We start from the raw sequence: 53,687 nt of genomic DNA, 5'->3' as shown, positions 1-53,687 counted from the left end.
ATTGACAGTAACACTAAGACCCTCTTAAGAAAATGGTCTTAAGAGGGTTCATATTTGGGTTTAATGGGCTGGGGCCAATTGCTTTTCGATAATAGAGCGATTTTTCTCTTTAAATAGTTCATTATGTGAGGACACCATGCCATGACGATAGGCGGTCGGTTCTAAATACGTTTTAATGGAGTTGACCGCATTGGCTGCATCCTGGAATGTTCCAAGTAGCAAATTGATTTTTCCATCAAACGATAAAATATCACCTGCCGCAAAAATACCAGGCTGTGCCGTTTCGCCAGTTGCTTTTCCTTCAAAATAATAATCATCCTTTTTTGGAAGGGCAATGGCCTCATCAAATGCAAGAGATGCCTCACGATTATAGCCGTGACTGACGATTACCTCATCGATTTGACGAGTATAGCTTTGCTTCGTTATCGTATTTTCACATGTCACTAATTGAATAGCGGTTTTATCAGCATTCGCGGAAAGCTTTGTAATCGATGTATTACACTCAATACGCACACCTGCATCCAGTGCTTCCTGTACAGTGGCTTCATGAGCGGATAAATTCTCTTTGCGGTAAACCACCGTCACGCTTTTGGCAATCGGACTTAACTCAACAGCCCAATCAATGGCTGCATTGCCACCACCTGAGATCATGATATCCTTATCGACAAAACGTTTATACGATTGCACAGTGTAATGTAAATTTGACATTTCATATTTTTCAGCGCCCTCAAGTGTTAGCTTTTGAGGATTAATAATGCCACCACCAACAGCGAGCAGCACCGTTTTAGAATAATGTTTTTCACCAGTTGCTGTATGTATCACAAAAATATCATCGTGACGTTCAATCAAATCTACTTTTGTATCTGTCAAAATAGTAGGATCGAATGTTTTGGCTTGCTCGATTAATTGTTTGACAAATTGTTCGCCTAACACAGGAGGATGCCCCCCAATATCCCATATCAGCTTTTCGGGATAAAGTAGTACTTTTCCGCCAAGCTGTGATTGGCTTTCTAGTAATTTTGTTTTTAAACCACGTAAACCACTATAAAAGGCACTATATAAGCCAGCTGGGCCTCCGCCAATAATTGTCACATCATACACATGCTGCATTTTTATTGCCACATCCTTAATAAATAGTAAAAAAGTAATTGACAAAATCTTATCAAAAAACTAGACTAATTCTAGTGATAATGATTATCATTTTAAGCTTTGAATATCATAGCATGGAAAGAAGTAAAAAGAAAGTGAGGGTCCGATTTGCGTTTAGAAGTTGAATCGATTCGTGTTGGTTATGAGAATAAAACAATTGTGCATGACTTATCGCTGCAAATTCCCGATGGCAAAATAACAACAATCATTGGTTCAAATGGTTGTGGAAAATCAACCTTATTAAAGGCCATCACACGGATTTTAAAGCATGAGAGTGGACAGGTCATATTAGATGGTCAAAATATTTCCAAGATGAACACAAAAGAATTGGCAAAAGAGCTGGCAATCTTACCACAGAGTCCAGAAAGTGCACATGGTTTAACAGTGGAAGAGCTTGTATCCTACGGTCGATTTCCTTATCAAAAGGGCTTCGGTAATTTATCACAAAAAGATAAAGATGTGATTGGCTGGGCTTTACAGGTAACCAAAACAGAAGAATTCCGTTTACAAACTGTAGATGCTTTATCTGGTGGACAACGTCAGCGCGTATGGATTGCGATGGCATTGGCCCAAGAAACCGACATTATCTTTTTAGATGAACCGACAACTTATTTAGATATGGCTCATCAGCTAGAAGTTTTAGAGCTGCTTTACAAACTGAATGAAGAACAGGGGCGCACCATTGTCATGGTACTCCATGATTTAAATCAAGCGGCACGTTTTTCAGATTATATTGTAGCGCTCTCACAGGGTGAGCTTGTAAAATTCGGAACGGCTGAAGAAGTGATGGTTCCAGAAGTATTGAAAAAAGTATTTAATATTGATGCAGTCATTGGCAAAGATCCACGAACAAACAAACCAATGTGCATTACATATGACTTATTACAAACCGTTTAAAGGGAGAATAACAATGAAAAAGTGGCTATTACCAATGTTTATGATGCTTGTCCTAGTACTTGCAGCATGTGGCAATAAGGAAGAAAAAACAGAGAAGGCTGATGAAGGCTCAAAAGAAGAAACATCAGCAGAATCAATCACATATCAATCAGAGTCAGGTCCTGTTGAAGTACCAGCAAATCCGAAACGTGTAGTTGTACTATCTTCTTTTGTAGGAAGCTTATTACAGCTTGATGTGAATGTTGTTGGTGTAGATGCATGGGCAGCAAAAAATCCAAACTTCGAAGACGCGATTAAAGATGCTGTCGTAGTTGAAAATACAGATATTGAAAAAATTCTTGAGCTAGAACCAGATTTAATTATTGGCTTAAATGGGATTGAAAATGCTGATAAATTAGCAGAAATCGCGCCAACAGTATTATTTACGTATGGTAAAGTTGACTATTTACAGCAGTTCATTGAAATCGGTAAAGTTGTGAATAAAGAAAAAGAAGCAACTGCATGGGTAGAAGATTTTAAAACACGCGCAGCAGAAGCTGGTAAAAAAATTAAAGAAAAAATCGGTGAAGATGCGACTGTAACAGTGGCAGAAAACTTCAATAAACAGTTCTATATTTATGGCGATAACTGGGGCCGTGGAACAGAGATTTTATATCAAGAAATGGGCTTGAAAATGCCTGAAAAAGTAAAAGAAACAGCGTTAGAGCCTGGCTACTATGCTATTTCTCAAGAAGTTTTAGGGGAATACGCTGGTGACTATGTGATCTTCAGTATGTTCCAAGATCAAGATAATTCCTTTACAGATGCAGCGTGGTTTAAAGATTTAGAAGCAGTGAAAAATGGTCATTTATTTGAAGTGAATGCAAATGCCTTTTACTTCAACGACCCTATCACATTAGAACATCAACTGAAGTTCTTTGAAGAGAAATTTTTACAATAATTAGTAGAGAGTAGCGAAGGCAAATGACAAAGTTTCGAAAGCTTCCATTTTGGCTTCAAGTATTGCTAGCATTGCTTGTATTAATTGGCACTGCTAGTATCTCGCTGTGCTTAGGGGCAGCGAATACTAGCATTCAAGATGTCTTTCAAGCAATTGTTGGTCAAAGTGGTGGCAAACATTACACGATTTTACGTGAAATTCGATTTCCGCGTATCATTGCAGCTATTTTTGTTGGGAGTGCCCTCGCTGTCGCTGGGGCGATTATGCAAGGGGTTACACGAAATCCATTAGCTGATCCAGGGCTGCTTGGTTTAACAGCAGGGGCAAATGCTGCCCTTGCTTTAACGATGGCATTTATTCCGAAGTTCTCGTATTATACGTTAATTTTAGCCTGCTTTGTTGGGGCTGGTATTGGTATGATGATTGTTTATGGGATTGGTGCCTCTACTAAAAAAGGCTTTTCTCCGTTGAAGCTTGTTTTGGCTGGTGCGGCTGTCACGGCATTATTACAGGCAATCGCAGAAGGAACAGGCATTTTATTTCAAATTTCCAAAGATGTTTCGATGTGGACAAGTGGCGGTTTTATTGGCACAACATGGCAGGCATTATTAATCGTTCCTGTTATTATCATCGGTCTACTCCTATCATTTGCTTTCAGTCGTCAATTAACGATTTTAAGCTTAAATGAGGAAGTAGCTGTGGGAGTTGGACAAAACACCACGTTCGTAAAAGGCATCATGATGTTTGTGGTGGTTATTCTGGCTGGCTCTGCTGTGGCCCTTGTCGGGAATCTAGCTTTCGTTGGCTTAATGGTGCCGCATATTGTCCGCGCGTTTGTAGGGACAGACTATCGCTTTGTCTTACCAATGAGCGCCATTGTAGGTGGCTGGTTTATGGTATTGGCTGATTTTGCAGGTCGCATGATTAACGCACCTTATGAAACGCCAGTTGTGGCCATTATTTCGATTATAGGTCTTCCATTCTTCCTACTCTTAGTGCGGAAGGGAGGACGTCAATTTGTTTAAAGAAGGTCGAAAAAAACAACGGAAATGGTTGTTCATTTGGCTAGTGGTCACCTTATTCATTTTTGTGATGGGGATTTCATTAGGTGCCGCATCCGTATCTTTTGATCGAATTATCCCGACCTTGTTGGGCGATGGTAGTTTTAAAGAGTCGTTCGTGCTATTTTCCGTTCGTTTACCAAGAATGTTTGTGCTAGCGGCTGCGGGTATGGCATTAGCGCTGGCGGGTGCCGTATTGCAGGGCGTGACCCGCAATGATTTAGCGGACCCAGGGATTATTGGCATTAGTGCCGGGGCAGGTGTTGGGATCACAGTCTTTTATTTGCTAGTAAATGGCGACCTTCCTCACTTTGCCTATATTTTACCGATTGTCGGCTTTTGTAGTGCCTTAGTGACAGCCCTGTGCATTTACTTTTTCTCTTATCAACGAAATAAGGGCGTACATCCTGTGCAGTTTATTTTAGTAGGGGTTGGCGTAGCATCCGCCTTATCAGGGGTCATGATGGTGTTAATTTCCTCTGCTGAGCGTAGTGATGTACAATTTATTGCACAATGGCTAGCCGGAAATGTGTGGGGCACAGATTGGCCATTTTTCTGGGCGTTAGTGCCTTGGCTTGTACTGGGTATCCCGTACATTTTCTATAAAGCGAATGTGTTAAATGTCTTGGCCATGACGGAGCAAACAGCAGTCGGCCTCGGTATGAATATTGGGCGAGAACGTTTGCGATTATTAATTGTCGCCGTTGCGCTAGCGGCAGCTGCTGTATCGGTAACAGGTGGTGTAGCCTTCATCGGTTTGATGGCTCCGCATATTGCGAAACAGCTTGTTGGCCCGCGCTATCAATTCTTTTTACCACTGACCTTATTCATTGGTGCAAGCTTGCTAATGCTGGCTGATACCATTGGGCGTGTAGCCATTGCAAGTGCAACAGTTCCTGCTGGTATTGTTGTTGCGTTTATTGGCGCACCCTACTTCCTGTATTTATTGCGGAAGAATGTGTAGAAACGTATTAGCAAACGTTAGTTGTTGCTCCAAAGAACAGTCTTTCGATCTACTAAAAATTGTGAAAAATTGATTTTGCAATATCTATCTTTTAAGTTTTTGAGAACCTCATTTGTTGAGGTTCTTTTTTTATATAATCAGGGCAGGAGGTGAATACATGATTCTATTAGCACGACAACCATCGGATTCACAGAAAATACTAGAGGTGATGCTACGAAGATTGCCGCAGACGCAAAATGACTACGCCTATTATAGTGAACGATTGAGCCGTGTCCAAGCAGGGCTTGCTGGCGAACAGCGTGTCGATGCAGAATGGCTTGAGATCGATTTACCAACCCCCCATTATTTTCTCCATGATTTTCAAACCACGAATGGCTTCGGCTCTACCCATCAAATGGACACCATTTTTCTCTGTCCCCATTTTTTACTCATCCTAGAAATCAAAAATATAACAGGAAATCTCTCATATGATGCCTCTTTTGCACAGTTTACACGTACGACCATGGATGGCACGGTGGAAGGAATGGCTAATCCATTTGTTCAGCTGGAGCGACATGTGGTTTGGATGAAAAAACTGTTCCAGCGAGAACGTATCGATTTACCTGTTGTTCATGCGGTTGTACTGGCAACGAAAAATGGCATTTTAACAAAGGGGTTTGAGGGGCAACCTATATTTCATGTGACAGGGTTACGATTTTATTTCCAAAAATGGATAGAGCGGCATCATCCTAGAGAAAGCGTAGATCTTTTACGATTGGCGAACCTTCTATTATCCCTACACACGAAGTTGAAAAAAGAGGTAGAGCTGCCGCTTCAGGAAATGGTGAAAGGTGTGTTATGTCCACAATGTGGTACGGGACAGCGATTAAAGTATCACTATAAAAAATGGATTTGCCCACGCTGTGGATTGGTGGATCGAGAAGCGCTGATGCGAACCCTGGAAGATTACCGATTACTAGTCGGGCAGCAGGTAACCAATCGAAGCTTCCGCGAATTCTTTGGCATTGACTCGCCCGATTTAGCGTACAAGTTGTTACAGCAACTCCCTTTGCAAGCAGAAGGTGTCAAAAAACATAGGAAGTACTGGATTATGGAATAAGGATTTTAAAAACTAAGCAACTCATTCAAGCGGTCTGAATGAGTTGCTTTCATAGTTTTTGAGGTGGATAGAGTGGAGGATACGCAATAAGTTAGTGGATAGAGAAGGGAAAGTAGCGGATAGAACGTGAGAAGTGGCGGATACAGCAGAGAAAGTGGAGGATACGCAATAAGTAGGTGGATAGAAAAGGGAAAGTAGCGGATAGAACGTGAGAAGTGGAGGATACAACAGAGAAAGTGGAGGATACGCAATAAGTAGGTGGATAGAGAAGGGAAAGTAGCGGATAGAACGCGAGAAGTGGAGGATACAGCAGAGAAAGTGGCGGATACACGCATCAAGATGAGGGATGGAGTCTCCGAAAAGTACGCTGAATCCACCTCCTTTCTAAGCGAGGGTTCGCTTATTTCCTACTAGACAAATAGAGTTTTTAGGTATATAGTTAGCTAGGCTAACTAGTTTAAAAGGAAGTGATAGTGTGACAATTGAACAGGAATTTTTTAATCAGTACCGCTTAATGTATCGGCCATTTATTAATCAGCTGAATGTACAGCTTGAACCCTATCAGTTATATAGCTCGCAGTGGGCAGTGCTTCGTTTCTTGAATGATAGGGGGCCACATTCATTTGTAGATATCGCGAACTTCATGTCTATAGAGAAGCCAAGTGTCACGAAGCTTGTACATAAACTTGTGGAGCTGGGCTATGTGGAAACGATGGCAGGTAAGGATAAGCGTGAAAAGCTTGTACACCTATCAAAGCATGGAGAAGAGCTTGTGCAGGAAATAAAGTCGCATTTGAGTCCGTTTTTTGAGCAGGCACTGGCAGGTGTGCCTAAGCAAGATATTGACATTGCGACACAGGTTTTAGCAAGAATTTGTATGAATATCAATCAATAGGAGAGAGTAACGTGGAAGCAACCAGAAAGAAACTATGGACAAAGGATTTTTTAATTGTCTCACTTATTAATTTTACCATTACGTTAATCTTTTATTTATTAATGGTGACGATTGCGGCTTATGCGGTGGAGCATTTTAATGCCTCTACAAGTACAGCAGGGCTTGTATCGAGTATTTTTATTATCGGGACACTATTAGGACGTCTTGGGACAGGGCGTATTATTGGTGACTGGGGTAGCAAAAAAACATTATTTTGCGGACTGCTATTATTTATGTTGTCAACGATGTCTTATTTTATAGCAGGCAGTCTACCGCTGCTGATGATCAATCGTTTAATACAGGGGATTGCACTAGGAATTGCCAGTACAGCTACAGGTACGATTATTGCACAAATTTTACCAGCAGAGCGTCGTGGGGAAGGGATTGGTTATTATAGCCTAAGTGCGATTTTAGCCACAGCCATTGGCCCATTTGTCGGCATATTATTAACACAGCTGTTTGAAGATTATCGTATGATCTTTGCAGTCGATTCTGTTTTAGCTATTATTTGTTTCTTTATGTATTTCATGGTGACCGTGCCAGATGCACCGAAAAAAGCGAAGGATACAGCTGTGAAGGCTGGCTTTAAAGTGACGAACTTTATTGAAATGCGCGCAGTACCGATTGCCTTTGTGGCACTTGTGATTGGCTTTGCGTATTCAGGTGTCATGTCATTTATGACGTTTTATGCAAAGGAGCTAGATTTAGTATCAGCAGGTAGCTACTTCTTTATTATCTATGCCATTGTTATTTTGGCGACACGTCCATTTACAGGGAAATTGCTTGATACAAGAGGGGCGAATATTATTATTTATCCTTGCTTAGTGTTGTTTGCAATTGGCATGTATGCCTTTAGCTCAGCAACAACTACGATCGCCTTTTTAATCGCTGCGGCTTGTATCGGAATTGGCTATGGGAACTTCAACTCAGTGGCGCAGGCGATTGCCATCAAAGTAACACCAAATGAGCGTTTAGGACTTGCGACATCTACGTATTTTATTTTTTATGATCTAGGCTTAGGTGTCGGGCCTTATTTCTTAGGCTTATTTGTACCTTCTATGGGCTACGGCTCGATTTTCTTTTCGATGGTCTTTGTCATTTTAGTGTCGATTGTGCTTTATTACTTCTTACATGGAAAGCATGAAAATTTGAAACAAGCAAAAATTTTGTAGATTAGAATCATTATATTGTGGAAAAAACGTCTTTTTTCTAGTTGTTTGTAAAGATCAACTGAAAAATGACGTTTTTTTCTAATTAAAAAAATAGTTGTTGCAATGGATGCTGATAATCATTATCATCACAAATATAAACTAATTCGGAAGTAGGTAAGAAGTATGAAAAACAAATCAATTTTGTCGGTATTAGTAGCAGGAGGCATTTTAATGGCTGGCTGTGGCAATACAGAAGAAGTAAAAAAAGAGGACAAGCCAGCAACAGAGCAGGCAGAGCAAGCAACACAAGAGGTGGATTTATCTGCTGAACTATCAGCCTATCAACAATTTGCGTTAGAGCAAATGGATCAATTTTTACTAGATACAGAGAAGTTTGTGAATCTATTTAAGGCAGGCGATATTGAGGGAGCAAAAGCGGCTTATGCGCCAGCGCGTATGTATTTTGAACGTTCAGAGCCAATCGCGGAAAGCTTTGGTGATCTTGACCCTCGTATTGATGGACGTTTAGCGGACATCCAAGAAGAAGGTAAAGGTGAGGAAGAATGGTCAGGGTACCATAAACTTGAGTATGCACTATGGGAAGAGAATACAACAAAAGGCTATGAGGCTGTAGCAGATCAACTGCTTGCAGATGCGAAGGAATTACATGCCCTTGTGCAAACGGTTGAAGTGACACCTGACTTAATGATTACAGGTGCAGTCGATTTATTAAACGAAGTATCAACATCTAAAATTACAGGTGAGGAAGAAATTTACTCTCATACAGACCTGTATGATTTTAAAGCAAATATTGAAGGCGCAGAAAAAATCTTTGAAATTTTACGTTCAAAATTAGAAGCGAAAGATTCAGCATTAGTGTCAACACTTGATGAAAAATTCAAAGCAGTGGACGATTTATTGGCACAACATGCAACGGCTGATGGTGGTTACGTATCCTACGAGGAATTAACGGAAGAAAACACGAAAGCACTTGCGGCAGCAGTGAATCAGCTTGGAGAACCATTAAGTCAAATGGGGATCATTTTGGAGTGAACATAAAAAATGACAACGTCAAATGAAGAAAAATTCATTAATAAAAAAATCTCTAGACGTGATATGTTAAAGCTAACAGGCATCGGTGTGGCAGGTGTTGCCATCGGTGCCTCTGGCTTGGGTGGTGTCATGAAAGCAATGGGCTATGATGTCTTTGAGACAGTAGCAGATAGCACGACGGCTAGCAATAAGGTCAATTTCTATGGCAAGCATCAGTCGGGTATCGTGACACCTGTTCAAACGAATATTTATTTTGCTTCTTTAGATGTGCTAGTGACATCGAAGAAGGAACTACAAGAGTTGTTCCAGCAATGGACACCTCTTGTTGTGCGTTTAATGAATGGTGAAGTCATGGTTGATGTTTCGACGAATACAAGAGTGCCCACTGGGGATACAGGAGAGGCAGAGGGCTTAGATGCTGCTAATCTATCCATTACCTTTGGTGTCGGGCCTTCATTATTCGATAAACTCGGGATGCAACATGTAAAACCAGCAGAGCTAAAGGATTTACCACATTTCCCTAAAGATCAGCTACAGAAAGAATATACAGGTGGTGATTTGTGTATTCAGGCTTGTGCAGATGATCCGCAGGTGGCCTTCCATGCTGTGCGTAATCTCGTACGAGCTGCTTCGGGTAAAGTGGAGATTAAATGGTCACAGGCAGGCTTCAACTCGTTCCCAGCAGGTGGTGGGACACCTCGAAACCTCTTTGCGTTCAAGGACGGTACGGTAAATCCAGCCATTACAGATGAAAAAGACTTAAATGAGGTCGTGTGGGTGGATAAAGGCTGGCTAAAGGGCGGCTCTTATTTAATCGCGCGAAAAGTTCAAATGCATCTTGAAACATGGGACCGCACATCACTGAAAGATCAAGAGGCTACATTTGGTCGTTATCGTGACAGTGGCGCAGCATTTGGCAAAACAAAGGAATTCGATGATTTTGATGTAGAGGCAAAGGATGATAAGGGCAATTATGTTATGCCTGATACATCACATGTGCATTTGGCACGGAAATCAGGTGCGCGTGTTTTGCGACGCTCTTATTCCTATGCATCGGGCGTGATGTCCAATACAGGAGCCCATGATGCGGGCCTTATCTTTATCTCTTTTCAAAAAGACCCAGCCCAATTTACAACGATCCAAAATAGCTTAGGGCGTATGGATAAAATGAATGAGTACATTACCCATCGAGGCAGTGCCGTGTTTGCATGCTTCCCTGGTGTACAAAAGGGGAGTTATTTAGGTGAAGCACTTTTTAACGCGCTGTAGTATCATAATCGCCTTAATTCTGACTTTAGCTCTACCTGTGCAAGCTGCACAATCCTATAGTCATCTCTATATTGCCATTAGTGATGCATTGATGAATACAAAGCAGGATAAAGAGGCGGAGGCCAAGCAGGCACTTGAACAATTTGCTGCGGATTGGGCTAAGGTTTCTTCAGAGCAAAAAGAAGCCAAAACAAAGGTTGATGAAATCCTTGCGCAAGCTACTGAAGCGACATCCAAAGACGAGCGTTTAGAGGCGCTATCAGCACTGTCGAATGCATTGCGTGCCTTAGAAAAGCTTGAAAATCCAGTGGATGAAGCGGCACAGCGAGCAGAGTTTGGGCAAAAGTTTAAGCCGATTATGGCAGACTTTGAAAAAGCTTTAGCAAGTGGTGACATTCAGGCCATTGAGGAAGCCTACAAGGATTTTAATATTAAATGGAATAAAAATGAGCGACCTGTGCGTGAGCAAAGTATTGCGATGTATGGGCAAATCGAAACACAAATGGCGTTTCTCCGTATTGCCATTTCGGCAGAGGCGCCAGATATCGCCCTGATGCAATCGCAATTTGCAGATTTACAGCAAACGATTGAGGATTTTGTAGCTGGTAAAGAAACAGCTGAAGTGGTTGAAGGGGACTATTCGTTAGCAACATTGATTGCTTATATCGATGAGGCAAAGGACTTTGTAGATGCTGGTGATTATCAGGCGGCTTCTGATAAAATACGAGAGTTTATTACCATTTGGCCAAGTGTAGAAATTGAAATTTCCACACGTAATGGTAGTCTTTATACGAAAATCGAAAGTGATATGCCGATTATTGCGAGCGACTTATTAAAATCCAACGTCGATCAGCAAGCAATTACAAAAAAATTAAATGCTTTCCGTACTGAAATTGAGCTGATTCAGGGGGATTCCGATTACACTATTTGGGACGCTGCGTTAATTTTACTACGTGAAGGGCTAGAGGCATTACTCATTATTTTAGCCTTAGTGTCATTCCTCAATAAATCAGGACAGAACAAGATGCGCAAATGGATCTATGTTGGCGCATTTGTCGGCGTTTTATTATCAGCCGTTGCTGCCATCCTTATGTCGACGATTTTGAATTCAGCAACGATTGATACGAATCGAGAATTAATGGAAGGGTATGTAGGGTTAGTTGCTGCAGCGATGATGATCGGTGTTGGTATCTGGCTGCATAGCAAATCAAGTGTAGTCAGCTGGAACCGCTACATTTCCAAACAAATGGGCAATGCCATTTCGAGTGGCTCTATTTTTGCGATGGCTATGATTAGTTTTTTATCGGTCTTCCGTGAAGGTGCAGAAACACTGGTCTTTTATGCGGGGATTGCACCAAAAATGGAAACGTCGCAGTTTATTCTTGGAATTGTAGTGGCACTGGTCATTCTTGCTGTACTGGCAGTCGTGTTATTTAAAGCAAGTGGCAAAATTCCCATTCATAAATTCTTTGCAGTAGCAACCGTTTTAATTTACGTTTTAGCCTTTAAAATTATTGGTGTCAGTCTGCACACATTGCAACTCACAGATAATCTGTCCACAACCATTGTTGATGGCATACCTGTTATTAGCTTCATTGGTTTTTATCCAACAGTGGAAACGATCATTGGCCAAGCTATTTTACTCGTGTTAGTGGCAGCGACTGTGCTTTATAAAAAGAAACAAGCCTAATGAAAAAGGGTAGATGACCGTAAAACGCCATCTACCTTTTTTAATGCCAATGGGCTGGTCGTTTAATATAGGAAGGTAATTTAGTCGAACGATCCCCCTGTGCGGCATTGATCTGCATTTGAGTTAAAAACAGACTTGTCGAAAGGTCAGCACCGCGCAAATTGGCATCTCGTAAATCGGCCCCGATGAAATCAACTCCTTGTAAATTCGCATTTTGAAGATTAGCTGCAATTAAGTAACTCCCCCTTAGATCAGTCGCTCGTAAATCCTTGCCTTTTAAATTTTTGCCCATCCAATCAGCTCCACGCTGATTCATTTTGCTAGCAGTCTTTCCCTTTACGCTAAGCTGACGAATTTGCTCACTTGTTTGGAGCAATAGTGCATTGATCGGCATACGAATCGCTACCATATCCAGTGCTAATAAGGCATCAGCCTCTAGTGCTGTTGTCTGCTGTAGCAGCTCCAATTGGGCTAGGAGTTGCTCATAAAGCGTATTATCCACCTGATAGGATAATGCCTCCGCTACATAAGCAATCATTTCGTAAAGCTGTTCCATGATGGGAAAAACGCGAAACATCTTGTTAGCATGCTCACGAGAATGTCGCCAATCCTGTCCATGAAATGTCACCTGTGAAACCTGCTGTCCTGCGCCTAAGCAATCAAAAACGGTACAGCCCTTAAAGCCTGTTTCTCTCAGCTGGCTATGAATGTGACAGCTATAGTCACCCTGCAAATTAGGACATGGCGTGCCTGCTGGCTTATTAATCGCAAAATCGCTGGAAGCCACGATATTTAAAGCGGTACAGCATAAACCAAAACAGCTTTGACAATCTGCCTGTAGGCTTTGTCGGATTTTTGTACCAACTGTTGTCTCTTTCTTTGTCTGATTAGACATTCTCATTTTCCTCTCTAATCTTTTCCATTTAATTATTATTTTAACACTATCAGGCTAGCAGTTAAAATAGAGAGCAAACTGTATTTTGAAAGATAGTAGGGGATATGGTATTCTTCTTCAAAAGAGTTGTAAAGAAAAGTGGTGGTGGAACATGGGGTAACGGTCAATGAATTATTACAATTGCCATCCTTTCGAGGGGCAGAGGTGTTAACGGGTACAGATAATCTGCATCGTACCGTATCATCCTTATCTGTACTAGAGGTATCGAATGTTGATTTTTATTCGAAAATTATTAACCGTGTGCAGGAGGAATGGTATGCAGAGGAGCTTGTCATTAGCTCTTTTTACTCCATTCGAGATAGCGTGGAGCAACAATGTGAAACGATTCAGCATTTACATGATTTAGGAGAGCTAGGTCTGATTTTGTATTATGTCGGCATTGTATTGCCCGATATTCCAGAAGAAGTGCTGACGTTAGCGGAGGCGCAAGGGTTTATTATCATTTGTATGCCAAGAAATGATTATTCACTGCGCTACAATGAGGTTATTTATGAGGTCATGGAAGCCATCGTTAGTAATCAAGGCGTAAATGATCATTTTGTCAAAGAGACATTAGAAAAGGTATCGTTACTGCCTGAGCATTTAAGAAGTGTTGAAATTACACTGAAAATGCTTTCGGATCGTTTGAAAGCCAATATCGTGCTCACGAATAGTCAGTTTGAAATTGTGAACCAGGTGATGTGGCCTCGAAATTCATCATTAGATGTGGCGAATGTGATTGAAGAATGCTCTCAATCCAATTTCCATCGAGAAACGGGCAAGCTAGAGCTACAAAGAAGTGATGTCTCTTGTGTCGTGGACTATAAAAGAGTGCATCAAAAAAATGGCGAGCCGCTATTTTTATTCTTAATAAAGGAAAATACAAAACTGCCCGCTAAGACGATTGAAAAGGTAAGTGAGGTTGTACAAGTAGCCATAAATTTATGGGGAGATAAGCATGATGAGGTAAGTGAATACGCCCTAGTCAAAGCCATTATTAATGATGAAGGGGAGAAAATGAGACGGTTAGCCAATCTCCTTCATATTGATGTTTCCGCCATTCAAATGATGTGGCTTGTCTACATGCATGATTTAGCAGACGAAAAAAGAATTCGCGATGAATTGGAAGAACAGCTTTCCAAGTATTATCAAACAAGAGTGATCCAATGCATTGACCATTGTATGATCGTGCTGGTAGGGAATTGCTTTTATAAGCATCATGAGTTTGAAATTGCCATCGAATATAGTGAAACGACCCAGTATGATGCACAAATCGCAGAAATTGTTTATGCACCTAAAATGAGAAATACAAAGTCTGTTCGTCAAATGTATCAATTGGTCAATCAGGTGGGGGACAAGGCTCATACCATTTACCCAATGCGAAAATTGTTTACAGCAGCGGAAGTTCGCTCTATGAAAAGGGCCATTGATGTCAGTAAGCAGGGCGAGGAAATGATTGAGGAATACTTGTCTGTGATAGAACCCATTTTACGTGATCAGGATGCCTTGCAGACATTGATAACCTTTTTATTAGATGCAAACGCTAGTGTGGAGCGCTGTGCAGAGCTCCTTTATATTCATAAAAACACGGTGAAATATCGCATTAAAAAAATTAGTGAGCTGATTGGCACGGATGTTACCGTGTACTCGGAATTTTATGATGCCTATATGGCTTGCATGCTATATCGATTGATTAATGATTAGAATAATCTGAAATTTTGTCATTTTGAACAAAATTTCAGATTATTTTTTTCATTTACGCAAAAGACTCGTGCCCTTCCTTTCTTTTATAATTAAAAACATTAATCCATCACCCCAATAAGGAGGGAGTCACATGCAAAATGAAAACAAAGGTCAATCTTGGTATAGCTTAGGCATTATTTGGGCTGGTGCCATGATTTGTATCCCTAGTTTATTAGTAGGTAACGCACTGATTACCAATATGAGTTTATCAAAGGCACTGGCTGTCGCTTTTGTAGGCTATGCCATTGTCGTATTCATCATGGTATTGCAAGGCATGCAAAGCAGTGATTTAGGAAAACCCACTGTCCATATCGCAGGGCAGGTGTTTGGTAAAAAAGGCTCTCGTACAATATTATCCATTATCTTAGCCATTGCTTGCTTAGGGTGGTTTGGCATTCAAGCCAATGTTTGTGGCGTTGCCTTAGCGAATTTATTAGCTATCTATCATTTGAATATACCCATTCCTCTTGCTTCATTCCTAAGTGGTATGGTCATGGTCGTATCGGCTCTTTATGGTATGAAAGTGTTACGTATTTTAAGCTATATTGCTGTACCATTACTCGTCATTATTTGCCTGTACGGTTTAGGTCAAACATTAACTGGCGAGCAGCTACAGCTCATTCGGGATTATCACCCTCAAGGCAATATGAGCTTTATGGATGGTTTAGCTGTAACGATTGGGTCCTTTGCATTAGGGGCTGTTATAGCGGGTGATTATTCGCAATTTTCCAAAAAACGTTCAGATGTTTTCAAAGCCGCTACATTAGGGATTATTCCAGCAGGTGTGCTGATGATTGCTGTGGGAGCTGTATTAACGATTGCCTATCAAACAAGTGATATTACCGCAGTCTTTCTGCATATCGCAACACCCTTTATTGGTGGAGTTGGTCTGATTTTAGCGACATGGAAAACCAACTTGGTCAATGCGATTTCAGGTGGTATTGCCTTAATTAATGTATTCGATGTTGCCAAAAACAAAGAACGATTAGCAATTGGTGTGGCGGGTACACTTGGCACAATCTTAGCCGTTGTGGGGATTTTAAATTATTTTACACCGATTATGTCAATTTTATCGGCGATGATTCCACCTGTTGCAGGGGTGATGATTGCGTCCTACTGGGTCATTCATAAAGGCAAAACAGATAGCTGGCATGAAGTTGAAGGGGTTAATCGATTAGGGGTATTTTCTTGGCTAGTAGGAGCTGTGATTGCCTGTATGCCAGTGGTATTCTCCTTATTCCCTGCATTGCCAGCACTACCAAACCAACCGATGATCGGCATTATTATTTCATTCGTGATTTATTATGTTGGCTATCGTGTATCTGTACAAAAAACGGTCATATTGGAGGAACATAGATGAGATATTTAGATCAAACCGCTATTGAACATATTGCCATTGGCGCAGCATTTCTAGGAACAGGTGGGGGAGGCGATCCCTACATTGGGAAATTAATGGCGCTTTCTGCCATCGAAAAAAATGGGCCTGTGAAGCTGTATTCTGTAGATGAAATTGCAGATGATGACTTTTTCATTCCAGCCGCGATGATGGGAGCACCATCGGTTTTAGTAGAGAAATTCCCACGTGGCGATGAGTTCGTGAAAGTTTTCCAAAAGCTCGCACAATATTTGGGCAAGGAAAAAATTGCAGGCACCTATCCAATGGAAGCGGGTGGGGTCAATTCGATGATTCCCATCGTAGTAGCTGCACAGCTTGGCTTACCATTGATTGATTGTGATGGTATGGGACGTGCATTCCCAGAATTACAAATGGTGACATTCCACTTAGATGGGATTTCGGCAACGCCAATGGCCATCACAGATGAAAAAGGGAATATTGGTATTTTTGAAACGATTGATAATAAATGGACAGAGCGTATCGCACGAACAGCAACAGTGGAAATGGGCGCTAGTTCATTAGTGAGCCTCTACCCAACAACGGGTGCCCAAATTAAACAAAGCGGTGTACATCATATTGTGACGCTTTCTGAAAAAATCGGTGAAATTATTGCCTCGAAAGATCAAGAGGTGAACGATAAGCTACAAAATCTTTTAAAGCTTGTGAAAGGATATGAGCTTTTCCAAGGAAAAATAGTAGATGTTATTCGTGAAACAAAGGGTGGCTTTAACCTAGGTAAAATGAATCTTGAAGGTATTGAATCTTATAAAAATGATCAAATGAAGGTTCATTTCCAAAACGAAAACTTATTAGCGGAGAAAAACGAACAGGTTGTTGCGATGACACCAGACTTAATTTGCTTGGTGGATTATGAAACCTTATTGCCTGTTACAACAGAAAGTCTAAAATACGGCAAACGTGTACGTGTAATTGGCTTACCAGCACATGAAAAATGGCGTACAGCAAAAGGCATTGAAACGGCTGGACCCAAATACTTTGGCTATGAATATGAGTATACGCCAATTGAGGAATTGGTGAAAAAGGAGGTAGCAGAGCATGTATAAAATTGGGATTGATGTAGGTGGAACAAACACAGATGCCATCCTTTTAGACCATAATAGTCAGCTCATTTACAGTGTGAAATCACCAACAAGCTTAGATATTAAAACGGGTATTGAACAGTCTCTGCAACAATTACTAGAGGGCGCAAATATCGATAAAGCAAAAATTACTCATGCAATGTTAGGAACGACACAATGCACCAATGCGATTGTTGAACGTAAAAAGCTAGCAAAGGTCGGTGTTATTCGATTAGGCTATCCAGCGACGGCCTCTGTACTGCCTTATACAGCTTGGCCAGCCGATATGATTGATAAATTATCAGGTAATTATGCCATTGCACATGGTGGCTATGAATATGATGGTCAATTATTAAGTGCGCTCGATCAGAAGGAAATTACAAAGCTATTAGAGGAATGGCGTGGTCAAGTAGAATCGATTGCGATTGTCGGCGTCTTTTCTTCTATTAAAAACGATCAAGAATTGCAGGTTCGTGAATGGATACAGGAGGTCTATGGTGAGGAATTCCCGATTTCCTGCTCCTCATTAATTGGTTCTGTCGGGTTAATTGAACGTGAAAATGCAACGATTCTAAATGCGGCATTATGTAAGGTGATCGAGACAACAACACAGGGCTTTGTACAGGCGTTGCAAGCAGAAGGTATTTTTGATGTAGCAGTATATCTATGCCAGAATGACGGTACATTAATGTCCATCGACTATGCGAAGCAATTCCCGATTTTAACAATTGCCTGTGGACCAACGAATAGTATTCGTGGGGCATCGTATTTATCCCAAATTCAAAACACAATGGTATTGGACGTTGGGGGGACGACTTCCGATATCGGCGTATTACAGGATGGTTTCCCTCGAGAATCCTCTGTCGCAGTAGAAGTGGGGGACATCCGTACAAACTTCAGAATGCCCGATATTATCTCAGTAGGACTTGGCGGTGGTAGTATTGTTCGTGTGAACGGCGAAAAAATTACTGTTGGGCCAGATAGTGTAGGCTATAAAATTAGTGAAGAGGCCCTTGTCTTTGGTGGCTCGACCTTAACGACAACGGATATCGCTGTCCGTTTAGGCTTAGCAGACGTAGGCGATTCCACGTTAGTTGCCCATATTGATGAAGCATTTGCCAAAGCTGTTCAAGAAGAAATTTCTTCCTTACTGGAGCAGGCGATTGATAAAATGAAAACCTCCTCAGAGGATGTGTCACTGGTTTTAGTGGGCGGCGGTGGAATCATTGTGCCAGACAAAATTCGTGGCGTTTCTACTATTGTAAAATCTGAATACGGTGGTGTAGCGAATGCCATCGGTGCCTCCATTGCGCAAATTAGTGGTCAATATGAGCAAATTTATATTTATTCCAAAGAACCACGTCAGGAATCCTTAAAGGATGCACAAAACAAGGCTGTGAAACAAGCCGTATTAGCAGGTGCTCTTGAGGATACGATTGAGCTAGTGGAAGTAGAAGAAACCCCTCTAGCGTATCATCCAGAAAATGCAACAAGATTAAAGGTAAAAGTAGTAGGGAAAATGGTCTAACAGTCAAAGGAAGAGTCCTAGTTAAACAGGGCTCTTCCTTTTATTAATTGATCAAATGAATGAATCTCGGCATCTGGTTTGATGTCAGTAGGATTCGTGAGTTGATGAGGATTGAACCATATGCCCTTCATCTTTGCCTGTTGGCAACCAGCAATATCCTTTTCTAGGTCATCCCCAACGAATAGGGCTTCTTCTGGTTGTACATGAAGCTGATTTAAGGCTAATTCAAATATGCGTTTGTCAGGCTTAGTAAATCCTACTTCCTCAGAAATAATGACAACATCAAAGTAACTCGCTAAGCCAGTATGCGTGATTTTAGCCTTTTGTCGCTGAGTTGAGCCGTTTGTGATAATGCCAACCTGTACATGCTTCTTCATTGTTTGGATAACCTTCAGCGTATGTTGATTAATAGAAAAGCAATATGGAAACTGCTGATTCCAAAAATCTTGCATGTCATGGCGAGGCAGTTGAAAGGTTGGTGGAAACGCATCAAAAAACGATGATAAAACATTTGTTTTATCGGCATAGCCATAGTCTTTTTTATCGTATTCTTTAAATTGTTGCAACATGTCAGTTTTTACGGAATGCTCAACAGCTCCATAGTATTTTTCTAGCATACGATGAAACAGGTTATCGACAGCATGATCTCGATTAAGTAAGGTATCATCTAAATCAAATAGTATCGCCTTCACGAGCTTCATGTCCTTTCTTGCTCATCAAGCGGTTTTCGTTTATGTTTTTCCTTAATAATTTTCTTGTTAAGGATTGTTACCTTGCCAACCATGAGCAACCTCATATCTTCCACAATATACTTGGCTAGCTCTTCATCCGATATGTCATCTCCTTCAATATCAAGGCGGAATTCCTGCCCCTGTATGCCACCACCATTAGTAAAGTCAATTTCAAAGTCAAAGACTACTCTTTTATCCATTCCAGTACCACCTTACGCTTAGTGTTAGAGTGCTATCCATATATTCTGTTTTGTATAGATGAATACCTCCTTTAAAAAATGTGTAGATACAAATAAATAACAGAGGCTTCTTATCAATTTAGAAATGAAAGCTTTTCTTGATGATTTTCGCCACTTCTGGTGCACTCAAATTTGTATTATTGATTTTGATATAATTTGAATAAGGAATCTCACCTTCTAAAGAATTCAATCTGTACTGCTCCATTGCTATTTTTAAGTCAGCCTCGGACCATTCTATATCTCTTTTGGATGGCTTATGTACAAGTCGGTTATCACTTTTATTACGTTCAAGTCTTTCGTCGAAATCAGCCTCAAGTTCCACATAGTAAACAATACCACCTCTGGACTCGAACAACTGCGAGATTTGATTCACATAATCCCAGTCAGCTTGTAGATTAAATGCCCAAACGTAAGTAAAAATCATGCCATACATATCGCTCTTTGATACTTCTTCAAATATCTCCTGACGAAACAAATTTACTAATCTTTTTCCTTCTTTCGTGCTGTAATCAAAAAAATGTCCCACTAAATCAATCGTCATATGATTATGAAAAAGCTTCAAATTTGTTATTTTAGCTAATTCCTGTCCAACAGTCATCTTCCCAACTGCTTGTGGTCCAAAGATAAGAATAAATTTCATAAGCGCCCTCCTAATATCCAATATTATCCTATAAAGAGTAAAGCATAGATAAAGGAATAATGGAAGACGATTAGAAGGAAAGACCTGAGCAATAGAAATTTCCTTTTTCTTGTATTTGCCACTTGCCAACTAAAAAGTCATAGTGTAATATGTGACTAGTACACTATGACACGAGGTGTTGTGATTGAAAAGTTTTGTAGGACTTTTAAAAAAAGAATGGGTACTTTATCGCTCATGGTTTCTAGTAGGGATATTTATGGGTCTTATGCTATCTTGGATCGTTCCCTATGTATTACATCAGTATGTCGATCTCTTTGCACATGAGCATCAACTAGCATTTGCCTTTACGATACTCGTCCTTTTTCTAGGTGGATTTTATTCTATCTTACAATTTTTAGCGTCGATGCGATTGGATATTAAAGCAAAGGAGAGCTGGCTCCATTCAACAAGCTCCATCACGAAGCTTATCGGGGCAAAGTTAGTTTGTTCGTTAGTAGGATATATCCTCTTTAATACCCTTTTCACGAGTATAGCCATTTTCCATATGAAAGAGGAGCTAATTGCGAGTGTTGGACAAATTTTATTAATTTTGGTAATAATTGTTATTATATTGACGATTTTACAGTTAATGCTATTTATCGTGCTTTTATTCTTTTTAGCTTTTTATTTGCAATTGAAGCGCCTAATCGGTCGTTTTTCGGTTGTGTTGACAATGGTTGCGTTTTATTTAACGACAGCTGGTTGGGTGCGGGTGACGGAGAGTCAGCTGTATCGAACGATTTTCCTCCATGGAGAAGTTTCGCTTCACCATATTGAACAGTACCTACCAAAAGCGAAAGGGATGACAATAGAATGGATGCTGGGCTCGATTTATATTGTCGAGGAAGTGGCCATTACGTTATTCCTGCTACTGCTCTTTTTAGCAGCATCGAAGTGGCTTGAAAGGGTGGTTTTACGATGACGATGGATTTTTCGCGTGATAAACCCATTTATAGCCAGCTTGTCGATCGAATTTGTGGGGACATTTTGAAGGGAAAGTTGCAGCTAGGTGATCGACTTCCCTCCGTTCGAGAATATGCAGTAGAAACAGGTGTCAATGTCAATACGGTGCAGCGTGTCTATAAGGAGTTAGAGGCGATGAATATAACGGAAACCAAACGAGGACAGGGTACATTTATTACGAGCAATGAGGAACGCATTGAATTATTGCGGGAAGAGATGAAAAACCAGCTAGCTGAAAATTTTTTAACTTCGATTGAGGCTTTAGGCTTTTCGAAGGAAGAGATGCTTGTGGTTTTGAAAAATAAAGGGTGAGGTGAAGGGATGTTACAGCTATCAAATGTATCTTTTCAATATAAGAAAAAGCCGATATTACAGGATCTAACCTTTTCCTTCCCGATTGGACAAATCATTGGACTTGTAGGGGAAAATGGTAGTGGTAAATCGACGCTAATGAAGGTATTAGCTGGCTTACTGCGACCCTCTGCTGGTGAGGTCACACTGGATGGTGAGCCTGTCACACGTAGAAGTGCTGACCAAATTGCTTATTTGCCCGATACGGATTTATTTTTTGAGTACTACACGGGTGAACAGCTCTTCCAGCATTATGCCTCTCAGTTTGCAGATTTTTCCTATGATAAGGCCTGTATCGTTGCACAATTTTTACAGGTAGATAAAGGCACGAAGCTACGCCAATTGTCAAAGGGCAATCGTGGTCGTATGAAAATGGCTGCAACCCTTGGGCGAGAGGTTCCTTATTATGTCATGGATGAGCCGTTTGCTGGGCTAGACCCCATAGTGAGAGAGCAGCTGATTAAAGGCTTAATTCAATTTACGGATATCGAAAATCAAACGATTTTGCTATCCACACATGAATTATATGAGGTAGAGCCTATTTTAGATCAAATTATTTTATTGCAGGCGGGCTCTATTACGGCCTATGAGGAAGTGGAAACATTACGCGATGTGGCCAATAAGGATGCGGTCGAGTGGATGAAAGGATTTTATCGTCCTTCAGTAAAAGACATCGACAGCTCAAGGTGAAGAAAAACTTGTCAGTAAGCCATTATGCCAAGTCGAAATAGATTAGAAAGGGTGAAAAATATGACTGAACCAATTGTACAATTGCAAAATTTATCGAAGACGATTCGAGGAAAGCAATTAATTCAACAGTTAAACATTGATTTATATCCAGGCCAAATTACAGGATTTTTAGGACCGAATGGAGCGGGGAAAACAACAACGATCCGAATGATGACAGGACTTATGCATCCAACAGAGGGCAATGTCATCATCGATGGTCTTTCACTTAAGGATCATTATGAGGAAGCCATTAGTAAGGTTGGCGTCATTGTAGAAAATCCAGAAATGTATAAATTTATGTCAGGCTATAAAAATTTACTACATTTTGCGCGTATGCATAAAAATGTAACGAAGGAACGAATTCAGGAGGTCATTCAACAGGTTGGGCTCGAAAATCGTATCCATGAAAAGGTCTCTACGTATTCACTTGGTATGAGACAACGACTAGGGTTAGCTCAGGCGCTATTGCACAGACCGAAGTTTTTGATTTTAGATGAGCCGACGAATGGCTTAGACCCTGCTGGTATTCGTGAGTTTCGTATGTACCTGCGTAAGATTGCTTCTGAAGAGGGCGTATCCGTCTTTGTCTCAAGTCACTTATTATCTGAGATTGAATTGATGTGTGATCGTGTGGCCGTGATCCAAAATGGGCAACTGATTGATCTGCGTGATATTCACAATGAAAGCTCATCATTTTATTATGTGGAGGCACAGCCAAAAGAGCAGGTGTCTGCTTATCTGGAACAGCGTGACTTTAACTTTGTAGCAGAGAATCAAGGCTATGTGGTGGAAATGAAGAAAGAGGATGTCCCAGCCATGACTACACAACTAGTCCAAGCGGGTATTCAATTATTTGCTGTACAGCCACATCAAAAAACATTAGAGGATCAATTCTTAGAAATGACTGGAGGCGGACAAATTGCTGAAGCTAATTCAAAATGAGTGGATGAAATTATGGCATAAAAAAGGAACATGGGCAATGGTGGCCATGCTGATTCTTGTCATTCTTGTTCCAGCTGGAATCACAAAATATTATGAAGTAAAATCCCCGACAGAAGGCTCTTGGCAGGACATAGAGCAGGAGGCCATTCAGTCGTATAAAGAGAGGCTAGCAGGTGAAGATTTAACGGAGGAAGATAAAGCATACTTTCAAGAGCAGATGGCTATTTCTGAATATCGTTTAGCTAATGATGCACCAAGTCAAAAGGATAGTAGCCTTGTGAGCTTTATGTCCTTTACAAGCGGCATGCTAACGCTTGTCACTTTATTTACAGTCATTGCCGCAGCGAGTATTGTATCGAGCGAATTTTCAACAGGGACGATTAAAATGCTCTTAACGCGTCCAATGTCCCGTGCAAAAGTGTTAACGTCTAAATTACTGACAACATTCCTCTTTGGTTTATTATTGTATGTGGTCAACGTGGTGGTAAGTGCGCTCGTCGGCTTAGTCTTGTTCGGCATGGGAACAGGTGTCGAATTAGAAATCGTCAATGAACAGGTTGTTGAAAAGGGCGTATGGGGTGATTTAGCCTATCATTATCTATTATCTGGTGGCGATTTTGTGATGTCTACATTATTTGCCTTTTTGATAGGTTCTGTGTTCCGTTCAAGCTCCTTAGCAATCGGTTTAACGATGTTCCTGTCCTTTACAGGCGGCATGATTGTCATGTTCTTAAGCCGATATGACATCGTCAAATATATTTGGCTAACACATTCTGATTTAACACAGTATGAACATGGTGGAGGCTCCATCATTGCGGATGTAACGATGCCCTTCTCACTAACAGTACTTGCTATTTACGCATTAGTTTTCCTTGTCATTAGTTATTCAACCTTTATGAAACGTGATGTCACGGCATAAGCTAAATAAGAACTGTGCCCTAATTTCGGATTAGGGTGCGGTTTTTTTGTTTGACATCACGAAATATTAAAAAAGTATTTATTTTTTTTTGAATTGCGCCTATAATAATAGCAACTTAGTGAAAACGCTTTTTTTTTACTAAAGTGGTCTAGACAACTATACCAAAGGGGGATAATGAATGTTTGCTTTCTTACAAAAAATCGGTAAGTCGCTCATGTTTCCAATTGCTACATTACCAGCAGCAGCATTACTATTGCGTTTAGGTTCAGGGGATATGCTTGGGGCCGTACCGAATGAAGCAATCCAGTACATTGCTAGTATTATGGCCGCTTCTGGTAATGCCATACTAGGGAATTTACCAATTATTTTTGCCATCGGTATTGCGATGGGATTGGCACACGATAGCAGTGGCGGCGCAGCTCTTGCAGGTGCAATTGCGCATCTTGTTTTAATAGCCGTTTTAGGAACTGTTAATGAAGAATTAAATATGGGTGTGTTTGGTGGCATTATTGCCGGTATTACGGCAGGCTTATTGTATAACAAATATTATAATGTGAAATTTCCAGAATGGTTATCATTCTTTGGTGGACGGCGCTTTGTGCCAATTATTACATCCATCACCATGGCGATTTTAGGGAGTATTTTAGCGATCGTATGGGGACCAATTCAAGGTGGCATAGATGCTGTCGGCAATTGGATGATCGGGGCAGGGTCACTTGGCGTAGGAATGTATGGCTTCTTCAACCGTCTATTAATTCCAGTGGGTCTACACCATGTAATCAATACGATTATTTGGTTTGATTTCGGTGAATTTACGAATGCTGCAGGCGAAATCGTGAAAGGGGATATCAATCGTTTCCTAGCAGGAGACACATCAGCTGGACATTTCCAAGCTGGCTTCTTCCCCATTATGATGTTCGGTTTACCAGCAGCATGTCTTGCGATGTATTTTACAGCGAAAAAAGAAAAACGTCCGATCGTTGGTGGGATGTTCGTATCCATCGCTTTAACAGCCTTTTTAACAGGGGTTACAGAGCCGATTGAATTTTCATTTATGTTCTTATCACCAGTTCTTTATGGTATCCATGCGGTATTAACAGGTATTTCGCTTGCAGTTGCCTATATTGTTGGGTTCCGTGACGGCTTTGGCTTCTCAGCAGGTTTAATTGACTACTTGCTCAACTTAGGGCTAGCAGATAAACCATTGCTATTATTACCGTTAGGCTTGGGCTTTGGGGCAATTTACTTTGTTGTTTTCTATTTTTTAATCAAAAAATTAGATTTAAAAACACCTGGACGTGAAGACGATGAGGAAGAGGATGGCGAAGTAAATGCTACTATTTCTAATGATGTCGATTTACGTGCCTACTATACAATTGAAGCATTAGGTGGAAAAGACAATATTCAGCAAGTGGATTACTGTACAACTCGCTTACGTCTGTCTGTACAGGATGCGAATGTTGTAGATGATAAAACACTGAAACAAACAGGTGCACGAGGTGTAATGCGTATCAGTAAAACGAATGTTCAAGTAATTATTGGAACATCTGTAGAGTTTTTAGCTGAGGCCATGAAAGAGCGTTTGAAAAAAGGCAATCCAGCACCAACCAACGCTGAACTTCCTACTGCACAGCCTGTCGTGGAAGAGGCAGTAAAGAACGAGACTATGACATTCCGTGATTTCGAGATGCCAATGACAGGTGATTTATTACCTTTAACAGAAGTGCCAGATGAGGCATTTTCAGCAGGCTTGATGGGCCCAGGTTTCGGTATTCGTCCGACAGATGGAGCAGTTTATGCACCATTCGATGGTCAGGTAGTAATGATTTTCCCAACAAAGCATGCAATCGGCTTGAAATCAGATACAGGTATGGAAGTATTAATTCATGTTGGCTTAGATACGGTCAAACTAAATGGTGAAGGCTTTGAACTGTTCGTTACAGATGGTCAAAAAATTAAGCGTGGGGATGCGCTATTAAAAGCAGACATCATACAGATTGAAGGCCAAGTACCATCTGTCATCACACCAGTTGTCTTTACAAGCTTAATGGGGCAAGAGATTACACTTGAAAAAACGGGCTACCAACGAGCAGGCTCAACAAATATTATTACAATGAAGAAGTAACGACTAATGGGGCTGTTAGCGAAGGTACACAGAGGCAATGAGCTATTGCAAATGGATGCCTTTTCGACAGCCCTTGTTCAAGAAGGAGATGTTTTTCTTGAGTTTATTCATTCGAAATATCACAGTGGTGAATGCCAATGGACGAGATGAACAGGTAGACGTGTGGATGAAGGATGGTAAAATTGCGCAAATTGCTCCCCATCTCGATATTCATGATGTAGATCAGCTAGATGGTTCAGGGAAATTTTTATTGCCAGGATTTATTGATATGCACATTCATGGGTCCGCTCAAATGGATACAATGGATGCTTCAGATGAAGGGCTTCATACGATGGCCCAATCCCTTTTAAAAGAAGGCACGACAAGCTTTTTAGCCACAACGATGACACAAAGCTATGACAACATTGAGCGAGCTATCGAAAATGTGGCGCAGTTCCAGCCACAGCCAGACGAAGCGGAGGTACTAGGTATTCATATCGAAGGGCCATTTGTCTCAAAGCAGCGAGCAGGGGCACAGCCTCTTGAATATATTGTCGAGCTAGATTTGGATAGATGGACAAAATGGCAGGAAATCAGTGGCCATAAAATTAAGCAAATTACGCTAGCACCAGAAGAACCGAATGGCATGGCAGCTGTGCAAAGTATTTCTGCTAGCGGTGTCATTGTTTCCATTGGTCACTCGGATGCTACCTTTGAGCAAATGCAACAAGCGGTTCAATTAGGTGCCACACAGGGAACACACTTATACAATCAAATGCGTCCATTCCACCATCGAGATCCAGGTGTAGTTGGTGGTGTCCTGCTGCTAGATGCGATTAAGGCAGAATTGATTGTTGATTTTATCCATATGCATGAAGGCGCGGTGGAAATGGCCTATCGCTTAAAGGGAGCAGACGGACTGATTTTAATTACCGATGCGATGCGCGCAAAGGGCATGCCATTTGGAGCGTATGATTTAGGTGGTCAAACAGTACATGTAACAGAGGCAGGCGCCCATTTATCGAATGGTTCTTTAGCAGGTAGTATTTTAAAAATGGATCAAGCTGTACGGAATATGCGTCACATTACGAATTGTACGCTGGAGGAGCTTGTCAAAATGTCCAGCTTTAATGCTGCAGAGCAATTGAAGCTAAGTAATAAGGGACAGCTTGTGCAAGGCTATGATGCCGATGCGGTAATTTTGGATGAACATTTAAAGCTTCATCAAACGATTAAGGCGGGCAAGGTCTTCTATGATGCAATGCTAGCTGGTGATGGACACTAATGTCAGGAGTTATGCAAACATCTAGCATGAAACGATGGAAATGAAAAGGTGATAGAACATGAATACCTATTTTCAACAAGTTAATCGATATTTAACAATGATGGCACAACAGGAAAGCAATCAACTGATGCGTATTGCCGAGCAAATTGTTAAACGTCTCACACAGGGAGGCATCATTCAGCTCTTTGGCTCTGGTCATTCCATGCTATTAGCACAGGAATGTTACTACCGAGCAGGTGGCTTAGTGCCTGTCAAACCCATACACATTGAATCGTTAATGCTACATCGGGGTGCACGGCAATCCTCACAAAATGAAAAAAAACAGGCTTTTTTAGCCTCCTATAAGGATCAGCTGCAATTTGATGACCAAGATGTTTGTATCATCATTTCAACCTCTGCTAATAATCCAGTGCCCATTGATATGGCTATCTTTGCAAAGGAAGCAGGCGCTTTGACCATATCACTGCAGTCGCTGGAATATCAACAGCAGCCATCACGCCATTCATCAGGCAAGCGTTTAGAGCAAGTAGTAGATGAAGTATTGAATACGCATGTGCCATTAGGCGACGGTGTGTTAACCGTTGACCAGTTGCAATATGCTCCTGTATCAACGGTGTTAGGTGCAACTTTATTAAATGCTTTATTTGCTCAAATCATTGAGCTGATGCATGCACAGGGCGCAAGCATACCCGTGTTTGGTAGCAGTAATTTAGGGGAAAACAATAACGATGCGCTCATTGATCAATATGGTCAGCGCATTCATTTCTAAGGCACAAAGGAGGATATGTGGTGAAAATAAAAAGATTTTCCTCAATGGATGATTTATATACACATGCAGTAGCAACCATCGTGGAAGCAAAAAATAATGGCGCAACAACGTTCGGATTAGCTACTGGTGGAACAATGGAACCGCTGTATGCTAAAATTTGTCAAACAGATATTGATTTTTCACAGTGCATTAGCTTTAATTTGGATGAATATGTCGGGCTTGAGGCAACACATAAGCAAAGCTACGCCTATTATATGAACAAACATTTATTTAACCAAAAACCATTTCTAGCATCGTATTTACCGGATGGTTTAGCAATAGATCCTCTAGTGGAAACAGCTCGCTATGAAGGATTATTGCAACAATATCCATTAGACTTCCAATTACTTGGTATCGGTCAAAATGGTCATATCGGCTTCAATGAGCCTGGTACGCCATTTGCTTCTTTAACACATCTTGTGACACTCGAAGAATCCACTCGTCAAGCCAATGCGCGTTTCTTTTCTTCCATTGACGAAGTGCCAACACAGGCATATACAATGGGCATTCAATCGATTATGCGTGCAAAATGCATTTTGTTACTCGCAGTGGGGGAAGCTAAGCGTGAGGTGTTAGAGCGCTTACTGTCTTCTGATTATACAGAAGATGTACCAGCCACTGTTTTATCCAAACATCCAAATGTTATTGTTTTAACAGACTTACAAGAAGAGGAGAATAAATTATGAAAACACAACAATTTACAGTAGTCGATCCTTTAGGTATTCATGCACGACCAGCAAGCCAGCTTGTGGCAAAAGCAACACCGTTTACTTCATCTATTGAAATACGCACAGAAGAAAAAGCAGCTAATTTGAAATCCATTTTAGGTGTGATGGGATTAGCCTTAAAGCAAGGTTCACAATTTACACTTGCTGTAGAGGGGGAAGACGAAGAGCAAGCATTAGCAGCATTAACGACACTCATTACAGAAATGGGGCTTGCACAATGACACAACTCACTGGTATTGCCGCTTCAGACGGCATTGCCATTGCGAAAGCATATCGTTTCGTCCAACCAGATTTAACATTTGCTAAAACAACTGTTCCTGATATCGAGGCAGAGCAGCAACGTTTAACAGCCGCTCTTGCCAAAGCGGAGCAAGAACTGGCTGTCATTCAACAGCAAACATTGAAAAAATTTAGTGCGGAAGAAGCCGCGATTTTTGAGGCGCATTTATTAGTGGTCAATGATCCCGAATTAATTGGCCCCATCAATCAAAAAATTGCTGACGAAGCGGTCAACGCAGAGTATGCATTACATGAAGTGTCCTCTATGTTTGTGGCATTATTTGAAGGTATGGATGACGAATACATGAGTGCCCGTGCATCAGATATTAAAGATGTGACAAATCGCATATTAGCACATTTACTCGGTGTACATATTCCAAATCCAAGCAATATCAACGAACAGGTCATTATCGTAGCGAATGATTTGACACCTTCAGAGACAGCCCAATTAGATCGCAACTATGTGCTCGGTTTTATTACCGATATTGGTGGGCGTACATCCCATTCGGCCATCATGGCTCGGAGCTTAGAAATCCCAGCAGTAGTAGGGGCAGGGACAGCTACGACAACGATTCAGAATGGCGATCAATTAATCGTGGATGGCTTAGCGGGTCAAGTCCTAGTAAATCCAACAGCCGATGTGATTGCGGACTACCAAGAAAAGGCGCAAAACTATCGTGCACAGCAGGCGGAATGGTCTACTTTAGTGAATGAGCAAACTGTTTCTAAAGATGGCGTGCATGTGGAGCTAGCGGCTAATATTGGATCACCAAGTGATTTGGATGGTATATTGCGTCATGGGGCAGAAGGAATTGGCCTGTATCGTACAGAGTTTTTATATATGGGCCGAGAAAATTTGCCATCAGAGGAAGAACAATTTATAGCATACAAAACAGTCATGGAAGGAATGAAGGGTAAGCCAGTTGTTATTCGAACACTGGATATCGGTGGCGACAAACACTTGCCATACTTACCTTTGCAGGAAGAAATGAACCCATTCCTTGGTCATCGTGCCATTCGTCTATGTCTAGACCAGCAGGAGCTATTCCGCACACAATTGCGTGCCCTCCTTCGAGCATCTGTCTACGGAAACTTAAAAATTATGTTCCCCATGATTGCGACCATTCAAGAATTCCGTGAGGCTAAAGCGATTTTGCTTGAGGAAGAGGAAAGGCTGATAGCGGAAGGTATTGCAGTAGGCTCGTCTATAGAGGTCGGGATGATGGTTGAAATTCCATCGACAGCCGTAATGGCCGATATTTTTGCAAAAGAAGTGGATTTCTTCTCCATTGGCACAAATGATTTAATTCAATATACAATGGCTGCAGATCGCATGAATGAAAAAGTTGCCTATTTATATCAACCGTATAATCCAGCCATTTTACGTTTAATTCAAATGGTCATTAAAGCTGCCCATCAAGAACAGAAATGGGTAGGGATGTGTGGAGAAATGGCAGGCGATGAGCTTGCTGTCCCACTATTACTAGGCTTAGGCTTAGATGAGTTCTCTATGAGTGCCACATCGATTTTAAAAACACGCGCCTTGCTGAAGCAATTATCTGTCCCAGAGATGCAGACTTTAGCAACGGAGGCTTTACAGTTAGCGACAGCTGAGGAAGTGCTAGAAAAAGTAAAGCAAGCATTGAAATAAGATAGAACAATAGCCCATCTACCAACAAGTAGATGGGTTTTAGCATTACTGGCTGAAAGAGTTGATGACTATAGGTATTTCTAATAAATCCTCCACGATGGCATCCGCTTCAACATCGTCCCATTGTTTATCCTTTTTCCAAATGCCCTTCATTCCTACATGCTGAGCAGCTTTGACATCATTTTCAGGATGATCGCCGATAAAAACACATTCATGAGGCAGCACATTCAGGTTTTCGATTGCGTTCAAAAATAGTTGAGGATGGGGTTTTTTCATTCCTGCCCTTTCAGAAACTAAAATGACATCAAAATACGGCTCAATTGCTAATGCCTTTATATTGTCCATCTGAAATTGCCCATAGCCATTTGTAATCATGCCTAAAACCAACTGATCCCTTTTCAATTGCTCTAGCATAGAAATAAGGTTAGGAAAAGGGACACAGCTATATTTGAATTCATTTAGGTAATCTTGAAGAAGTGCTTCCCACGTTATATGAGCAAGATGAAATTCCTCCACTAATTGCTGATAGACGCGATCCTTCCAAACGTAGCCTCGCTTATCTAATTGGATAAAACGAGTTATATACTGTTCCTTTGGAATGCAACCGAGAACCGCCTTTAATCGCTCATATTGCTGCTCGATGAAGAGTTGGACAGATGCATCTCTATTTAATAATGTTCCGTCTAAATCAAATAATGCCGCTTTCATCACCATCCATTTCACCGTCCTTTTTGATTGTAAAAAAGTAGCTGAATTTATGGGTTGCTTATTTATAGAGAATTTACATACTTATTTACGAGTTAAATATATACATTAAGTAAAATTTTGTATATTTGCATACGATGTATAGACAATTAAGGAAATCAATCCTCATGATAAATGTACTAAAAACAAGATATAGCAGGGGGAAAATTTAAATGGATATTAAGAAAATGAAATGTAAAAGTTGTGGAGGAGATTCATTTGTAGAAGCGATGGATTTCATAAATCTTCGTCCAGTTGATAAGAAAATTGCTATAGGTTCTGAGAGAATCTTTACGGTTTGTTTGGATTGTGGAGAAGTTGCTTCAATAAAAGTAAAAAAACCAGAAAAATTAATTAAGTGATTTTACTGCTTGAGTGAAGAAATAAAATTAATTAGTTTCGGTTCTTCGTCATTGATAGTTCCTCTAAATGGGAATTGGAAACATGCCCGTTCTAAAAAAGGCACGACAAATGCTATGTGATTTTATAAACTAATTCTATTAAATAGGGTACGAAAATCATTGTGATTTCGTACCCTATTTATGTTGAAATTAAATTTTTGTGCTTCAAAAGTGAACGTCTGAAGTTTTAGTTCATTAGGCATGTTTTGAAATGATTTGCTGAAGCTTCGCCTGCAGTGTCGGTAGGTCGTGCATCGTAATGGTTGTGCGAACATAGCTTTCATCCATATCTAATGCCTCGGCAAAAAAGCTACCAATGCCTTTGACTTTGCGGTCAATTTGCATGAAAATCTCTGCAGAATGGTTGGACTGAGAGAGGAAAACTACTTCTAGCTCATCTAAATGACCTCTAAATTGTCCAGTTGGTACAAATTCAAATTCCTGGACAAATGGATAGTAGCCACGGAAGCGTGAAGGGGCTTGTTCACATTCAGCTTCACGTAAACGGAAACCTAATCCACGAATCGCATCTAATATATGTCCTGCAAGCGCTGTTGGCTCGACACGAATATAATCCTTATCACTCGGATCGACCGCATTTTTAATATCTAGACCCGTTTGAATCCAAACCTGTGTTTTACCAGCACTAATCGGTGTTTCAAATGGTAGTGTTAATGAAATGGGAAAGACCTTTTCTTCGCCAGCCGCCAGTGTGAAAGGCTCTGTTACTTTGATTTTTTGTAGTGCGGCAACCTCTGTATGTTTGTGATCATTTGACTCGCGAATATACGTCGTATTGACGGATAAATAAATGGTATCCACTTGTTGCTCGACTTGACCGCCACGCACTATGATTTCCCCCTGCATAACCTCTCCAGCATGATAAGCTTCCTTTTCCAATCTTGTATCCACTGTTGCTGAACCTATTCCAATACTTGCTAATGCTTTATGAAAAAAAGACATCTTTCATTCCTCCTACTGACATCGTTAGCTATACATACGCTTATGTTGAAAAAAGGTTTCAAGACTTCCAAATTTTTCGCTATACTAGTTGAAAACGAAAGAGGGATAGCGATGGAAACCGAATGGCTACGCACATTTATGGTGGCAGCACAAACTGAAAACTTTCGAGAAACAGCTGAAAAACGATTTATTACACAATCGACCGTGACGAAGCACATCCAGCATTTAGAAAGGGCATTGCAAACGCCATTATTTGATCGCCAGGGCAAACAGGTAACGTTAAATCGGCACGGTGCTTATTTTAGTCAGCAGGCACAAAAAATTTTGTCCGCTTTAGATGAAGGGCTACATCAGATGGATGCCTTCGTAAAGGGCTACACCGCTAAACTTACGCTTGGTGTTGCTCCACAAATAGCGAATTCAACATTACCTGCCATTATCACAGCATTCCAGCGCCGAAAGCCAACTACTCAAGTAGTGATAGAACTTTTAAAATCCAATGAAATCGGGGAAGCGGTATTTACTGGTGTAATCGATATTGGCTTATCCAAATTAACCTCAACTCGTGAGCTACACACGGTGATGCTCGCACAGGAACCGCTGCATTTGATTGCCCCTATCGCTAAAAAGGACAAGGATGCTTTCACACTTTTACAGCAGGAAACACTTTTCACCCATGCGTATGCGCCCTATTGGCAGGAGGTTCAACAGGTGCTACAGCAATTTGCCAGCCATCAAACAATGCATATCAATCAAACAGAGGTGATTAAGCATTTCGTCAAGCATGGTCTTGGTATCGCCCTATTGCCTAAAAGTGTGATTGAAGCAGATTGTCAGCAAAGCCTTCTACATAGCTATTCAGTAAAAGAATTTTCCCATATTGTATCGGATACATATTTGCTTACAAAATATGTCTCGGCTGATTATGATGATTTTTTAGAAGCGTGTAATAGCGTGTATGGGTAAAGCTGCTTTCTGCACTGTTTCTTCATAATGTTTCTTTATACTATTTTAATATAAAGGATAGAGGGTGTTTAGATGTATAGTATGTTGTCCACCATTAGTCAGTTTATTAGTGAGCCCATTACGCAATTTGTACAAGGCTATGAGCATTCTGCCTTGATGCTGGCCATCCTTCTTGGCTTGATAGGCGCATTTGCTCCATGTCAATTAACAGGTAATATGAGTGCCATTACATTCTACGGCAATCGAACACTTCAAAAGAGCAGTAATTGGCAGGAGATTGTATTTTTTATTGTAGGGAAAGTGGTTGTTTTTAGTGGACTTGGCTTTTGTGCATGGCTATTTGGACAATCATTTGAAACAAGGATGACCGTTTATTTTCCAATTTTTCGTAAGGCTATTGGACCGATGATGCTGCTAACAGGGCTGGTGCTAATCGGTCTATTCAAATTAACCTTTCTGCAACGCTTAACATCGCTGCTGCCGCCTGTAGTCAAAGAGGGGAAATTTGGCTCGTTCTTAATGGGCGCTAGTTTTTCGATTGCCTTTTGTCCCACTATGTTTGTCTTGTTCTTTGTGTGGTTAATGCCCCTTGTGGCAAGCACTTCCTATGGCTTGCTCCTCCCAAGTATTTTTGGCGTAGCGACGGCTGTACCACTTATCATCATGCTTTTGTTGATATATGTCTTTGATGCCAAGCGTCTTATCCTACGCAAAAGTATGAAGATGGGAAGGGCTATTCAAATGACAGCAGGTATCCTATTAATTTTAATCGGAATGACGGACACCATTACCTATTGGGGCTTGTAAGACATGTATAATAGAGTTAAAACGAGAAAGAGAGATACAGTATGACAGCTATATTATTATTTATTCTTGCGGGAATTGGCGAAATAGGTGGAGGCTATTTAATTTGGCTTTGGTTACGAGAGGGCAAACCTTTTTATTGGGGCATTATTGGCGGATTTGCACTTGCTCTGTACGGTGTGGTCGCAACATTCCAGTCCTTTCCAACGTTTGGGCGAGTTTATGCAGCCTATGGTGGGGTATTCATCGTGCTGTCCATTTTATGGGGGTGGGGCATTGATGGCAAAAAGCCCGATTACTTGGACTTTATTGGGGCCGGGATATGCTTAATAGGCGTTATCGTGATATTGCTGCCTCGCTCTTAGCAGGGAAAAAAGGTTACTAGGACAGGCTAGTAACCTTTTTGAACTATTTTTTACGCGCAATAAAGCGCAGACGATAATAATCAATGACCCATTCATTGTGGTGAAAGCAAGTTGGCTTTAATAATTCCTCGCATGTCGTATACACCTGCTCCTTGTCATCTGCCGTTAAGTGCTGTAGTAGATTATCACTAAACATCACCAACCAGTTGCGAAGCCCATCCTGCCCTTGAAGTGGTGTAGGGCGTTTATAAAGCGTTATATTCTCCACCTGAAAGCCTGCATTCTCTAATTTGGATTGATACTCCTCGGCGCTTGGAAAATACCAAGGAAAATAGTGTTCGATATAGGGCAACTTTAATGAGTCCATACTGTTTTGCAAGGCCCATACGATGGAAGCGATATTGCCTTGTCCACCCATTTCCGCCACAAAGCGTCCGCCGTTCTTCAATGCGCCATAGACGTTTTCAATGACTACATCAGGCTCCTTCATCCAATGAAGTGCGGCATTGGAGAAAACGGCATCAAATTGCTGTGGAAAGTGCATGGCTGTAGCTTCCATCGTTTGAAAGGTAATGGTAGGATATTTTTGTTGTGCAGCTAAAATCATCGTAGCCGAGGCATCTACTCCAATCACAGAAGCCCCAAATGCTGAAATGTCATTAGCCAAATCTCCTGTACCACAGCCCACATCTAAAATATGTTCATTTTTTTGCGGCGCTAGTAGGTTGACTAAGCTTGTACCAAATTTTGAAACGAAATCATGCTTTTCATCATATAAATGAGCATTCCATTTTGTTGTCATCGTATTTCATCTCCTTTAGTTGAGCATAGCAAAGGAGAACCGAAATCAGAAATGCGAAAAAGCATGAATTTTGATTCCAAATTGGAATGATAGGTGGAGAATGTCCTATTCTGCTAAAGTAAACAAGGTGTCAGTCACAGTGAGCTTTTCAAAGTATCACTAAGGTTTCTCCCACAACAGCTAGCTTTTCAGGCTATCAATTTTCCACATCCGATAAGGGCTTAGAATTATTTAATAAAACATAAGGTCTAATTTTACCAAAGGATAAATGGATGTTTCTCCGTTAGTTGAAAAATGATGTCCAAATGTAAAGATTCCGCAAGCATAAAAATTTTGAGTAAACTAAAAAGGTAGCTGATGTTTTTTCAGCTACCTTTTGTAATGCTTAAAGCTTTGTTAATGTTTTGCCACTCCAGCCAAACAAGATCGTTAGAATTGGGCCAAGTAAACAGAAGAAGGTAAATGGTAGGTAATCCAGTGTGGAAATACCGAGGATACTTGTGATGAAAATACCACAAACACTCCAAGGGACAAGCGGATTGACGACCGTACCTGCATCCTCCATGACACGAGAAAGGTTTTTCGGTGCAAGACCGACCTTTGCAAATTGTGCCTTAAAGGCTTCACCTGTTAACAAAATGGATAAGTACTGCTCACCGATCAATGTATTGACACCAATGCCTGTAATGGCAGCACCTGTAATAACAGAGCCAGCACTTTTAAATAAGCTTTCGACCTTCGCTAAAATGCTTTGAATAATGCCTAGTGTGAACAAAAGACCACCCATTGTTAGGGCAAGTAAGACAAGCGCGATTGTAAATAGCATACTATTCATCCCACCACGAGTCAGCAGGGCGTCTACTTCTTCATTACCAGTTTGAGAGACATAGCCATCAAACAGAATCTTGAAAATATCTGAAGCGGGAAGTGGGTCAAGTAGAGTTCCAAGACCTACACCGATAATGGACACGACGGCCAATGTAATGACAGCAGGTGCCTTATAAAAAGTCATGATAATGAGAACAACAATTGGCAATAATGTATACCAATGAATAAGTCCTGTAGACAGTAATCCTTCTTTAAATTGCTCCACTGTTTCAAACGATGTAGCGGCTCCTGTTGGTGATATAATAGCATATAGCACAATGGAGATGATGAAAGCAGGAATGGTTGTCCAGCCCATATTTTTAATATGCTCAAAAAGGTCTACACCAACTGTACCAGAGGCAAGATTGGTTGTATCAGATAATGGTGACATTTTATCACCAAAGAAGGCGCCAGAAACAATCGCTCCAGCTGTAATCGTTAGGGAGATATCCATAGCTCCGGCAATTCCCATAAATGCCACACCAACCGTCGCCACAGTTGTCAACGAGCTCCCAATTGAAATACCCACGATACTACAAATTAAAAACACGATGGCAAAGAAAAAGTTTGGCGAAACCGTTAAAAAGCCATAATAGATAAGCGTTGGGATGGTTCCACCCATAATCCAGCTCGAAATTAAAATACCAATAAAGAAGAAAATAAAAACGGCGCCAAGTCCAGCGCTAGCACCAGCAATCATACCGCCTTCAAGGTCGCGAAAGGGTACTTTTTTCAGTAATCCATAAGCTAGTAAAATCGCAATCACAAGAAAAATCGGAATATGCGGTGTTGCTTTTAAATAGCCGATACTATAAGCCATTGTGGCAATAATTAAAATGATGATGAAGCTTGCCTCAATAAATCGAGGGTTACTCTTTGCTTCTATTCGAAACATGTGAATCCTCCTAATCAATACTTCCTCGCTTCAATGCGGTGAAGCCAAAAAGTATTATAGCACGCTAATATTTTTTGTCAATTGACTGAAAATTGGCGGTTTCAATGCAAGAAATAATCCCATGCATTTTTCAAAATTAATAAACAGGTCATGACAATAAAGATGACACGCATCATGGTCGTTCCACGCTTCAACGCAAATTTGGATCCAAGGATGGCCCCAAAGATCATGACAAAGCCCATCGAAAAACCATATAGAAAATGAACTTCTCCTAAAAATAAAAACATGATTAATGCCGCTAAGTTAGAAGTGAAATTAAAAGCTTTCGCATTACCAGCAGCTTGCAGAAAATCATAGCCCATCATTAATAGAATAAAAATAAAAAATGAACCTGTCCCTGGTCCAAAAAAGCCATCGTAAAAGCCAATAGCCGCAAATGTGCCTATAAAGGCTAAATTTTTGGCTGTACTAAGCACACGCTCTTGATATTGCTGTCCCCAATCTTTTTTAAACATTGTATAAGCAGCTACAAGGACGAGCATAACAAGCATAAGTGGTTTTAAAATAGCAGGGGATACAAGATGGACAGTAAAGGCACCGAGTAAAGATCCTACAAAGATAAAGGGAAGGATTTTTCCGATTTTCTTGATGTCTACTTTCCCTGCACGTAAAAAAGTTAGCATACTTGTACCATTACTAATCGTATTGGCCAGTTTATTTGTGGCAATGGCTGTACTTGGAGGTAAACCAACGGCCATTAATGCAGGTAAGGAGATGAGCCCACCGCCTCCGACAATCGCATTTAAAAAAGATGCGATAAAAGCAAGTGGTAATAATAGTGTGAGTGAAAATAAATCAATATCCATAGGTATGCTTCCATCTTTCTCCATTGCGTTTTAACATAGCGTACTGCGAAAGTCAAAAAATAACAATGAAATCCCAGCATTTTCATGTAAATTTCGTTTACAATTCCTTAACATTTCACAGGGCAAACAAATAAGCAGAAAAAAGTTTATTTCAAGTATTTTTATAAAAATAAAAGAAAAAATGGTCATTTTTAAAGAAAAAATAGTGATTTTTAATATTTGATTTCCAACGTTTGCAACTTGGAAAATAGCTTGAAAATAAATGTGGCGAATTTTATATTACAGTTTTGTAAAATCAACAGCTACGTGTTTAAAATTTTGTAGAATTGTGTAAATGTTTTGTTATGATGGTTCAGAAATCGACAATATATTTTCAACAGGAGGAACAGGATGTTCAACTCAAATAAGCAAGATCCATTTTTTCAGTCATTATTAAAAATCGCGAAAAACGTGAATGAAGGTATTTATTATGCTCATAATGCCCGTATTCAAGATATAGATGCGCTAAAAGAAATTGCAGATACAATGAAGCAATACGAAACAAGTGGCGACAAATTAATCCATGAGCTCATCGTTATGCTGAATAAATCCTTTATGACGCCAATTGAGCGTGAAGATATTTTAGCCTTAGCGAATAAATTGGATGATGTAATTGATGGGATGGAAGGCTGTATTGCGCACTTCAATATGTACAACTTAACAGAAGTAACAGAGCCAATGCGTCAATTCCTCACATATATTGCGAAGAGCACAGACGAAATGGTACAAGCCATGGAACTGTTAAATAGTAAAAAGCTTGTGGAAATGCGTAAACATGCTATTCAAATCAAGGACAATGAACGTGAATGTGATGAAATTTTCCGTTCTTCAATGAAGCAGCTATTCATCCAAGAAAAAGATCCAATGCGTCTAATTGTTTTCAAGGATATTTATGAGCAATTTGAAGATATCGCGGACAGCTGTCAAACAGTAGCAAACACAATTGAAACAATAATTATGCGTAATGCATAAGATGGAGTGTACGAAATGGATACGATCTTATTAATCACCATATTAGTCGTTATTTTCGCACTTGTGTTCGACTTTATTAACGGCTTCCACGATACAGCAAATGCGATTGCTACTTCTGTATCAACCCGTGCCTTAAAGCCACGTACTGCGGTGTACATGGCAGCGGTTATGAACTTCGTCGGAGCGATTACCTTCGTTGGGGTAGCCAAAGCCTTAACAAAAGATATTGTGGACCCATTTTCTTTAAATGCCTATGATGGCGATATTACAGGTTCTGTTGTGATTTTAGCAGCCTTATTATCTGCAATTACATGGAATTTATTAACATGGTATTTTGGGATTCCATCAAGTTCTTCTCATACATTGATTGGTTCTGTTGCAGGGGCAGCTATTGCCGCAGCAGGATTTGATATTTTGAACTATGCTGGATTTATTAAAATTCTTCAAGCACTTATTTTTTCACCATTAATAGCGTTCGCCGCTGGTTTCCTGATGATGACTTTATTGAAGGTCATCTTCAAAGATATGAATTTATATCGCACGAATAAAGGCTTCCGCACAATGCAAATTGGGACAGCAGCCTTGCAATCCTTTACACACGGGACAAATGATGCGCAGAAGGCAATGGGGATTATTACCCTTGCGTTAATCGCGGGCGGCCTACACCAGGGAGATGATATTCCATTCTGGGTACGTTTTGCAGCAGCAACTGCGATGGGTCTTGGTACCTCTGTCGGTGGTTATAAAATTATCAAAACCGTTGGCGGTAAAATCATGAAAATCCGCCCAGTGAACGGGGTAGCGGCAGACTTAGCTTCTGCATCGATCATCTTTGGTGCCACATTAATCCATTTACCTGTCTCTACAACACATGTTATTTCTTCATCCATCATGGGTGTCGGAACAGCACACCGTGTTAAAGGGGTTAAATGGGGGATGGCACGCAAAATCGTCACAACATGGGTCATCACAATGCCAATCTCTGCTGTCATGGCAGCTTTGATTTACTATTTTTTAAGTTTATTTTTCTAGCACAATTAATGAGAATGCACAATCGCTGTGCATTCTTTTTTTGATTTTGGAGAAGAGTGAGTGGATAGAGCGAGAGGAGCGGATAGAATGTGGAAAGTGAAGGAGAGAGTGAAAAAAGTAGCGGATAGAAAGCTTAGATTGAAGGATAGCTCGAGTAGAGTGGCGGATAGAGCGAGAGAAGCGGATAGAATGTGGAAAGTGGAGGATACAGCGAAAAAAGTGGTGGATAGAAAGCTTAGATTGAAGGATAGCTTGAGTAGAGTGGTGGATAGAGTGAGAGAAGCGGATAGAATGTGGAAAGTGGAGGATACAGCGAAAAAAGTGGTGGATAGAACGCTCAGATTGAAGGATAGCTTGAGTAGAGTGGTGGATAGAGAAGAGAGGAGCGGATAGAATGTGGAAAGTGGAGGATATAGTAATAAAAGTGGCGGATAGAACGCTCGATGTGTAGGATAGTCTCTGTAGAAAGGCGGATAGAGAAGAGAGAAGCGGTTAGAGTGCAGAAAGTGAGGGATACAGTGAAAAAAGTGTAGGATACAACGTTCAGATTGAAGGATAGCTCAACCCTACTATTTTCTTAATGGTAATAATCCTCTTACTATATTACAATATTTATATAAAGAGGATACTAATAGGAGGTTTCATCGGTGGCTACATTTCTACATGGCTTGGCTCAACAACTCATTTTCCCCTTGTTTATGGTCCTATGCTTTTATTTCACATTAACTTATTTTCATCATCTAAAGGTGGGTGATGACCGTGGTATTAAGAAAACAAAATGGGCAGCGGTGGTGTGTTTAGCGCTGGCTTTGGTTGCACCAGCACTTTATAATGTGATTATGTTTATGATCATAATGAGATAAAGTGATAATTTTGGAGCAATATGGGCGATACATATGCTTGACATTCAAACAAAATTCTGATATGCAATAAAACCAGCGACCCTATTATGAAGGGTGGCTGGTTTTTTGATGCAGTCGGAAGGATAAGATTTGACTGAAAATGATCATTATTGCAAATAGAATCGAGAGTGACGTTCTGCCTGTATCATATAAAGCAAGAACAGCTAACGTAAAGAGGGCAGTTTCGAGTAGACCATGCATCCAGGGATTCAAGGGTATCCTTGCTTTGGGTGAGCCAAAAATACTCCATAGTCCTATGATGAGTAATGGGTATCCCACTCCCAGTAAGCATTTAATTAGTAGATTTGTTCCTACAAAGACACCCCAGTTTCCTATAGCGAGTAGAACCCCAATTTCTAATAAAAATCGCAGGATAGCCATACATCCCCTCATTACGCAATCTGCTGTAAATGCGTCTTCTTAAAAGCATCATCATATTTTAAACCATAGCCAAGTGCACGATCTAAGAAAATATGGGCGAGCCAAATGAGGGTAGCCATCAAAAGTATGGGTGTAGACGTTAGTAAACCAAAGACCATCAACACGGCAGGTAGCACAAAGCTATGCCCCATATTATAGAAAAGAGCGCCTATTTTTGTATTGATGAGATAGCCAACCATTGTGATGTCAGGGAGCAATAAAAACACAATAAAATAAAGCCATGAAAAATCGAGATGCCCAAAGAAAAAGACTGTGATGATAAAGGCAATGAGATATTCGAAAGAGATGATTTGACGTAATTTCATTTAACCACGACCTTCCAGTAAATTTTGATACATATCCTCAATGAGTGAGGCAATTTTTTCTTGATTTTTTTCAAACTGTCCGTCAGCCATTAACGTTTTTGTCAGTTGTAACGAATGAAGCGCATGCTGATAGAATCGTAGTTGCTGCTCGATTTGGGCAATCTTTGTGGAAAATAGCTGGACCGTTTCGTCATTACATGTTGTTGAAATAGGCTTTTGTTCGAGTGTCAGTAAATGTTTAATTTCTTGTAGCGTAAAGCCTAGCTGGCGTAAGACGATAATAAATTTCATTGTATGTTCACACATGGCATCATACACACGGTAGCCATTGTCTTGTTTTTGTGGATGTAAGAGTCCCTCTTTTTCATAGTAGCGAACGGTATCGGTTGTTAATTGAAACTTCTCGGCGAATTGTTTAATTTTCATGTAAGTACCTCCTAAAATCATCCTAACATTGGAGTATGCTCCAAGGTCAAGGTGCTGGAGGAAAAAAGTTGAAAAAAATGAAACGGTCAGTCAGTGGCAGTCGTTTATAGTGTAAGAAGGGGGAGGTGGACGGCATACTTGAAGAAATGATCGAAGAACATGCAGCGCATTTATTACGTCTCGCCTATTTTTATGTGAAGAATCGACAAACTGCTGAGGATATTGTGCAAGAGGTCTTTATTAAATTTTCTCAGCGTGGCTATGAAGAACGAGGGCAGTTACGTGCGTATTTATCGACATTAACGATTAATCAAAGCAAGGATTATTTAAAAAGCTGGCATTATAAAAAATTACTATTACAAGAAAAAATATTTCCTGTGCAGGGGAATAGACAACGGGATGAGCTTGTGGCAGCAGAGGAACGTTCTCAAATTGGGGCAGCTATTTTAAAGCTATCACTAACCTATCGGGAGCCCATCATTCTTTATTATTTTGAAGAAATGAAGATTCGTGATATTGCCCAGCTACTAGGCATTGCTGAGAATACGGTGAAGACAAGATTGAGACGGGCAAGAGAAGCATTAAAGCCTCATTTGAAGCAGGAAGAATGGGAGGTGCTTAGACATGAATGAGATACACAAGGAATTACTCAAAGTAGCGGGTGATATGACAGCAAGCAAAGAGCGTGTTAAAAAACATGTGCTACAACAGTCTATCAATAGAAGGAAGCCTTTTCGATTCACCCTATTAACCGTCGTACTGACACTTTGTATGGCAGGGTTTGTTATGGTGCAGCTTCTTACGAACGAACCAAAGCAAACGTCCTCACTATTTCATGAAAGGCAGCTTGAGCACTTCGAACGTATTAATCAGACCATGTGGCCAGGGAAAGAGCAGGAATTTTATAAGGGGGAGGCCTATCTTTCTTATGAGAAGCTCGTTGCCGCCTACTATTTTGCGACATCGTTAGGGATTGATTATTCAAAGGCTGAGCTTGAGATGGAGAGAAAGAAGCAAGTAGAACAGTTGGAAATGCTTTATCAGTCATCTGAATACGAAGCACTTTTTCAAGGATTAGCACCGAAACAGTATGTTGAAACATATCTCGAACCTCTTCTGCCGATGTATACAACGAGAACGAAACTATATGCCTTATATAAAGAAAAATATCCAACTTTTTATGCTTACCAAGAGGTAGCCAATATTGATGCCAAACGATATTTCCAAGCGCATTATACTGAGCAGGCAACAGCCTTTCAAAAGGAACATAACATTGTAATACGTACCAGCTCACATGGCGCTTCAATGGTCGGAACAGTTGCAAAGGTTGAATCGAATGTTTTCTTATTTATTGAAGGGGTAATTCCTGAGGATCTTGAGCATATGACGGAGGAACAGCTTAGTGAAAAATATGAACAAGCCGATTGGTATCCTGTGCTGGATGAATTTCCTGTCGAGCAGGGAGATTATATTACTTTAACTTCAATGGGAACAGGGAGCATTGAGGAAAACGGAGTCGTAAGAAAATATGGTTTATTATCTAAATTGGAAAAACTAGAGCCAACCGTTACAAGGATGCTTGAGCTGGAAAATGACAAAGAGGTCGCTGAGTTTTTACAGGATATGCCTTGGAAGACTGCAAATTATGTGAAAAGACCACCCGACTATTCATTTGTAGTAGAAGGTGTCCGTATTGAAATGTGGAGGGGCTATGGTGGTTCCCTTTATCTTCAAAAGGTAGGGAGCGGAGAAATTCAGTTGAGTGCCAGCAGAGCGAAGGAATTAAAAGCCATCCTAGGTATAGAAGATTAACAAGTCTCTTGAAAGAGGCTTGTTTTTTATTTTGGAGAAAATTATAGTAAAAGTACCATGTTAAAATAACCTTTTTTAAAATCTAGGATAAAATACACAATAATTTTCAACATTAGGATGAATTACTTAATAGTGAAAAAATAAATGAGTCCAAAGAATTGTAATATTTCAAGGGCAAATGTAGTATTAAAGAAGTAGGGATGAAGAAAAGGAGGGGCGGTATGAACGCACAAGAATTTGAAGAATTATGGATTACGCTGAATGAGTTATATAATGCGGATCGTTTTTTAGAATATATAGAAATAAGTAGTGCCGCAATTGAAAGTGCCATTAAGCTTGAAATGTATGATAAGGCTATTCTTCTATTACGTTATAGCTGTGCCAGTTATTTTCAAACGGGTGATCTACAGCTTTCTATAAGCGTCCTTGAACAATATCGTGAGTTAACTTTTCAACATGGCAATGATATTGATTTAATTCAATATTACAATTTAGCGGCCATTTATTGGGGAACATTTGGTCATTTAAAGAAATCAGAAGAGTTGATGTTGAAAGGCTTAAAAATTGCTGAAACGATTCAGCATGTGGAGAGCATGGGGAAAATCTACAACAATCTGAGCGACTTAGATATATCCATGGGTAGCTATCGGACAGCGAAGGAATTTGCCTTAAAGAGTTTATACTACGCCAATGCGTTTGAAATGAAGCATAAAGAGCCTTATACAGGGATTATCCATCCGAAGACGAACCTAGCTGTTGCGCTTATTTGGCTTGAAGAATTTGAAGAAGCCAATACGATATTACAAGAATTAATGGCAACGATTCATCACCCACCTTATTCGAAAGTACAACTGGAGGTTCTCAATGCCTATGCCTTCCTATGTGAAAGACAGGGACGTGTAAGTGAGGCCATAGATTTATACCAAAAGACGAAGCATTATGCTTTGCAAAACAATGATCTTTCCTTGCTTCAATTAATTTATAATTCGTTAGTGAAGCTAATTGAGGAGCAAGGCAATAAAATCGTGTTATGCGCGATACAAAAGGAATATATTAATATTTTGTTAGAAATTCAGCGTGAAAACTATTCGCATGTATTGTTTGAGATGGAATATAACGATCATAAGAAGCAATTTGAAAAAAATGCCTATATTGATCCTTTGACGAATATCTACAATCGTCGCTATTTTGATGAACAGGCTAAAAAGATGGTCGAAAAAGCTGCTGAAAGTCATCAGCAATTGGCCTTGATGATGGTGGACTTAGATCATTTTAAAGAAATCAATGATATGAATGGCCATTTATTTGGCGATGATGCGTTGACGAATACAGCCAAAACATTACAGGACTATTTTCAGCCCTTTGCGTCCATTGTCGCCCGGTTTGGTGGAGATGAATTCATTGTGTTGAGTCAAGTAAAGGAGGGTGAATCGGTGCAAACGTTGGCCGACAACCTGTATCAAACCTTAACGGCACTGTCACTTACCGTGAACAATCAAACCGTTCAGTTGGAATTCAGTATTGGTGTCAGTACGAACAATCATGGCAAAATTCAGAAAGTAGAGGAGCTCATTCAGCATGCGGATGAAGCGCTTTATAAGTCAAAGCGTAACGGCCGCAACCAAATTACGCACTATAACCAATATTGCGATGTGGGAAATGGTATTTAAAAGAGAGAGAGGCAAATCTACAGAAGAAGTGCCTCTTTCGTGAAGTGTTGCTAGTGTGATGGATTAAGCAAGCCGTAAAACACAATATCTTCAAAAGTACCGTTTTTATAAACATGATCCTTTAATGTTCCCTCATAGCGCATGCCGCATTTCTCCATGATTTTCCCTGATGCGGGATTGGATTGAAAATACTGGGCATAAATACGATGATACTGCTTCTCCTGAAAGGCAAATTCGATAATCGCTTGAGCCGCCTCTGTTCCGTAGCCATTTCCCCAATAGGACTCTCCAATCCAATAAGCGATTTCTCCTCTTTGGTGTTGAGATTGATTTGACAGCCCTATTGCGCCATACAATTGTCCGCTGTGTTTGTCTGTTATCGCAAATTCGTAGCTTCGATTTTCCTCAAAGTTTTGTTGATGCGTGGAAATCCATGACAGTGCACATTCTAATGTATAGGGAAAAGGTAAATTCAGCGTGCTTTTATAAATCGCATAATTGTTACATAAAACACTTACTTCTTGTGCATCTGCTTCTGTAAAAAGTCGAAGTATTAAACGCGGTGTTTCTATTTTCTTTTCTGTTGGTGAATAAATCATCGAATGCCCCCTTTTCAATAGTTGGATTGATTATAGCACAATAAAAAGTAAAGTAAACCAAATATTGGGTATAAAATAACATCTTGAATTGGAATAAAAATTTATTGAAAAACGATAAATTATGTGGTAAATTTAACGGGAGATTAAATAAAAGAGGTGCGTAAGATGAAACGAGAAACGCTCTTTTTAAAGATAGCTGTTTTTCTAATAGGCATACCCGTTCTTGCCTTATGTGTATGGGTGGTGCCTCGTGTTGCTTTGGGTACAGTGGGGCATTCTCCGGTCCTAACCATTGTTGCTTTAGTTGGCGTCTATGCAACGGCTATCGCTTATTTTGTTGCTCTATTTACGACAATCAAACTACTAAGCTATATTGACCAAAACATTGCATTTTCAGAGCTGTCAGTGAAAGCTTTAATCAAGATCAAATATTGTGCAATTATTATTAGTAGTGTTTACGTGGTTGGCATGCCACTGATATACTATGCTGCAGAAGTAGACGATGCACCAGGTCTTATACTTATCGGAATGGTCATTATTTTTGCTTCCTTTGTCGTGGCAGTCTTTGCTGCTGTGCTGCAAAAGCTTCTTAAAAATGCCATCGATATCAAATCAGAAAATGATCTAACGGTTTGAGGTGAATACTATGGCAATGATCATTAATATTGATGTAATGCTGGCGAAACGAAAAATGAGTGTAACAGAGCTTTCAGAAAAGGTTGGCATCACGATGGCAAACCTCTCGATTTTAAAAAACGGCAAGGCCAAAGCCATCCGCTTTTCAACATTAGAGGCTATTTGTGAGGCATTGGATTGCCAGCCTGGCGATATTTTGGAATATCGAAAGAACGAGGACCTACAAAAATAAGGATCTGCGTAAAGCAGATTCTTTTTTTTGTAGAAATTATTGCCAACAGAAGTCGTCCTATGCTAGGATAAAGGTAAGATAAATCGACAGGCAGTCGGTCGATTATAAGGAGTTGTCTTGATGAGGGAAATGAAAAAAGCAGAAGAGCGCAGAAATGAAATATTAGATGCAGCGGATGAATTATTTACGCAGAAGGGGTTTGACGGCACTAGCACAAGTAATATTTTGGAAAAAGTAGGTATTGCTCGAGGCACCCTTTATTATCATTTTAAATCCAAGGAAGATATTATGGATGCACTGATTGAGCGTTATACAAGCACGATGCTCGCAAAGGCAAAAACCGTTGCAGCAGACACAAGCATCGCTGTAAATGAACGTATATTGCGCGTTGTCATGGCATTGAATATGCAAAATGAACATGGTGGACAGGAAATGATGGAGCATGTTCATAAGCCACAAAATGCTTTGATGCATCGCAAAATACAGCAGGTGGTCATCAATCAAGTACCGCCAATCCTCACGGCCATTATTCGTGAGGGCATTGAGCAAGGTATTTACCAAACACCCTACCCCTATGAGTGCATGGAAATGATAATCGCTTATACCAATACGGTATTCGATGATGATCTCGTCTTGATGACAGATGAGGAACGAGCAGCCCGTATCCCAGCATTGATTTTTAATATTGAACGAATGCTAGGGGTGGAAAGTGGTAGCTTACTGTATATGATGCAAATGTTTGGGAATGAAGGGGAAGGCAGTATGAACTAATTTTTTTAGGTCTTGTTAGGTTTGACGCCAGTTAACAACTTACAAAGAGGTGACCCATGTATTGGAAAATTGTGCGCAATGATATGGCAAATAGCAAGCTAATTACAGGTATGACAACATTATTTGTGGCGGCAGCGGCTTTGCTTGTCACATTATCAGCAGTACTGATCGTCCATTTGACAAGTGCGATTGATACGCTAATGAAGCAAGCAGAAACGTCGCATTTTCTCCAAATGCATGCAGGTGAAATCGATCAAGTGCGGCTCACTGAATTTGCAGAGCAAAATGAATATGTAAATGAATTTCAAATGAATGAATTTCTAAATGTGGAAGGCTCGAAAATTAATATTGCGGGTACCACATTGGCACATAGTGTGCAGGACAATGGTTTTAGCACGCAAAGTGAGCAATTTGATTATTTACTGGACCTTGATGGAAACGTGATTGAAGTGTCCAATGGTGACATTTATGTACCTGTAAGCTATTGGAAGGACGGCATTGCCGACTTGGGTGATAGTGTGATGGTCCATGATCAAACCTTTACAATAGCTGGGTTTCTAAGGGATTCACAGATGAATTCTATGCTGGCTTCCTCCAAACGCTTTCTTGTCAGTGAACAAGATTATGCAGCAATCCAGGGAGCAGGCACAGTTGAATATTTAATCGAGTTTCGTTTGAAAAATTTAGCGGATTTAAAGAGTTTTGAAGAAGCCTATATGGGGGCAGGGCTCGAAGCAAACGGACCGACCATTACGTACCAGCTTTTTCAAATGCTAAATGCCATATCGGATGGACTCATGATTGCTGTCATCCTACTTATCAGCATCCTTGTAGTCGCTATTGCTTTTATGTGTATCCGTTTTACCTTGCTCACTAAAATGGAAGAGGATACTCGAGAAATCGGTGTGATGAAAGCGATTGGCTTACGCGTGGGGGATATTCAGAAAATGTATCTAGCCAAGTATGGCGTGATCGCTGTAATTGGCTGCCTGCTTGGTTTTGCCTGCTCTTTCTTGCTTCGAGATATGCTATTAGAAAATATTCGTTTGTTCATGGGAGAAACGGACAATGGCTCACAAATTTGGCTGTTCACGGGTTTCGGGTTGCTGCTCGTATTTATGGTGATAATGGGTTATGTACAATCAGTATTGAAACAGTTTCGCAAGCTATCAGCCACACAGGCTATTCGCTTCGGTACAACGCAAGGTAAAGTGCAACATGCAAAATTTTTGAACCTCAGCTCCAATAAAAGGCTTCCGATTAATCTTTTTCTTGGCATGAAGGATGTGCTCGCGCGAAAAAGTCTTTATGCGACAATGCTTGCCGTGCTATTATTAGCAACATTTATTATCATCGTCCCTCAAAATCTACACAACACGATTGCGGCTAAAAGCTTTATTACGTATATGGGCATTGGGAATAGTGATATCCGAATCGATATCCCACAAGGCAAGCAAAATGCACAGCAGGTGGCAGCGGTGATCGATACGCTTGAGCATGACACAGCCATCAAGAATTACACTGTTTTGACAACGAAAAAGTTCACAACGATTGCCGAGGACGGAACAGCGCAAAACCTAAAAATAGAGCTGGGTAACCATACGATCTTCCCCTTAGAATATGCGCATGGTAAGGCACCGGTTGCCCCTCATGAAGTAGCGCTTTCGGTGCTCAATGCGGAGGAGCTTCAAAAAAAGGTTGGCGATCGGATAGCAGTGGTCATCAATGATGAGGAGAAAAAGTTGAGGGTCAGCGGTATTTATTCAGATATTACAAATGGCGGCAAGACAGCTAAAGCAGCTTTCTCTGATCATTCCACGGAAAGCATGTGGAGTGTTATCTATAGTACGATGGCAGATCCATCACTCGTCACAGATAAAAGGGCGGAATATGCAAAAACCTTCTCTTTTGCCAAGGTGTCAGGGATTGATGATTATATCAATCAAACATTTGGTACGACGATTCATGCCATTGAAAAGGCAGCCCGTGCAGCACTTGTCATAGCACTATTGCTGTGTGTGCTCGTGACATTATTATTTATGAACATGCTGATTACGAAGGATCAAGCGCCTATCGCTATTATGAAAGCGTTAGGATTTACGAATGTCGATATTGCTACACAATATGCGGCGCGTTCGGTTTTTGTTTTACTGCTAGCCATTACGATGGGGACGTTGCTCGCAAACACGCTAGGCGAATTTCTAACAAGTACAGTCATTGCCTCATTTGGGGCGGCATCATTTGATTTTATGATTAATCCACTAACAGCGTATGTTTTTTGCCCACTAGCCCTCACAAGCGTCGTACTGCTAGCCACATTATTCGGTACGTCAAGGGCAGGGCAGGTAAAAATAATAGAGCATATAAAGGAGTAGAACCTATGAATATAGTGAGTGGTGAGCAAATTGCAAAGTCTTTTCAAGTAGGCAATGACCAGCATCCGGTTTTACTGGATGTCTCAGTGGCAATCAATCAAGGGGAGTTTATTGCCATTATGGGGCCATCTGGCTGTGGGAAATCGACATTATTGTATGCCCTTAGTGGGATGGACAGTATTGATCATGGTCAGGTTACCTTTGATGGAATGGATTTAACAGCACTAAGTGACAAAGAACTGGCTGATTTGCGTAGAACGAAAATGGGCTTTGTCTTTCAGCAGCCGACCTTTCTAAAAAGCCTAAATATCCTTGATAATATCCTGTTACCTGCCATGCGTGATCAGCGAAAAAATGTGAGGGCCTTGACAGAAAGGGCGCTGCAAATCATGAACAAAATGGGGATTGCAGATTTGGCAGAGCGAGATATTACCCAGGTTTCTGGCGGGCAGCTGCAACGAGCAGGCATCTGTCGCGCTTTGATTAGCAACCCACAAATCATTTTTGGAGATGAACCCACAGGCGCTTTAAATTCAACGTCTGCTCAGGAAATCATGGATTTACTCGCTGCCATTAATCGAGAAGGCACAACGGTTATGCTTGTGACACATGATCCAAAAATTGCTGCAAGAACAGAGCGTATCCTTTTTATGTCTGATGGCGCTATTGTGAATGAACTGCGGTTGCCTGAATTCACAGGCAATGATTTAGACGATCGAATGGTCAAAGTTGTCTCTACTATGCAAAAAATAGGTATTTAGCTTGAAGAAATCCGTAATGATTTTAAAATTACGGATTTTTTTTGTGAAAAATGAATCGCAATTGTTGTGGCGTCCGTCAGTAGTGTAGAAAGTAGGTGAGGGCAATGATGGATATTGAACAGATAATCGAGGAGCACGGTGATTACTTACTAAAGGTCGCCTATCTATATGTAAAAAATAAGGCAACGGCGGAGGACATCGTGCAGGATGTGTTCATCGCCTTTTATCAAAAGCAGGGACAGTTTCGTCAGGAAGCATCCTTGCGTACATATTTAGTGAAAATGACGGTTAATCGAAGTCACGATTATTTACGAAGTTGGAAAAGTAAACGACTGACATTGTTTGAAAAGATCAAGGGGCGCACAACAGCTATGACACCTGAAAAGGAGATGCTAGAGAAATCCGTTAAAAAAGAGCTGACGGAGGCATTGTTTACATTATCAGTTGCCTATCGTGAGGTCTTGATTTTGTATTATTTTGAGGAGATGTCGACAGTGGAAATTGCACAGCTTGTACACTGTCCGGAAGCAACGATTCGCACAAGATTACAGCGAGCTCGTAAACAGCTGGCAACAGCAATGGGTGACTTTGATTGGGAGGTGCTACGCCATGAATCAATTTAAAGAGGATGTATTAAAGGAGCTACAAGATGTCAAGCTCTCACAGCAGCGCAAACAAGTAATCGCGGAAAAAGCACGACGAAAGGTTCACCGCAAAGCAGGTGGTCAATGGACGTATCGTTTCGTGCTCGCAACCTTTACTATTTTTGTCATCGGTTTTAGCTATATCTTGACACAACAGAAAGAGCAACGTACTTCAGGCCATCAAGCGGCTAGCCTACAGTCGGATACTTGGCATTGGTGGTCACTTTTTGATTCGGATTATGTAAGAGGCTTTATCTTACTGAGCATTTTTATAGGGGCGACATTTATAGTCAAACGTTATCTAGTGAAAAAGGGTTATGGTTTACCTGTTTGTATTGAATGTGGGGAAAGCTGGTCTGAGAAGGATGCACGTAAATTATATCGCAAAAATAGTGAAATTATGTGCCCTCATTGTGGACAAAAGCAATATCGCACAAAAAAATCTATGCAAATCAGTGGTGTGATGACGATGCCAGTACCTTTGTTGATTATGCTGCAGCATGTTTTCCAACATTTTGTTATCGGTATTATTTTCTTTTTAGTAGGGATGTTCTATTACCATTATCAAATTGCGCCATATGTGTTTAAGCTACAAGAAAAAGATCCAATGAATGAACCTTTATGGTAATGATTATGACAAGAAATTGCTATTGTAATCTAGCAATTTCTTCATGTTGTTGAAAAAAGATCATGTCACTAGCAGAAAAAGACTTTTTAGCAAGGTGAGGGGTTGATTTCCGTTCCGCCAGCGTCCTTTCCAGGGGGCGTCCGATGAGCCGCTTCACTCACTTCCGTTCGCTCCAGGGTCTCCTCTGTGACGCTCAATCCCCTAGGAGTGACGCTGGCTCCACTCCAATCAACCATGCTGCAAAAGTGGCTTTTCCTTATCTTTCATACTAGCTAGCCGTAGTAATCAAATTTGCCCATGATTTGTATAATTAGATAGGCTCTTATTTTCAATGTGTAGTGACAACACCCCTTCATAAAGAGTAGTGAAGATCTTCACTTTATTTGAAAACCGTTGCTAAAAGGGTAACACTTTTGTGTATTGGAGTGGAGGGCTACTTGACTCCCGTGGGATCGCGAGACAGGTAAAACTCTA

The 53,687-nt window shown here is 40.6% G+C and carries 57 protein-coding genes; 43 read left to right on the top strand and 14 right to left on the bottom strand.

The genetic code is table 11. The annotated features are described in order from the left end of the window. Positions 1-60: 60 nt before the first annotated feature. Positions 61-1,110, bottom strand: coding sequence for an NAD(P)/FAD-dependent oxidoreductase (locus ACEVFT_RS16610; protein ID WP_342443249.1), 1,050 nt, complete (start codon positions 1,108-1,110; stop codon positions 61-63). Between the two features lie 147 nt (positions 1,111-1,257). On the opposite strand from ACEVFT_RS16610, the gene ACEVFT_RS16605 reads away from it, so the two are divergent. The 10 genes from ACEVFT_RS16605 to ACEVFT_RS16560 all read left to right on the top strand — a co-directional run bounded on the left by ACEVFT_RS16605 (position 1,258) and on the right by ACEVFT_RS16560 (position 12,207). Then, positions 1,258-2,046, top strand: coding sequence for an ABC transporter ATP-binding protein (locus ACEVFT_RS16605; RefSeq protein WP_342443250.1), 789 nt, complete (start codon positions 1,258-1,260; stop codon positions 2,044-2,046). 13 nt (positions 2,047-2,059) lie between these two features. Then, complete coding sequence (locus tag ACEVFT_RS16600; protein WP_393950783.1) at positions 2,060-2,986, top strand: iron-hydroxamate ABC transporter substrate-binding protein; 927 nt, start codon at positions 2,060-2,062, stop codon at positions 2,984-2,986. Positions 2,987-3,009: 23 nt separating this feature from the next. Further along, positions 3,010-4,011, top strand: coding sequence for a FecCD family ABC transporter permease (locus ACEVFT_RS16595; RefSeq protein ID WP_205442766.1), 1,002 nt, complete (start codon positions 3,010-3,012; stop codon positions 4,009-4,011). Next, a complete protein-coding gene (locus ACEVFT_RS16590) occupies positions 4,004-5,011 on the top strand; it encodes a FecCD family ABC transporter permease (RefSeq protein ID WP_342443252.1) in 1,008 nt (335 codons plus the stop codon). Before ACEVFT_RS16595 ends, ACEVFT_RS16590 begins: the two co-directional genes overlap by 8 nt. A 157-nt stretch (positions 5,012-5,168) precedes the next feature. Further along, complete coding sequence (locus ACEVFT_RS16585; RefSeq protein WP_393950782.1) at positions 5,169-6,110, top strand: nuclease-related domain-containing protein; 942 nt, start codon at positions 5,169-5,171, stop codon at positions 6,108-6,110. 475 nt (positions 6,111-6,585) lie between these two features. Further along, on the top strand, positions 6,586-7,005 hold the full coding sequence (locus ACEVFT_RS16580) for a MarR family winged helix-turn-helix transcriptional regulator (RefSeq protein WP_205442771.1): 420 nt from the start codon (positions 6,586-6,588) through the stop codon (positions 7,003-7,005). 11 nt (positions 7,006-7,016) lie between these two features. Then, the gene (locus tag ACEVFT_RS16575; RefSeq protein WP_393950781.1) at positions 7,017-8,216 is read left to right on the top strand and encodes an MFS transporter; all 1,200 of its coding nucleotides are present in this window, start codon (positions 7,017-7,019) and stop codon (positions 8,214-8,216) included. Positions 8,217-8,378: 162 nt separating this feature from the next. Beyond that, positions 8,379-9,248, top strand: coding sequence for an iron uptake system protein EfeO (efeO, locus tag ACEVFT_RS16570; protein ID WP_342443256.1), 870 nt, complete (start codon positions 8,379-8,381; stop codon positions 9,246-9,248). Between the two features lie 9 nt (positions 9,249-9,257). Next, positions 9,258-10,517, top strand: a complete 1,260-nt coding sequence (efeB, locus tag ACEVFT_RS16565) for an iron uptake transporter deferrochelatase/peroxidase subunit (protein ID WP_342443257.1) — start codon at positions 9,258-9,260, stop codon at positions 10,515-10,517. Continuing rightward, a complete protein-coding gene (locus tag ACEVFT_RS16560) occupies positions 10,492-12,207 on the top strand; it encodes an FTR1 family iron permease (protein ID WP_393950780.1) in 1,716 nt (571 codons plus the stop codon). Before efeB ends, ACEVFT_RS16560 begins: the two co-directional genes overlap by 26 nt. A 40-nt stretch (positions 12,208-12,247) precedes the next feature. On the opposite strand, the gene ACEVFT_RS16555 is transcribed toward ACEVFT_RS16560, so the two are convergent. Further along, complete coding sequence (locus tag ACEVFT_RS16555) at positions 12,248-13,102, bottom strand: pentapeptide repeat-containing protein (RefSeq protein ID WP_393950779.1); 855 nt, start codon at positions 13,100-13,102, stop codon at positions 12,248-12,250. 141 nt (positions 13,103-13,243) lie between these two features. Between ACEVFT_RS16555 and ACEVFT_RS16550 the strand changes: the two genes are divergently transcribed. The 4 genes from ACEVFT_RS16550 (at position 13,244) to ACEVFT_RS16535 (ending at position 18,887) form a co-directional block, all read left to right on the top strand. Continuing rightward, positions 13,244-14,845, top strand: a complete 1,602-nt coding sequence (locus ACEVFT_RS16550) for a PucR family transcriptional regulator (protein WP_393950778.1) — start codon at positions 13,244-13,246, stop codon at positions 14,843-14,845. A 130-nt stretch (positions 14,846-14,975) separates the two neighbouring features. Beyond that, positions 14,976-16,244, top strand: a complete 1,269-nt coding sequence (locus ACEVFT_RS16545) for a cytosine permease (protein WP_393950777.1) — start codon at positions 14,976-14,978, stop codon at positions 16,242-16,244. Continuing rightward, positions 16,241-17,344 (top strand): S-methyl thiohydantoin desulfurase family protein, encoded by a 1,104-nt coding sequence (locus ACEVFT_RS16540; protein WP_393950776.1) that lies wholly within the window; start codon positions 16,241-16,243, stop codon positions 17,342-17,344. The genes ACEVFT_RS16545 and ACEVFT_RS16540 overlap by 4 nt, the downstream gene beginning before the upstream one ends. Beyond that, the gene (locus ACEVFT_RS16535) at positions 17,337-18,887 is read left to right on the top strand and encodes a hydantoinase/oxoprolinase N-terminal domain-containing protein (protein ID WP_393950775.1); all 1,551 of its coding nucleotides are present in this window, start codon (positions 17,337-17,339) and stop codon (positions 18,885-18,887) included. The genes ACEVFT_RS16540 and ACEVFT_RS16535 overlap by 8 nt, the downstream gene beginning before the upstream one ends. Before the next feature lie 17 nt (positions 18,888-18,904). Here the strand turns inward: ACEVFT_RS16535 and ACEVFT_RS16530 are convergent, their stop codons facing one another. The 3 genes from ACEVFT_RS16530 to ACEVFT_RS16520 form a co-directional block, all read right to left on the bottom strand. After that, positions 18,905-19,588, bottom strand: coding sequence for an HAD family hydrolase (locus ACEVFT_RS16530; protein WP_393950774.1), 684 nt, complete (start codon positions 19,586-19,588; stop codon positions 18,905-18,907). Next, on the bottom strand, positions 19,585-19,818 hold the full coding sequence (locus ACEVFT_RS16525) for a cyclase (RefSeq protein ID WP_342443264.1): 234 nt from the start codon (positions 19,816-19,818) through the stop codon (positions 19,585-19,587). Before ACEVFT_RS16525 ends, ACEVFT_RS16530 begins: the two co-directional genes overlap by 4 nt. A gap of 118 nt (positions 19,819-19,936) precedes the next feature. Beyond that, a complete protein-coding gene (locus tag ACEVFT_RS16520; protein WP_393950773.1) occupies positions 19,937-20,497 on the bottom strand; it encodes an AAA family ATPase in 561 nt (186 codons plus the stop codon). Positions 20,498-20,681: 184 nt separating this feature from the next. Here ACEVFT_RS16520 and ACEVFT_RS16515 point away from each other — a divergent pair, with 184 nt between their 5' ends. The 11 genes from ACEVFT_RS16515 to ptsP all read left to right on the top strand — a co-directional run bounded on the left by ACEVFT_RS16515 (position 20,682) and on the right by ptsP (position 31,295). Beyond that, complete coding sequence (locus ACEVFT_RS16515) at positions 20,682-21,458, top strand: hypothetical protein (RefSeq protein ID WP_393950772.1); 777 nt, start codon at positions 20,682-20,684, stop codon at positions 21,456-21,458. Next, a complete protein-coding gene (locus ACEVFT_RS16510) occupies positions 21,455-21,811 on the top strand; it encodes a GntR family transcriptional regulator (RefSeq protein ID WP_342534399.1) in 357 nt (118 codons plus the stop codon). The genes ACEVFT_RS16515 and ACEVFT_RS16510 overlap by 4 nt, the downstream gene beginning before the upstream one ends. Positions 21,812-21,820: 9 nt before the next feature. Continuing rightward, a complete protein-coding gene (locus ACEVFT_RS16505; protein ID WP_393950771.1) occupies positions 21,821-22,540 on the top strand; it encodes an ATP-binding cassette domain-containing protein in 720 nt (239 codons plus the stop codon). Between the two features lie 60 nt (positions 22,541-22,600). Then, positions 22,601-23,521, top strand: a complete 921-nt coding sequence (locus ACEVFT_RS16500; RefSeq protein ID WP_205442789.1) for an ABC transporter ATP-binding protein — start codon at positions 22,601-22,603, stop codon at positions 23,519-23,521. Beyond that, complete coding sequence (locus ACEVFT_RS16495; protein WP_393950770.1) at positions 23,499-24,440, top strand: ABC transporter permease; 942 nt, start codon at positions 23,499-23,501, stop codon at positions 24,438-24,440. Before ACEVFT_RS16500 ends, ACEVFT_RS16495 begins: the two co-directional genes overlap by 23 nt. Positions 24,441-24,618: 178 nt before the next feature. Continuing rightward, positions 24,619-26,565: an N-acetylglucosamine-specific PTS transporter subunit IIBC gene (nagE, locus tag ACEVFT_RS16490; RefSeq protein WP_205442793.1), complete on the top strand. Its 1,947-nt coding sequence runs from the start codon at positions 24,619-24,621 to the stop codon at positions 26,563-26,565. A 97-nt stretch (positions 26,566-26,662) separates the two neighbouring features. Then, positions 26,663-27,829, top strand: coding sequence for an N-acetylglucosamine-6-phosphate deacetylase (gene nagA / locus ACEVFT_RS16485; RefSeq protein ID WP_393950769.1), 1,167 nt, complete (start codon positions 26,663-26,665; stop codon positions 27,827-27,829). 58 nt (positions 27,830-27,887) lie between these two features. After that, positions 27,888-28,598 (top strand): sugar isomerase domain-containing protein, encoded by a 711-nt coding sequence (locus ACEVFT_RS16480; RefSeq protein WP_393950768.1) that lies wholly within the window; start codon positions 27,888-27,890, stop codon positions 28,596-28,598. A 20-nt stretch (positions 28,599-28,618) separates the two neighbouring features. Continuing rightward, entirely contained in the window at positions 28,619-29,323 is a 705-nt protein-coding gene (locus ACEVFT_RS16475) for a glucosamine-6-phosphate deaminase (RefSeq protein ID WP_393950767.1), read from the top strand. Then, a complete protein-coding gene (locus ACEVFT_RS16470) occupies positions 29,320-29,586 on the top strand; it encodes an HPr family phosphocarrier protein (protein WP_205442799.1) in 267 nt (88 codons plus the stop codon). The genes ACEVFT_RS16475 and ACEVFT_RS16470 overlap by 4 nt, the downstream gene beginning before the upstream one ends. Further along, positions 29,583-31,295, top strand: coding sequence for a phosphoenolpyruvate--protein phosphotransferase (gene ptsP / locus ACEVFT_RS16465; protein ID WP_393950766.1), 1,713 nt, complete (start codon positions 29,583-29,585; stop codon positions 31,293-31,295). Before ACEVFT_RS16470 ends, ptsP begins: the two co-directional genes overlap by 4 nt. A gap of 45 nt (positions 31,296-31,340) precedes the next feature. Here ptsP and ACEVFT_RS16460 read toward each other — a convergent pair whose 3' ends face one another. Further along, positions 31,341-32,006, bottom strand: a complete 666-nt coding sequence (locus tag ACEVFT_RS16460; RefSeq protein ID WP_393950784.1) for an HAD family hydrolase — start codon at positions 32,004-32,006, stop codon at positions 31,341-31,343. Between the two features lie 206 nt (positions 32,007-32,212). Here ACEVFT_RS16460 and ACEVFT_RS16455 point away from each other — a divergent pair, with 206 nt between their 5' ends. Beyond that, complete coding sequence (locus tag ACEVFT_RS16455; RefSeq protein WP_393950765.1) at positions 32,213-32,401, top strand: hypothetical protein; 189 nt, start codon at positions 32,213-32,215, stop codon at positions 32,399-32,401. Between the two features lie 234 nt (positions 32,402-32,635). Here the strand turns inward: ACEVFT_RS16455 and ACEVFT_RS16450 are convergent, their stop codons facing one another. After that, a complete protein-coding gene (locus ACEVFT_RS16450; RefSeq protein WP_393950764.1) occupies positions 32,636-33,403 on the bottom strand; it encodes a sporulation protein in 768 nt (255 codons plus the stop codon). A 111-nt stretch (positions 33,404-33,514) separates the two neighbouring features. Here ACEVFT_RS16450 and ACEVFT_RS16445 point away from each other — a divergent pair, with 111 nt between their 5' ends. From ACEVFT_RS16445 to ACEVFT_RS16435, 3 genes are all read left to right on the top strand, one after another. After that, positions 33,515-34,369, top strand: coding sequence for a LysR family transcriptional regulator (locus ACEVFT_RS16445; protein ID WP_393950763.1), 855 nt, complete (start codon positions 33,515-33,517; stop codon positions 34,367-34,369). Between the two features lie 72 nt (positions 34,370-34,441). Next, entirely contained in the window at positions 34,442-35,176 is a 735-nt protein-coding gene (locus ACEVFT_RS16440) for an urease accessory protein UreH domain-containing protein (RefSeq protein WP_393950762.1), read from the top strand. Between the two features lie 41 nt (positions 35,177-35,217). Then, positions 35,218-35,538: a YnfA family protein gene (locus tag ACEVFT_RS16435; protein ID WP_342443276.1), complete on the top strand. Its 321-nt coding sequence runs from the start codon at positions 35,218-35,220 to the stop codon at positions 35,536-35,538. Between the two features lie 43 nt (positions 35,539-35,581). On the opposite strand, the gene ACEVFT_RS16430 is transcribed toward ACEVFT_RS16435, so the two are convergent. The 3 genes from ACEVFT_RS16430 to ACEVFT_RS16420 all read right to left on the bottom strand — a co-directional run bounded on the left by ACEVFT_RS16430 (position 35,582) and on the right by ACEVFT_RS16420 (position 38,968). Further along, a complete protein-coding gene (locus ACEVFT_RS16430) occupies positions 35,582-36,340 on the bottom strand; it encodes a class I SAM-dependent methyltransferase (RefSeq protein WP_393950761.1) in 759 nt (252 codons plus the stop codon). Positions 36,341-36,725: 385 nt separating this feature from the next. Next, positions 36,726-38,102: a Na+/H+ antiporter NhaC gene (gene nhaC, locus ACEVFT_RS16425; protein ID WP_393950760.1), complete on the bottom strand. Its 1,377-nt coding sequence runs from the start codon at positions 38,100-38,102 to the stop codon at positions 36,726-36,728. 101 nt (positions 38,103-38,203) lie between these two features. Continuing rightward, on the bottom strand, positions 38,204-38,968 hold the full coding sequence (locus ACEVFT_RS16420) for a sulfite exporter TauE/SafE family protein (protein WP_393950759.1): 765 nt from the start codon (positions 38,966-38,968) through the stop codon (positions 38,204-38,206). A gap of 390 nt (positions 38,969-39,358) precedes the next feature. Here ACEVFT_RS16420 and ACEVFT_RS16415 point away from each other — a divergent pair, with 390 nt between their 5' ends. The 4 genes from ACEVFT_RS16415 to ACEVFT_RS16400 all read left to right on the top strand — a co-directional run bounded on the left by ACEVFT_RS16415 (position 39,359) and on the right by ACEVFT_RS16400 (position 41,874). Continuing rightward, positions 39,359-39,979: a DUF47 domain-containing protein gene (locus ACEVFT_RS16415; protein WP_004229078.1), complete on the top strand. Its 621-nt coding sequence runs from the start codon at positions 39,359-39,361 to the stop codon at positions 39,977-39,979. Positions 39,980-39,994: 15 nt separating this feature from the next. Next, positions 39,995-41,011, top strand: coding sequence for an inorganic phosphate transporter (locus ACEVFT_RS16410; protein WP_342534411.1), 1,017 nt, complete (start codon positions 39,995-39,997; stop codon positions 41,009-41,011). An 87-nt stretch (positions 41,012-41,098) separates the two neighbouring features. Beyond that, on the top strand, positions 41,099-41,404 hold the full coding sequence (locus tag ACEVFT_RS16405) for a hypothetical protein (protein WP_393950758.1): 306 nt from the start codon (positions 41,099-41,101) through the stop codon (positions 41,402-41,404). 254 nt (positions 41,405-41,658) lie between these two features. Further along, positions 41,659-41,874: a hypothetical protein gene (locus ACEVFT_RS16400; protein WP_393950757.1), complete on the top strand. Its 216-nt coding sequence runs from the start codon at positions 41,659-41,661 to the stop codon at positions 41,872-41,874. 84 nt (positions 41,875-41,958) lie between these two features. Here the strand turns inward: ACEVFT_RS16400 and ACEVFT_RS16395 are convergent, their stop codons facing one another. Genes ACEVFT_RS16395 through ACEVFT_RS16385 form a run of 3 tightly spaced genes read right to left on the bottom strand, consistent with a single transcriptional unit; the run spans position 41,959 to position 43,085 of the window. Further along, entirely contained in the window at positions 41,959-42,294 is a 336-nt protein-coding gene (locus ACEVFT_RS16395; RefSeq protein ID WP_393950756.1) for a YrdB family protein, read from the bottom strand. 11 nt (positions 42,295-42,305) lie between these two features. After that, on the bottom strand, positions 42,306-42,659 hold the full coding sequence (locus tag ACEVFT_RS16390; RefSeq protein WP_393950755.1) for a DUF4260 domain-containing protein: 354 nt from the start codon (positions 42,657-42,659) through the stop codon (positions 42,306-42,308). Then, positions 42,660-43,085, bottom strand: coding sequence for a MerR family transcriptional regulator (locus ACEVFT_RS16385; RefSeq protein ID WP_393950754.1), 426 nt, complete (start codon positions 43,083-43,085; stop codon positions 42,660-42,662). A 125-nt stretch (positions 43,086-43,210) separates the two neighbouring features. On the opposite strand from ACEVFT_RS16385, the gene ACEVFT_RS16380 reads away from it, so the two are divergent. From ACEVFT_RS16380 to ACEVFT_RS16370, 3 genes are all read left to right on the top strand, one after another. After that, entirely contained in the window at positions 43,211-43,717 is a 507-nt protein-coding gene (locus ACEVFT_RS16380; RefSeq protein ID WP_342443285.1) for a sigma-70 family RNA polymerase sigma factor, read from the top strand. Continuing rightward, complete coding sequence (locus tag ACEVFT_RS16375) at positions 43,710-44,897, top strand: hypothetical protein (RefSeq protein ID WP_393950753.1); 1,188 nt, start codon at positions 43,710-43,712, stop codon at positions 44,895-44,897. Before ACEVFT_RS16380 ends, ACEVFT_RS16375 begins: the two co-directional genes overlap by 8 nt. A 221-nt stretch (positions 44,898-45,118) precedes the next feature. Further along, the gene (locus ACEVFT_RS16370; RefSeq protein ID WP_393950752.1) at positions 45,119-46,567 is read left to right on the top strand and encodes a GGDEF domain-containing protein; all 1,449 of its coding nucleotides are present in this window, start codon (positions 45,119-45,121) and stop codon (positions 46,565-46,567) included. A 50-nt stretch (positions 46,568-46,617) separates the two neighbouring features. Here ACEVFT_RS16370 and ACEVFT_RS16365 read toward each other — a convergent pair whose 3' ends face one another. Beyond that, complete coding sequence (locus tag ACEVFT_RS16365; protein ID WP_393950751.1) at positions 46,618-47,166, bottom strand: GNAT family N-acetyltransferase; 549 nt, start codon at positions 47,164-47,166, stop codon at positions 46,618-46,620. Between the two features lie 165 nt (positions 47,167-47,331). Here ACEVFT_RS16365 and ACEVFT_RS16360 point away from each other — a divergent pair, with 165 nt between their 5' ends. From ACEVFT_RS16360 to ACEVFT_RS16330, 7 genes are all read left to right on the top strand, one after another. Further along, complete coding sequence (locus tag ACEVFT_RS16360; RefSeq protein ID WP_393950750.1) at positions 47,332-47,802, top strand: DUF2975 domain-containing protein; 471 nt, start codon at positions 47,332-47,334, stop codon at positions 47,800-47,802. Between the two features lie 10 nt (positions 47,803-47,812). Next, positions 47,813-48,034, top strand: a complete 222-nt coding sequence (locus ACEVFT_RS16355; RefSeq protein WP_205442832.1) for a helix-turn-helix domain-containing protein — start codon at positions 47,813-47,815, stop codon at positions 48,032-48,034. A 120-nt stretch (positions 48,035-48,154) separates the two neighbouring features. Then, entirely contained in the window at positions 48,155-48,805 is a 651-nt protein-coding gene (locus ACEVFT_RS16350; protein WP_393950749.1) for a TetR/AcrR family transcriptional regulator, read from the top strand. 56 nt (positions 48,806-48,861) lie between these two features. Continuing rightward, positions 48,862-51,180 carry an ABC transporter permease gene (locus ACEVFT_RS16345; protein ID WP_393950748.1) on the top strand — a complete coding sequence of 773 codons (2,319 nt, stop codon included), beginning with the start codon at positions 48,862-48,864 and terminating at the stop codon, positions 51,178-51,180. A 5-nt stretch (positions 51,181-51,185) separates the two neighbouring features. Continuing rightward, positions 51,186-51,941: an ABC transporter ATP-binding protein gene (locus ACEVFT_RS16340; protein WP_393950747.1), complete on the top strand. Its 756-nt coding sequence runs from the start codon at positions 51,186-51,188 to the stop codon at positions 51,939-51,941. A gap of 104 nt (positions 51,942-52,045) precedes the next feature. Beyond that, positions 52,046-52,564: a sigma-70 family RNA polymerase sigma factor gene (locus tag ACEVFT_RS16335; protein WP_393950746.1), complete on the top strand. Its 519-nt coding sequence runs from the start codon at positions 52,046-52,048 to the stop codon at positions 52,562-52,564. Beyond that, a complete protein-coding gene (locus tag ACEVFT_RS16330; RefSeq protein ID WP_393950745.1) occupies positions 52,551-53,213 on the top strand; it encodes a TIGR04104 family putative zinc finger protein in 663 nt (220 codons plus the stop codon). Before ACEVFT_RS16335 ends, ACEVFT_RS16330 begins: the two co-directional genes overlap by 14 nt. Positions 53,214-53,687: the final 474 nt, after the last annotated feature.

This window comes from Lysinibacillus sp. PWR01 (assembly GCF_043359455.1).
Classification (GTDB): Bacteria; Bacillota; Bacilli; order Bacillales_A; family Planococcaceae; genus Lysinibacillus; species Lysinibacillus fusiformis_F.
The sequence above is the reverse complement of the archived record's forward strand: the minus strand, read 5'-3'. Positions and strand labels throughout refer to the sequence as shown.

Excerpts from the sequence above, each read along its gene's own strand:
- ACEVFT_RS16330 (WP_393950745.1), top strand. The coding sequence starts at position 52,551 with ATGAATCAATTTAAAGAGGATGTATTAAAGGAGCTACAAGATGTCAAG.
- ACEVFT_RS16395 (WP_393950756.1), bottom strand. The coding sequence starts at position 42,294 with ATGGCTATCCTGCGATTTTTATTAGAAATTGGGGTTCTACTCGCTATA.
- ACEVFT_RS16390 (WP_393950755.1), bottom strand. The coding sequence starts at position 42,659 with ATGAAATTACGTCAAATCATCTCTTTCGAATATCTCATTGCCTTTATC.
- ACEVFT_RS16405 (WP_393950758.1), top strand. The coding sequence starts at position 41,099 with ATGTGGAAAGTGAAGGAGAGAGTGAAAAAAGTAGCGGATAGAAAGCTT.
- ACEVFT_RS16350 (WP_393950749.1), top strand. The coding sequence starts at position 48,155 with ATGAGGGAAATGAAAAAAGCAGAAGAGCGCAGAAATGAAATATTAGAT.
- ACEVFT_RS16335 (WP_393950746.1), top strand. The coding sequence starts at position 52,046 with ATGATGGATATTGAACAGATAATCGAGGAGCACGGTGATTACTTACTA.
- ACEVFT_RS16435 (WP_342443276.1), top strand. The coding sequence starts at position 35,218 with ATGACAGCTATATTATTATTTATTCTTGCGGGAATTGGCGAAATAGGT.
- ACEVFT_RS16535 (WP_393950775.1), top strand. The coding sequence starts at position 17,337 with ATGTATAAAATTGGGATTGATGTAGGTGGAACAAACACAGATGCCATC.
- ACEVFT_RS16585 (WP_393950782.1), top strand. The coding sequence starts at position 5,169 with ATGATTCTATTAGCACGACAACCATCGGATTCACAGAAAATACTAGAG.
- ACEVFT_RS16440 (WP_393950762.1), top strand. The coding sequence starts at position 34,442 with ATGTATAGTATGTTGTCCACCATTAGTCAGTTTATTAGTGAGCCCATT.
- ACEVFT_RS16430 (WP_393950761.1), bottom strand. The coding sequence starts at position 36,340 with ATGACAACAAAATGGAATGCTCATTTATATGATGAAAAGCATGATTTC.
- ACEVFT_RS16455 (WP_393950765.1), top strand. The coding sequence starts at position 32,213 with ATGGATATTAAGAAAATGAAATGTAAAAGTTGTGGAGGAGATTCATTT.
- nhaC (WP_393950760.1), bottom strand. The coding sequence starts at position 38,102 with ATGTTTCGAATAGAAGCAAAGAGTAACCCTCGATTTATTGAGGCAAGC.
- ACEVFT_RS16500 (WP_205442789.1), top strand. The coding sequence starts at position 22,601 with ATGACTGAACCAATTGTACAATTGCAAAATTTATCGAAGACGATTCGA.
- ACEVFT_RS16410 (WP_342534411.1), top strand. The coding sequence starts at position 39,995 with ATGGATACGATCTTATTAATCACCATATTAGTCGTTATTTTCGCACTT.
- efeO (WP_342443256.1), top strand. The coding sequence starts at position 8,379 with ATGAAAAACAAATCAATTTTGTCGGTATTAGTAGCAGGAGGCATTTTA.
- nagE (WP_205442793.1), top strand. The coding sequence starts at position 24,619 with ATGTTTGCTTTCTTACAAAAAATCGGTAAGTCGCTCATGTTTCCAATT.
- ACEVFT_RS16345 (WP_393950748.1), top strand. The coding sequence starts at position 48,862 with ATGTATTGGAAAATTGTGCGCAATGATATGGCAAATAGCAAGCTAATT.
- ACEVFT_RS16415 (WP_004229078.1), top strand. The coding sequence starts at position 39,359 with ATGTTCAACTCAAATAAGCAAGATCCATTTTTTCAGTCATTATTAAAA.
- ACEVFT_RS16610 (WP_342443249.1), bottom strand. The coding sequence starts at position 1,110 with ATGCAGCATGTGTATGATGTGACAATTATTGGCGGAGGCCCAGCTGGC.
- ACEVFT_RS16505 (WP_393950771.1), top strand. The coding sequence starts at position 21,821 with ATGTTACAGCTATCAAATGTATCTTTTCAATATAAGAAAAAGCCGATA.
- ACEVFT_RS16355 (WP_205442832.1), top strand. The coding sequence starts at position 47,813 with ATGGCAATGATCATTAATATTGATGTAATGCTGGCGAAACGAAAAATG.
- ACEVFT_RS16530 (WP_393950774.1), bottom strand. The coding sequence starts at position 19,588 with ATGAAGCTCGTGAAGGCGATACTATTTGATTTAGATGATACCTTACTT.
- ACEVFT_RS16470 (WP_205442799.1), top strand. The coding sequence starts at position 29,320 with ATGAAAACACAACAATTTACAGTAGTCGATCCTTTAGGTATTCATGCA.
- ACEVFT_RS16510 (WP_342534399.1), top strand. The coding sequence starts at position 21,455 with ATGACGATGGATTTTTCGCGTGATAAACCCATTTATAGCCAGCTTGTC.
- ACEVFT_RS16445 (WP_393950763.1), top strand. The coding sequence starts at position 33,515 with ATGGAAACCGAATGGCTACGCACATTTATGGTGGCAGCACAAACTGAA.
- ACEVFT_RS16525 (WP_342443264.1), bottom strand. The coding sequence starts at position 19,818 with ATGGATAAAAGAGTAGTCTTTGACTTTGAAATTGACTTTACTAATGGT.
- ACEVFT_RS16520 (WP_393950773.1), bottom strand. The coding sequence starts at position 20,497 with ATGAAATTTATTCTTATCTTTGGACCACAAGCAGTTGGGAAGATGACT.
- ACEVFT_RS16555 (WP_393950779.1), bottom strand. The coding sequence starts at position 13,102 with ATGTCTAATCAGACAAAGAAAGAGACAACAGTTGGTACAAAAATCCGA.
- ACEVFT_RS16365 (WP_393950751.1), bottom strand. The coding sequence starts at position 47,166 with ATGATTTATTCACCAACAGAAAAGAAAATAGAAACACCGCGTTTAATA.
- ACEVFT_RS16360 (WP_393950750.1), top strand. The coding sequence starts at position 47,332 with ATGAAACGAGAAACGCTCTTTTTAAAGATAGCTGTTTTTCTAATAGGC.
- ACEVFT_RS16370 (WP_393950752.1), top strand. The coding sequence starts at position 45,119 with ATGAACGCACAAGAATTTGAAGAATTATGGATTACGCTGAATGAGTTA.
- ACEVFT_RS16450 (WP_393950764.1), bottom strand. The coding sequence starts at position 33,403 with ATGTCTTTTTTTCATAAAGCATTAGCAAGTATTGGAATAGGTTCAGCA.
- efeB (WP_342443257.1), top strand. The coding sequence starts at position 9,258 with ATGACAACGTCAAATGAAGAAAAATTCATTAATAAAAAAATCTCTAGA.
- ACEVFT_RS16340 (WP_393950747.1), top strand. The coding sequence starts at position 51,186 with ATGAATATAGTGAGTGGTGAGCAAATTGCAAAGTCTTTTCAAGTAGGC.
- ACEVFT_RS16420 (WP_393950759.1), bottom strand. The coding sequence starts at position 38,968 with ATGGATATTGATTTATTTTCACTCACACTATTATTACCACTTGCTTTT.
- ptsP (WP_393950766.1), top strand. The coding sequence starts at position 29,583 with ATGACACAACTCACTGGTATTGCCGCTTCAGACGGCATTGCCATTGCG.
- ACEVFT_RS16480 (WP_393950768.1), top strand. The coding sequence starts at position 27,888 with ATGAATACCTATTTTCAACAAGTTAATCGATATTTAACAATGATGGCA.
- ACEVFT_RS16385 (WP_393950754.1), bottom strand. The coding sequence starts at position 43,085 with ATGAAAATTAAACAATTCGCCGAGAAGTTTCAATTAACAACCGATACC.
- ACEVFT_RS16540 (WP_393950776.1), top strand. The coding sequence starts at position 16,241 with ATGAGATATTTAGATCAAACCGCTATTGAACATATTGCCATTGGCGCA.
- ACEVFT_RS16375 (WP_393950753.1), top strand. The coding sequence starts at position 43,710 with ATGAATGAGATACACAAGGAATTACTCAAAGTAGCGGGTGATATGACA.
- ACEVFT_RS16595 (WP_205442766.1), top strand. The coding sequence starts at position 3,010 with ATGACAAAGTTTCGAAAGCTTCCATTTTGGCTTCAAGTATTGCTAGCA.
- ACEVFT_RS16600 (WP_393950783.1), top strand. The coding sequence starts at position 2,060 with ATGAAAAAGTGGCTATTACCAATGTTTATGATGCTTGTCCTAGTACTT.
- ACEVFT_RS16545 (WP_393950777.1), top strand. The coding sequence starts at position 14,976 with ATGCAAAATGAAAACAAAGGTCAATCTTGGTATAGCTTAGGCATTATT.